The sequence below is a fragment of the Dongia rigui genome (genome assembly GCF_034044635.1).
Classification (GTDB): Bacteria; Pseudomonadota; Alphaproteobacteria; order Dongiales; family Dongiaceae; genus Dongia; species Dongia rigui.
The window spans coordinates 169,894-227,564 of record NZ_JAXCLX010000004.1; the positions used below are offsets into that span (position 1 = coordinate 169,894).

44 protein-coding genes and 2 tRNA genes (2 of these 46 only partly in view) are annotated in these 57,671 nt (G+C 60.7%); 31 read left to right on the forward strand and 15 right to left on the reverse strand.

All coding sequences use genetic code 11. The features are described 5' to 3' along the window. Together SMD31_RS19660 and SMD31_RS19665 are read right to left on the reverse strand one after the other, a co-directional pair. Window positions 1-1,965: the 5' portion of an FUSC family protein gene (locus SMD31_RS19660; protein WP_320502642.1), read on the reverse strand. Its footprint begins 75 nt before the window's first position; 1,965 of the gene's 2,040 nt are visible here — the first part of the coding sequence; the start codon lies at window positions 1,963-1,965; its stop codon lies beyond the left edge, outside the window. 85 nt (window positions 1,966-2,050) lie between these two features. After that, the gene (locus SMD31_RS19665) at window positions 2,051-5,065 is read right to left on the reverse strand and encodes an EAL domain-containing protein (RefSeq protein WP_320502643.1); all 3,015 of its coding nucleotides are present in this window, start codon (window positions 5,063-5,065) and stop codon (window positions 2,051-2,053) included. A 452-nt stretch (window positions 5,066-5,517) separates the two neighbouring features. Between SMD31_RS19665 and SMD31_RS19670 the strand changes: the two genes are divergently transcribed. After that, on the forward strand, window positions 5,518-5,835 hold the full coding sequence (locus tag SMD31_RS19670; protein ID WP_320502644.1) for a hypothetical protein: 318 nt from the start codon (window positions 5,518-5,520) through the stop codon (window positions 5,833-5,835). A 21-nt stretch (window positions 5,836-5,856) separates the two neighbouring features. Here the strand turns inward: SMD31_RS19670 and SMD31_RS19675 are convergent, their stop codons facing one another. Next, the gene (locus SMD31_RS19675; RefSeq protein ID WP_320502645.1) at window positions 5,857-6,183 is read right to left on the reverse strand and encodes a hypothetical protein; all 327 of its coding nucleotides are present in this window, start codon (window positions 6,181-6,183) and stop codon (window positions 5,857-5,859) included. Window positions 6,184-6,430: 247 nt separating this feature from the next. Here SMD31_RS19675 and SMD31_RS19680 point away from each other — a divergent pair, with 247 nt between their 5' ends. From SMD31_RS19680 to SMD31_RS19700, 5 genes are all read left to right on the forward strand, one after another. Continuing rightward, entirely contained in the window at window positions 6,431-7,081 is a 651-nt protein-coding gene (locus SMD31_RS19680; protein WP_320502646.1) for a ribbon-helix-helix domain-containing protein, read from the forward strand. 281 nt (window positions 7,082-7,362) lie between these two features. Then, on the forward strand, window positions 7,363-17,064 hold the full coding sequence (locus tag SMD31_RS19685) for a DUF5801 repeats-in-toxin domain-containing protein (RefSeq protein ID WP_320502647.1): 9,702 nt from the start codon (window positions 7,363-7,365) through the stop codon (window positions 17,062-17,064). A gap of 434 nt (window positions 17,065-17,498) precedes the next feature. Beyond that, entirely contained in the window at window positions 17,499-19,982 is a 2,484-nt protein-coding gene (locus SMD31_RS19690) for a type I secretion system permease/ATPase (RefSeq protein ID WP_320502648.1), read from the forward strand. Window positions 19,983-19,987: 5 nt separating this feature from the next. Continuing rightward, on the forward strand, window positions 19,988-21,316 hold the full coding sequence (locus SMD31_RS19695) for an HlyD family type I secretion periplasmic adaptor subunit (RefSeq protein ID WP_320502649.1): 1,329 nt from the start codon (window positions 19,988-19,990) through the stop codon (window positions 21,314-21,316). A gap of 149 nt (window positions 21,317-21,465) precedes the next feature. Next, on the forward strand, window positions 21,466-22,854 hold the full coding sequence (locus tag SMD31_RS19700; protein ID WP_320502650.1) for a TolC family outer membrane protein: 1,389 nt from the start codon (window positions 21,466-21,468) through the stop codon (window positions 22,852-22,854). Between the two features lie 134 nt (window positions 22,855-22,988). Here the strand turns inward: SMD31_RS19700 and SMD31_RS19705 are convergent. Beyond that, window positions 22,989-23,062: transfer RNA gene (locus SMD31_RS19705), tRNA-Cys, on the reverse strand. 323 nt (window positions 23,063-23,385) lie between these two features. Between SMD31_RS19705 and SMD31_RS19710 the strand changes: the two genes are divergently transcribed. From SMD31_RS19710 to SMD31_RS19760, 11 genes are all read left to right on the forward strand, one after another. Continuing rightward, on the forward strand, window positions 23,386-24,081 hold the full coding sequence (locus SMD31_RS19710) for a protein-L-isoaspartate O-methyltransferase family protein (protein WP_320502651.1): 696 nt from the start codon (window positions 23,386-23,388) through the stop codon (window positions 24,079-24,081). Beyond that, entirely contained in the window at window positions 24,078-24,425 is a 348-nt protein-coding gene (locus SMD31_RS19715) for a rhodanese-like domain-containing protein (protein WP_320502652.1), read from the forward strand. The genes SMD31_RS19710 and SMD31_RS19715 overlap by 4 nt, the downstream gene beginning before the upstream one ends. A 45-nt stretch (window positions 24,426-24,470) precedes the next feature. After that, window positions 24,471-25,841 carry a TolC family outer membrane protein gene (locus tag SMD31_RS19720; RefSeq protein ID WP_320502653.1) on the forward strand — a complete coding sequence of 457 codons (1,371 nt, stop codon included), beginning with the start codon at window positions 24,471-24,473 and terminating at the stop codon, window positions 25,839-25,841. A 202-nt stretch (window positions 25,842-26,043) separates the two neighbouring features. Continuing rightward, window positions 26,044-26,808 (forward strand): DUF2497 domain-containing protein, encoded by a 765-nt coding sequence (locus SMD31_RS19725; protein WP_320502654.1) that lies wholly within the window; start codon window positions 26,044-26,046, stop codon window positions 26,806-26,808. A gap of 124 nt (window positions 26,809-26,932) precedes the next feature. Beyond that, window positions 26,933-29,584: a valine--tRNA ligase gene (locus SMD31_RS19730; protein WP_320502655.1), complete on the forward strand. Its 2,652-nt coding sequence runs from the start codon at window positions 26,933-26,935 to the stop codon at window positions 29,582-29,584. A gap of 51 nt (window positions 29,585-29,635) precedes the next feature. Further along, complete coding sequence (locus SMD31_RS19735; protein WP_320502656.1) at window positions 29,636-30,283, forward strand: hypothetical protein; 648 nt, start codon at window positions 29,636-29,638, stop codon at window positions 30,281-30,283. Next, window positions 30,262-30,762, forward strand: a complete 501-nt coding sequence (locus SMD31_RS19740; protein ID WP_320502657.1) for a PAS domain-containing protein — start codon at window positions 30,262-30,264, stop codon at window positions 30,760-30,762. The genes SMD31_RS19735 and SMD31_RS19740 overlap by 22 nt, the downstream gene beginning before the upstream one ends. A gap of 109 nt (window positions 30,763-30,871) precedes the next feature. After that, the gene (locus tag SMD31_RS19745) at window positions 30,872-31,516 is read left to right on the forward strand and encodes a glutathione S-transferase family protein (protein ID WP_320502658.1); all 645 of its coding nucleotides are present in this window, start codon (window positions 30,872-30,874) and stop codon (window positions 31,514-31,516) included. Between the two features lie 22 nt (window positions 31,517-31,538). After that, window positions 31,539-32,144 carry a LemA family protein gene (locus SMD31_RS19750; RefSeq protein ID WP_320502659.1) on the forward strand — a complete coding sequence of 202 codons (606 nt, stop codon included), beginning with the start codon at window positions 31,539-31,541 and terminating at the stop codon, window positions 32,142-32,144. Window positions 32,145-32,234: 90 nt separating this feature from the next. Next, the gene (locus SMD31_RS19755; RefSeq protein ID WP_320502660.1) at window positions 32,235-33,020 is read left to right on the forward strand and encodes a TPM domain-containing protein; all 786 of its coding nucleotides are present in this window, start codon (window positions 32,235-32,237) and stop codon (window positions 33,018-33,020) included. Further along, entirely contained in the window at window positions 32,974-33,642 is a 669-nt protein-coding gene (locus tag SMD31_RS19760; RefSeq protein ID WP_320502661.1) for a TPM domain-containing protein, read from the forward strand. Before SMD31_RS19755 ends, SMD31_RS19760 begins: the two co-directional genes overlap by 47 nt. On the opposite strand, the gene SMD31_RS19765 is transcribed toward SMD31_RS19760, so the two are convergent. Then, window positions 33,637-34,728 (reverse strand): GGDEF domain-containing protein, encoded by a 1,092-nt coding sequence (locus SMD31_RS19765; protein WP_320502662.1) that lies wholly within the window; start codon window positions 34,726-34,728, stop codon window positions 33,637-33,639. The genes SMD31_RS19760 and SMD31_RS19765 overlap by 6 nt on opposite strands. A 93-nt stretch (window positions 34,729-34,821) precedes the next feature. Between SMD31_RS19765 and SMD31_RS19770 the strand changes: the two genes are divergently transcribed. Then, entirely contained in the window at window positions 34,822-36,315 is a 1,494-nt protein-coding gene (locus SMD31_RS19770; protein WP_320502663.1) for a M81 family metallopeptidase, read from the forward strand. On the opposite strand, the gene SMD31_RS19775 is transcribed toward SMD31_RS19770, so the two are convergent. Both SMD31_RS19775 and SMD31_RS19780 read right to left on the reverse strand, forming a co-directional pair. Continuing rightward, the gene (locus SMD31_RS19775) at window positions 36,312-37,118 is read right to left on the reverse strand and encodes a class I SAM-dependent methyltransferase (protein WP_320502664.1); all 807 of its coding nucleotides are present in this window, start codon (window positions 37,116-37,118) and stop codon (window positions 36,312-36,314) included. The genes SMD31_RS19770 and SMD31_RS19775 overlap by 4 nt on opposite strands. Beyond that, window positions 37,115-37,987 (reverse strand): alpha/beta hydrolase, encoded by an 873-nt coding sequence (locus SMD31_RS19780; protein WP_320502665.1) that lies wholly within the window; start codon window positions 37,985-37,987, stop codon window positions 37,115-37,117. Before SMD31_RS19780 ends, SMD31_RS19775 begins: the two co-directional genes overlap by 4 nt. 239 nt (window positions 37,988-38,226) lie before the next feature. On the opposite strand from SMD31_RS19780, the gene rplM reads away from it, so the two are divergent. The 4 genes from rplM (at window position 38,227) to SMD31_RS19800 (ending at window position 40,765) form a co-directional block, all read left to right on the forward strand. Further along, window positions 38,227-38,691 carry a 50S ribosomal protein L13 gene (gene rplM, locus SMD31_RS19785; RefSeq protein WP_320502666.1) on the forward strand — a complete coding sequence of 155 codons (465 nt, stop codon included), beginning with the start codon at window positions 38,227-38,229 and terminating at the stop codon, window positions 38,689-38,691. A 2-nt stretch (window positions 38,692-38,693) separates the two neighbouring features. Next, the gene (gene rpsI / locus SMD31_RS19790; RefSeq protein ID WP_320502667.1) at window positions 38,694-39,203 is read left to right on the forward strand and encodes a 30S ribosomal protein S9; all 510 of its coding nucleotides are present in this window, start codon (window positions 38,694-38,696) and stop codon (window positions 39,201-39,203) included. A gap of 105 nt (window positions 39,204-39,308) precedes the next feature. After that, window positions 39,309-40,229, forward strand: coding sequence for an N-acetyl-gamma-glutamyl-phosphate reductase (gene argC, locus SMD31_RS19795; RefSeq protein ID WP_320502668.1), 921 nt, complete (start codon window positions 39,309-39,311; stop codon window positions 40,227-40,229). Window positions 40,230-40,231: 2 nt separating this feature from the next. Further along, window positions 40,232-40,765 (forward strand): gamma carbonic anhydrase family protein, encoded by a 534-nt coding sequence (locus tag SMD31_RS19800; protein ID WP_320502669.1) that lies wholly within the window; start codon window positions 40,232-40,234, stop codon window positions 40,763-40,765. 129 nt (window positions 40,766-40,894) lie between these two features. Here the strand turns inward: SMD31_RS19800 and SMD31_RS19805 are convergent, their stop codons facing one another. From SMD31_RS19805 to SMD31_RS19815, 3 genes are all read right to left on the reverse strand, one after another. After that, window positions 40,895-42,577 carry a methyl-accepting chemotaxis protein gene (locus SMD31_RS19805; protein WP_320502670.1) on the reverse strand — a complete coding sequence of 561 codons (1,683 nt, stop codon included), beginning with the start codon at window positions 42,575-42,577 and terminating at the stop codon, window positions 40,895-40,897. 150 nt (window positions 42,578-42,727) lie between these two features. Continuing rightward, window positions 42,728-44,137: a type I glutamate--ammonia ligase gene (gene glnA / locus SMD31_RS19810; protein WP_320502671.1), complete on the reverse strand. Its 1,410-nt coding sequence runs from the start codon at window positions 44,135-44,137 to the stop codon at window positions 42,728-42,730. A 48-nt stretch (window positions 44,138-44,185) separates the two neighbouring features. Continuing rightward, window positions 44,186-44,524 (reverse strand): P-II family nitrogen regulator, encoded by a 339-nt coding sequence (locus tag SMD31_RS19815; protein ID WP_133613898.1) that lies wholly within the window; start codon window positions 44,522-44,524, stop codon window positions 44,186-44,188. A gap of 219 nt (window positions 44,525-44,743) precedes the next feature. On the opposite strand from SMD31_RS19815, the gene SMD31_RS19820 reads away from it, so the two are divergent. Further along, window positions 44,744-46,045, forward strand: a complete 1,302-nt coding sequence (locus SMD31_RS19820) for a flavin monoamine oxidase family protein (protein ID WP_320502672.1) — start codon at window positions 44,744-44,746, stop codon at window positions 46,043-46,045. On the opposite strand, the gene SMD31_RS19825 is transcribed toward SMD31_RS19820, so the two are convergent. Continuing rightward, window positions 46,028-47,350, reverse strand: a complete 1,323-nt coding sequence (locus SMD31_RS19825; RefSeq protein WP_320502673.1) for an NAD(P)/FAD-dependent oxidoreductase — start codon at window positions 47,348-47,350, stop codon at window positions 46,028-46,030. The genes SMD31_RS19820 and SMD31_RS19825 overlap by 18 nt on opposite strands. Window positions 47,351-47,533: 183 nt before the next feature. Between SMD31_RS19825 and SMD31_RS19830 the strand changes: the two genes are divergently transcribed. Next, window positions 47,534-47,947, forward strand: coding sequence for a DUF805 domain-containing protein (locus SMD31_RS19830; protein ID WP_320502674.1), 414 nt, complete (start codon window positions 47,534-47,536; stop codon window positions 47,945-47,947). 90 nt (window positions 47,948-48,037) lie between these two features. On the opposite strand, the gene SMD31_RS19835 is transcribed toward SMD31_RS19830, so the two are convergent. After that, a complete protein-coding gene (locus SMD31_RS19835) occupies window positions 48,038-49,222 on the reverse strand; it encodes a pyridoxal phosphate-dependent aminotransferase (RefSeq protein ID WP_320502675.1) in 1,185 nt (394 codons plus the stop codon). 239 nt (window positions 49,223-49,461) lie between these two features. On the opposite strand from SMD31_RS19835, the gene SMD31_RS19840 reads away from it, so the two are divergent. The 3 genes from SMD31_RS19840 to SMD31_RS19850 all read left to right on the forward strand — a co-directional run bounded on the left by SMD31_RS19840 (window position 49,462) and on the right by SMD31_RS19850 (window position 52,902). Beyond that, window positions 49,462-49,538 (forward strand) — tRNA-His (locus SMD31_RS19840). A 134-nt stretch (window positions 49,539-49,672) separates the two neighbouring features. Beyond that, complete coding sequence (locus SMD31_RS19845) at window positions 49,673-50,923, forward strand: tetratricopeptide repeat protein (protein WP_320502676.1); 1,251 nt, start codon at window positions 49,673-49,675, stop codon at window positions 50,921-50,923. Next, entirely contained in the window at window positions 50,920-52,902 is a 1,983-nt protein-coding gene (locus tag SMD31_RS19850; protein ID WP_320502677.1) for a tetratricopeptide repeat protein, read from the forward strand. Before SMD31_RS19845 ends, SMD31_RS19850 begins: the two co-directional genes overlap by 4 nt. Before the next feature lie 347 nt (window positions 52,903-53,249). On the opposite strand, the gene SMD31_RS19855 is transcribed toward SMD31_RS19850, so the two are convergent. Genes SMD31_RS19855 through mce form a run of 3 tightly spaced genes read right to left on the reverse strand, consistent with a single transcriptional unit; the run spans window position 53,250 to window position 54,491 of the window. Then, window positions 53,250-53,807: a DNA-3-methyladenine glycosylase I gene (locus SMD31_RS19855; RefSeq protein WP_320502678.1), complete on the reverse strand. Its 558-nt coding sequence runs from the start codon at window positions 53,805-53,807 to the stop codon at window positions 53,250-53,252. An 11-nt stretch (window positions 53,808-53,818) separates the two neighbouring features. After that, a complete protein-coding gene (locus tag SMD31_RS19860) occupies window positions 53,819-54,064 on the reverse strand; it encodes a DUF1467 family protein (protein WP_320502679.1) in 246 nt (81 codons plus the stop codon). A 22-nt stretch (window positions 54,065-54,086) separates the two neighbouring features. After that, window positions 54,087-54,491, reverse strand: coding sequence for a methylmalonyl-CoA epimerase (gene mce, locus SMD31_RS19865; protein ID WP_320502680.1), 405 nt, complete (start codon window positions 54,489-54,491; stop codon window positions 54,087-54,089). Between the two features lie 284 nt (window positions 54,492-54,775). Between mce and SMD31_RS19870 the strand changes: the two genes are divergently transcribed. The 4 genes from SMD31_RS19870 to SMD31_RS19885 form a co-directional block, all read left to right on the forward strand. Beyond that, window positions 54,776-55,693 carry a FecR family protein gene (locus SMD31_RS19870; RefSeq protein ID WP_320502681.1) on the forward strand — a complete coding sequence of 306 codons (918 nt, stop codon included), beginning with the start codon at window positions 54,776-54,778 and terminating at the stop codon, window positions 55,691-55,693. Window positions 55,694-55,927: 234 nt separating this feature from the next. Further along, complete coding sequence (locus SMD31_RS19875; RefSeq protein ID WP_320502880.1) at window positions 55,928-56,566, forward strand: VPLPA-CTERM sorting domain-containing protein; 639 nt, start codon at window positions 55,928-55,930, stop codon at window positions 56,564-56,566. A 118-nt stretch (window positions 56,567-56,684) separates the two neighbouring features. Next, window positions 56,685-56,867: a hypothetical protein gene (locus SMD31_RS19880; protein ID WP_320502682.1), complete on the forward strand. Its 183-nt coding sequence runs from the start codon at window positions 56,685-56,687 to the stop codon at window positions 56,865-56,867. 76 nt (window positions 56,868-56,943) lie between these two features. Further along, window positions 56,944-57,671 carry the 5' portion of a FecR family protein gene (locus SMD31_RS19885; RefSeq protein WP_320502683.1) on the forward strand. 46 nt of this gene lie beyond the right edge of the window, so only the first 728 of its 774 coding nucleotides appear in the window; the start codon lies at window positions 56,944-56,946; its stop codon lies beyond the right edge, outside the window.

Below are 57,671 nucleotides of genomic sequence, written 5' to 3' on the forward strand. Positions count from 1 at the left end.
GGCCATGAACAGCAAACGGGCGCCGCCCAATGCCAAAATCGCCTGCATCGCCATGGGTGAACCTTCCGTCCGACCCAGCACGTCAATGGCATCGGCCATTGCCGACGTTGTCGCATGCAGGTCTTCAGGCCGCGGGCGGCGCCGTCGCAGCAACTTGGCCGCTTGCGCACGGGCAAAGCGGGCAGCCTCATTTGCCTCGTCGGACAGGAATGGTTCCGCCTCGATCAAGAGGTAGAAGTTCAATCCGACCCTGAGCGAAGCCAATGCACCCCGCAATGACTGGTCGGTGGCAGAGACACCTGCCTGTCGTCGCGCCTGAAGGGTATTGAGGCGATCGAACAAGCGGCTCTCAAAAGTCTCCCGATCGAGTGCCCCGGCAGCGATCAGCGCCAAATCTCGCTTGGTCGCCGTCAATAGACGGCGGATGCCGAGATCGGCGCCGAAGGAGCGGAACAAGCGCAGAATGCTGGAGGCCACGGTGATGCCCAACACCAGAGCGATCGCCTCGTTGATGAAGCTCGCGAACGCGAGTTTCTCGCTGTTCTGCAAGCCGACCGTGGCCGTGAAGCCTAGAATGGCCGGCAAGACACCGGCCGCGCGACTAGGCATGCCGAGCAGAATCCCGGTCGGCAAGTAGAAGATGGCCAAGGCGCCGACCAGGAGAAGCGGCGCACCGTCGATCGCTGGGAGTACGACAAGGACGTAGACTGCAGCAGCGGTGACGCCGATGACCGTGCCGGTCAAGAATTTGAGGGCGAGGGCGGAAGGATTATCGGCAGCAGCGAAAAGGGCGCATATGACGGCTGCTTGAATGACCGCACCCGAGCCACTGGGCCAGGCAGTCAATATCCAGAAGGTATTGCAGAGGACGATCGATAGCGCCGCCGCGCCCCCACCCAAGGCCGCCATCAGATGGTCGGCATGAAGGGCAAGCGGGCGGGCACTGACGGGCGCGCGCTTGCCTTTGCGCACACGTCGCATCAGATCCCGCATTTCGTCATGAATTCGGATAAGGTCGCCGAGGCGAGTCACCAGCGTATTGAACAGCAGAAGGTCTGGGTCCCGAGCGACACTGGTGTCTGGGGTAGTCAGGCGTTCGATTTCTCCAAGCAGAGCGTCGCGGGTCGGATCGTCTTCCCTCTGAGGCTCGATATAGGCGGCAGTCCGCATGAGCAGCGGCTGCATCTGTTGCAGCAGATCCGGTCGATTGACCCCGAGCATGGTCATCCGATCCTCGATCGACACCAGCACCGCCATCAGACCTTGCATGCGCCGCTGCAGTGTCACGATCCAAGCCTGTGCATTGCGCAGGGCAGGGCTGTCGAACATGGCGTGTTCACGCAGGGCATTGATGGCAAGAGAGTCGCTCAACAGGCGGTCACGATCGCGCGCCCGCTGGCCCTCGTTTCGCGCGCGCAGGACATCGGCGCACCAACTGGCGGCATCCTGCATCCAGACCTGCAGGCGCTGTTGCAGAGCGCTACCGGATTGCCGGGGAAAGATCAGCTGATTGGTGATGACGGCGCAGGCGATGCCAAGCGTGATCTCCTCGCAACGCGCGATGGCCGTTTCAAAGATGGCGCCGGGCGCCTCGACACTGGGGAAGCAGATGATCGCCGCCGTGTAGCCGGCCAACATGAACGCATAGCTGGCCGCCGTTCTGTTGACGAGGGAACAGTAGACGCAGATCCCCAGCCAACTCGCCAGTATCAGGATCAGGATCTCCGGTTCGGACGAAAAAGATCCCAGGCTGAGCACCGCGAAAGCACCGCCGGCCATCGTCCCGGCCACGCGATAGAGCGCCTTTGATTGAACCATGCCGGAAAACGGCTGCGCGACAATATAGGCCGTCAACAAGGCCCAGGTCGGGCGCTCCAAATCCAGCGCGAACGAAATGAACAACGCCGCCATGCCGCCGACGAAGGTTTTCAGGGTGAAAATGATTTCCGCAAGCTTAACCGGCATGATGTTCTCTGAGCTGTCGAGTTGGCCAGTTTAGAGCGTGTTTTCGTCCGCTTCAGTTATGCGACGACGCGGTGGACCGATGTTGTCAACGCTGGAATTTGGCGCGATTGCGGGCGAGAAAGACCGAGGCTTCACCGGCCGGCAGCGGTTTGGCGAACATGTACCCTTGGCCAAACTGGATTCCCAGTCGCCGCAATTCGGTCGCCTGTTCCTCGGTTTCGACACCCTCGGCCACCACATCGCGTTCCAGGATGTGCGCCAGGCTGGAAATGACGCGGACGATCTCGAGGCCTTCGCGGCTGTCGTTGATACGCATCACAAAGGAGCGATCGACCTTCAGCGTATGGAACGGGAATCTGTGCAGATGGCTGAGGCTCGAATATCCGGTACCGAAATCATCGATTGAGACCTTGCAACCCAGCGCGATGATCCGGCGCAGGACCTCATTCGTGCGCTCCGGATTGTCCATGATCAGGCTTTCGGTAATCTCCAGTTTGAGGGCGTGCGGCGGGATGCCGGCAACTTTAATCGCACGCTCGATGTCATCGACCAGGCCGACCGCGGCGAACTGCTTGCCGGAAACATTGACGGCGATCTGTGGCGGATCACCTTCCGCCGGCATCCAGGCGGCAATCTGGCGTGCCGCATCCATGATTGATTTGCGGCCGATATCGATGATCATGTCGGTATCTTCGGCCAGTGGAATGAAGTCGACAGGTGAGATGAGGCCACGTTCCGGGTGGCGCCACCGGATGAGGGCCTCGAAGCCGTGAAGATGCCCGTCGTCCAACGCGATGATCGGCTGATAGAACAATTCGAACTGATCGCCGGCGGTTATGGCCCGTTTCATATCTGCTTCCAAGCCGAAGCGCTTCATGGCCGACTGATGCATGCTGGGCTCGAAGCGCACCACCTGGCCGCGACCCTGGGCCTTTGCGCGATAGAGCGCCAGATTGGCATCGCGCATGAGCTCGTCGCCAGCAGCACCAGCTGATTGGGAGGCAAGGACATAACCGATCGATGCTTCGATCTCGATGGGACGGCCGCCGATCTCCATGTGCTGGCCAAGCACAGTTTTCAGCATGACAATCAGTTCTTCGACACCCTCTTCGACATTGCCGGCGATAAAGCGGGTGATGGCATATTCGTCCTCACCCAGATGAGCCAGCGTGTCTTCTGGTCGTATCCGTTCCTCGAGATTGCGCGCGAGGGTAATCAGAATATCGTCGCCGACCTTCTGGCCCAGCGTCTCATTGTAATGCCCGAAGCGGTCGATATCCAAAATGGCGACGACCACGTCGGATGTGGAATCCTTCGCCCAGAGCTGCAAGGCCTGTTCGGTGCGCTCGACCAACAGCGTGCGGTTCGGCAGCTTGGTGAGATGCGAGTGGAAGGCATTGAACAGCAGATCCTGTTCCGCCTTCTTGCGCGCCGTAATATCGGTCATCGACCCGGCAAATCGCGTCGGACGACCAGTTGCGTCCCGCACGGCCATGCCGCGGATGGCCATCCACCGATCGTTGCCCTCGGCATGCCGCATGCGCATTTCTTGTTCGAAATGAGTCGAGCTGCCTTTCAGATGTGCATCGATGGCAGCACGCATGATGTCGATATCGTCGCGGTGCACGCGGTCGAACCAATCGCCAGGCTGCCCAGAGAGGCGGCTGGCGCGCAGGCCCAGCATCTGCTGCCAGCGGGCTGATGTGAACAGCTTGTTGTTGATGAGGTCCCAATCCCACAGCCCGTCATTGGCGCCACGCGCTGCAAGGGCGTATCGCTCCTCGCTTTCGCGCAGGCTTTGTTCGGCGCGACGGCGTTCTCGTTCGTCGCTCACATTGCGAATGGTACGCTGCACGCCGGCATTGAGAACGACGGAAAGGACCGGATAAAGCCAGTTGATCCAAATACCGCCGGGAAAAAGCGCGAGATAGGTTGCGACCGACCAGCCCAATACCAGCCCGGCATTGCCGGCGACGCCGAACCCGGTCGGCAAGCGCCGGGCCATGTAGGCGCTCATTCCGCCCAGCAGGAACACGGCCACGAGGCTGACGGCGGCACTCCAATCCGGGCGAAACAGGTTCCCGCCGTGGATCAGGCGTTCTGCCATGACCGCATTGCGAACGACGCCTGGGAGTTCGTTATCGAAGGGCGAACGGACGAAATCCGAACCGCCCTGATAGTTGGTTCCGAAGAGTACCAGCTTGTTCTTGAACGTCGCAGGGTCAACGGTACCGGACAGGAGGGCCGAAAAGGAAACCGTCTTGAATGCACTCTCGCCGCCGAAATAATTGACGACGACGGAATTGCCGGGGTCCATTTCAATCAGTCGATCTGGCCCGAGCGAGACAGCAGCGCCAAGGTCGATGCGGACTTGTTGCCAGTCGACGCCAAGGAAGTGAGCCACAGCAGCGACGGTCAGTGAGGGAAAGCAATCGTCGTCGAAATAGGTGGCGAGGTATTCTGATCGCGGTGAACCGTCGATGTCATTGTCGACGTTAACGTTACCCCCGAGGACAGCTGCCGCTGCAAGCGAAGGCAGGGGTGATTGCATCTTGTCGCTGAACTGAATCGTGTTGGTGGCGTCGCAGGCTGGTTTGGTCCGAACATAGTGCCACGGTACGATCCAGTTTGGCGTCTCGTTGCTGCCGCTGTCGGGGGAATAGGAGAACGGGAGGAGGACATTTCCGGCCCGTTTCATCGCCTGCGCCAGGGCTTGGTCGGCGCTATCGGAGGCGAGCAGGGATGTGGCTTGATTTGCGCCGGGGCTGTCCGCGGGTAAAGACTTGGCAAGGTCGCTGAGCCGGGTTCGAACGTCTTGGGGCAGGTCGCGTTCTGGTTCGATGAACAGGTAGTCCATCGCGATCGTCTTGGCGCCATCGGCTGCGACTAGGTCTATGGCCTGGGCAATGAGGCGCCTGCTGATCGGCCAGCGGCCGAGAGCCTTGTTGGACGCCTCATCATATCCAACAACCACGACGTCGCCGCTCGGTGTCTCCGTCCCACGTAGCAGGAAGCGCGAATTGAGCGCCATCCGCTCGATGCGCTCGAGGGAGTCGGGGGCCCAGACATGCAAAATCGCGACGAATGTTGAAACCAGCATCGCCACAAGCAAGGCTTGGTTCTGCCAGGGCGCAAAGTGCCGGCGGCTGCGGGCCTCCGGCGACGGCGCGGGTTGCCCTGGTGAAGCACCAGGTTCGGTCGGGGCGGCCGGGCGGGCGTTTGACTGAGATTGCTTGTTCAAGCCGGCCGATTCCCTCCAATTGATTGAGAACAATGGTCTTGTTTGGGGGCGAAATTCAACTCGCAGCATCGGGCATTTGTTTAAAAATCGCCGGAAGCTCACATTTTAGAGGTATGGTTAATCAATAGTTTACTGCAATGTATGGTCATTATTATTATTTATTATCAATATATTAGTGGATATTTATAAAGTCATTTATTAACAAAACGCATGCCTGCCGATTTGCCATGCGGGGATTGCGGTATGGAATCGATTCGATTAGCTTTTATGCAGTATTTTAAATTTTGCAGCGCAAAGGGATGAGCGCAGCCATGAATGAGATTGACGCAAACCAAGACCATATCGTCGGAGCTGATGCTGCGACCCAGGATGCTGGGGCGCAGTTCACGCTGAACCTGGCCGACCTGCTGCCAGATGCAAACGGCGAGATCGTGATCCTCAATGAGGGTGACGATCCTTGCCTGAACATCGTGACCGACCTGCGTCTGCTCGAAAGCGGTATCGCTGAGTCACACGTGACGGATGGCGGGATCGAGGTAAAGGGGCTGCAGTACTGGGTCTTTGAAGACGGTACGAAGCTCTATTATTCTCCCGGCCTCAGCATTTCGGTCGAACACCACATCGGCTGAAACCGGCGGCGACGCGGGTGCCTAGGGCAGTTCGTGCCCTTCTTCGTCGGCACCATCCAGCAATTCGGTGATTGGGCTGAGCGACGAGCGCAGGCGCTTCCGGCGCATGAGCTTGTCTTGGGCTGCCGGCGGGAAATCGGTCAGCATCACGACATTCTTGGTCAGCAGGATATCCGTCAGATCCTCATAAACGCGGATCATGTCCAGATCCGACTGCACCATTGACGGCTTCTCGGCCGTCGCCACCTGACCGCCGGCATGTTGTTGCAGGAAACCCTGAACGGCAGGGTGGGTCGGCGGAAGATATTCTTCCGCGCCAGCAGCCATCTCCCGGAAGATGGCCGCCACCTGACCATTTCCGTCCCGCATCACAAAAGGCATAACCAAACCCCCAAGGCAGAAAGTTTTGCTATTCTAGCCAGTTGGAAGGCTTGGCTGAAAGCATAAATGAGGCACTAGTCAACCACCCCGGAAATGTGTCACACTGCAGTGTGTGCCTATGGCGGGGAAGCTGGCCGCGCTGAAGTTTTCAATTTTACCGCGTGCCACAGCTTGGTCACAGCCCGAATCGTCAGTAAGTAAGGGGTTACGACGAATGGAGTTGCAACGTGAATCAGCGGCAGCTTTGGCAAAAGCGCTGCCCGATCCGAAACTCGTCCATCGCGTGGTGCAATACCGGGGCAGGCGATACTCGCTGAAGCTTGACCAAGCGTCTTGGGCGGCGCTGGAACAGGCCGCCGCGCGGCGCCGGGTGCGCCTCAACCAGCTGGTCGACGAGCTTTCAACGGCGACGAATCATGAAGGCAACTTCTCGGCGACAGTCCGCGCGCAATGCCTTGCCGAACTCAAACAGCAGATTTCCGATCTCGAGGACCGCGTCCGTCAGCAATCCATGTCGGGGCAGGGCGTTTCCGCCTCGCTGATCGCCGACGCCTGCCCTGTTCCCGCCTTCGTGGCCAATGGTCAGAGCGTCATGCTGAAGGCCAATGCGGCTGCGCAAAAGTGGCTGGGCCTCGGCGAATCCGCTCTTGTTGGTAAGCCCCTCGACCAATATTTCCAGGTTAAATCTTCGTTACCTCTGGGACAAATTGTCGAGCAATTTGCGCAGGGTAGAAACCAAGTTTACCCGGCGCGGATCGTCTGTCTCCGCCCGGGTAGGTTGATTATGGCCAAGGCCAACATCTGTCCGATTCTGCGTCGGGCAGAGGGTGACCTGGCCTATGTACTGATGATTGAAATCGCTTGATTTTTTGGTGATTGTGCCCGGCCCTGGCGGGGCGCAACCACCGCTTGCAGATTGCAAGTCGTGACAATTCCGTGCGTTTACAAATCGATTTTATTCCAAATTTTCCCAAAAAACATTTTCGCTCACACGATCGTATATAGATCGGCCAAGAGCGAGCGTTGAGCCTGGCCTTGGACGCTCCTATTGTCACTCCATCAGTCAGGGGATGCGGAACTATTCCGCGATAAAGGAATAATCTTCCGCCATCCCTCCTCATGGTTAACGACCGATTGGAGCGAGCTATGGCCACCGACACCACCACCAATCACACCGACGTCAACACCGCCTCGGCGATCCACGAAGGTGATGTGGAGCACGTGCAACTCACCCAATCCGGTACGCCGGTGCAGGTGCAGGTGCCGCAGGGCGAGAATGTCGTCCGCATTCAGGTGACCCCGGGTGAGACGGTGGAATTGCCGTTCCCGACCGATGGCCTGGTGGCGCGCCTCGGCGACAACGGCAACCTGGCGGTGAAGGTTGGCGACATCACGGTCATCCTCGTCGGCTATGCCGATGCGACCGGCCAGGGCGAAATTTCGGTCATCGGCAATGATGGCAAGGCGGTTGACGTCGCCGCGGTGCTCGCTTCGACCGATCCCAATCTCGACATCCAGACGGCCGCTGGCCCGGGTGCCGGCGACCAGGGTACCGGCGCCGACAACAACGGCGGCCTCTTTGCCCCGTTCGACCCCAATGCCGGCATCGACGGCCTCAATGCGGTGGGTGGCCTCGATCCGACCGCGCTCAACTACAACCTCATCCAGCGCCAGAACGTCGAGATCATCGAAGCCGATGAGGAAGACACCTCGCCCCTGGTCATCAACATCACCAAGCCGAATGCGGTCAATGAAGATGATCTGGGTGGCGCTGAAGGCAACGACTCGTCGTTCGCTGCCAAGGCTCTCGAGCCCTATCCCTCGCATGTCGTGAACGACCTCTATGACCAGCTCGGCAGCACGCCGTCCTGGTATGGTTACCCCCAGGGCGTCGGCAATGATCCGTTCGACACCGGCGATCACGAAGACGGTTCGAAGATTCCGGGCCTGTCAGATGATGTCGATGGCGTCGACCAGGACCGCGAGCCGACCACCGTTACCGCGGTCGTGTCGGTCAATTTCTTTGCCGATGCGCCGGGTCATCTCAGCTTCGTCAATGGCGGCAGCACGCCGATCATCGACCAGCTTCAGGCGATGAACCTGACGTCGCACAGCAATGAGCTCCATTACATTGTCCTGCCAGGCAAGCCGGATACCGATCCGGATCCGACCGTCGACAACAGCTATGGCGAGACGCTGGTCGCCTATTACCTGAATGGTGACGGTGAAGAAGCGTCGGCGGTCATCGTCTTCACGATCGCGATGCGTGAATTCAACAGCAGTGACAATTTTGACGTCGACTTCACGATCTATGGCGTGATCGATAACGTCCCCGGTACGCCGGACGCGGCCGGCGACATCTCGGACATTCTCGATATCGGTGTGCCGTTCTTCGTGGTGGATTCCGATGGTTCGGTGACCCCCGTCCCCGCCGATGCGCTTGTGTTCCAGGATGTCGACGATACGCCCTCGTTGGGCTCGACCGGTTGCTATCAGTGGGTTCATACAGGTGAAGGCGAAGGCGGTACCTGGGCTTGGGTCCCGACCGAAATTCACCCGAGCGACACGGACATCGTGCATGACGAAACCGATGGCGTGCAGTCGGGTGGCCAGCAGTGGAACGACCCGGATTCCGACCAGGAAGCGCAGCCGGAAGATGACGTGGATCAGAACTACGATCCCAATCCTTGGGACGGTTATGGCACGCTGAAGGCTGAATCGCTGGCCGGCGCTGGATTGCCTGCAGACACCTCCATCCTTGGCATCGCGCATTCGAAGCTCACCGTCTCCTTCGGTGCCGACGGCAAGGCCTTGGGCAACCCGGAAGCCGGGCATACCGTCTTTACCGGCGACGGCAACACCAACGCGCAGGCGTTCCAGCTCTATATCGGTTCGGCCGACGCACCGCTGAACGGTGGTCTGACCAACTGGACCATCACCGAAAACGGCATCGTCTATGGCGTCTTGGCTGAACAGACCGATGCCAACACGATTATTGGCTATGCGTATGTCGGCCAAGGAGAGGATGCGCAACGCGTCGAAGTGTTCGTGCTGCACGTCAATCCGGAGAGCGGCGACCTCGCTTTGGTGCAGATTCATCAGATCAACCAGCCGGATCCGACCAATTCGGATGACTCGACCCCGTCGCTGCAGATCTTCACGAAAGGTTCCGAGACCGGCGTCGACGTCAACTTCCGCGGCACCGATTACGACGGCGACCATGTGGACGCGCCGCTGCAGGTCATCGTGCAGGATGACGGCCCCACGATCTGCAAGATCGAATACTGCAGCGAAGGCACCTTCCGCCACGACAAGGGCTATGTCGACGAAGACTATCTGACCACGCCGAGCAACAGCGTTCCGGGCAATCAGGATCATGATACCAGCCCGGACAACCAGAATGCGCCGTTCGGCACCGGCAACAATGGCGACGGCAAGGGCGGCACGCATGTGACCGGCCAGATCATCGCCGAATTCGGGGCCGACGGCCCGGGCGGCTTCAGCTTCAACGTGCCCGGCCTGACCAATGGCGGTCCGGCTGTAGCCACCGATTGGAAGACCGCGAATGGCGATGCCGTCACGCTGGTCTGGGTCGGCGAGACGCTGAAGGGCGTTGCCGGCAATCCGGCGGCCGATGTCTTCACCGTTGTCCTCAATAAGGATACCGGTGCGTTCAGCTTCGATCTGCAGCAGGCGTTGTTCCACAAGGACAATGACGGCACGGCGACGAACGACGGCGATACAGCTGATGACGGCACGAACCGTTATGAGGACGACATCCTCATCCAGATCGGCGTCAAGGTCACGGATGCCGATGGCGACATCAAGCCGGCGACCCTGCAGTTCCTGGTCGACGACGATGCGCCCAAGCTGATCTGCCCGCCGCACACCACGTCGATCGAGAATGGCGAATGCCCGGTCTGCCAGACCGACGTTTCGCGCGCCGTTGCTGAGCAGGACGAAGGCTGCCTCTCGGAAGAGACCTGCATGGTCACCCTGGCACCGGGCCAGCAGGCGCCGGGCTGGCTCCATGTCGAAATCTCCGTCAAGGACGAGAACGGCAACACCCAGCCTGATGACTCGCTCTTCTCACAGAACGGCGTCGGCTATGGCGTCGTCAGCGGCGAAGACGGCGGCAGCGGTGGCCGTTTCGACGAAATCAACTATGACCACACGGCCAATGGCGGCCTGGGTGCCTCGGAAACGCTGATCGTCAAGATCGGCACCGATGCCTGCCCGCAGCTGGCCCTCTCGGCCACGGTCGAGCTCTCGCGCTTCTATTCCAATGAAGGCAATGTCGGCAACGAACAGGGCCATTGGGAAGCGTGGAAGGATGGCGTGAAGGTTGCCGAGGGCGACTTCACGGCCAACAATCTCAACGGCCAGTTCGGCCTCGCCATCCCGACCGTCTCGGGCGGCTTCGACGAACTGCGCTTCACCGCACTGCCGGGCACCTCGGGTCCGGGCGGCGGCTTCAGCGATGACAGCGACTATTATGTCCAGAACATCAGCCTGGAAATTAAGCCGACCCATCTGATCAGCGGCGAGTTCAAATACACGTTCGGCGCCGATGACGGTTCGGTGGCGCCGGGGGGCGTCGACATCGCCTTCACCGGCGGTGAGATGACCCAGGGCGGCAAGCCGGTCGTGCTCAACGAAGTCTATGATGCCGGCACCGGCAAGACCACGATCTCGGGTTATGTCGATACAGACGGCAACGGCTTTGACGATGGCGATCTGCCGGTGTTCAGCCTGGTGCTGGACCCGAATGCCAGCGTCTCGAATGGCGTTCACACGGCGACCTACACCTTCACGCAGTATGGTCCGCTCGACAATGACGGCGGCATGACCAACCTGCCGTTCGAAGTGAAGATCCAGGACAAGGATCACGACGCGATCAAAACCTGCATCGACATCTGCGTCGATGACAGCGCGCCGGAGACCTCGAACGCCTGCGCGACCGTGTTCGAAAAGGGCCTGGACCAGAGCGGTTCGGCCAAGGACGGCACGGATGCCAATGCGAACAGCGAGTTCGCCCATGGCTTCCTGAACTTCTCCTATAACGGTGACGGCCCGGGTGAGATCACGGCCTTCGCGCTGACCAGCGGTCCCCTTGCTGGCGTTGCGGCGACCCTCGTCAATGGCCTGTGGATCATCGACGTTCCGGAATTCAAGATCACCGTCGACCATATTACCGGTGAATACAACTTCACGCTGAAGCAGAACTTCATCCATGACGACACCGAGGATGACGGCTTCGACAACCGCGACGGCGTCGAATCCACGGTCAATATCGGCGACATCCTGCAAGAGCTGGGCTTCAGCTACACGGTGAAGGACGGCGATGGCACGACGGCCAATGGCGGCCTGACCGTGAAGGTGGTCGATGACGGGCCCATTATGTGCCTCAGCACCGACTATCACGGCACCGTCGATATCGACGAGTCCGCTGGCAACCAGCGCGACGACCAGAACAACTTCACCGCGCCCCAGGCACTGGTGAACGTGTCGAACGCCGGCCCGATCATCGAATACGCCAAGGACGGCGATTCGGTCGTCAACGTCGATGTCGATTACGGCGCCGATGGCAAGGGTCAGAACCTTATCTTCAGCGTCAGTGCCTCTGGGCCGAACGCTGACTCGGGCCTTGATTACAAGGACGCCAATGGCTTCGTTCAGAACATCGTTCTGACGACCGAAGGCGATGTCGTCGTCGGCCGCGTGGCCGCTGGTGTCGATGCCGGCAAGGCGGTCTTTGCGATCACGATCGACCAGAATGGCGAGCTCGAGGTTGCCCAGTACAAGCCGATCTATCACGGCAACACCGGCAGCAACGACGAAGGCCAGGGCCTCAACGACAGCGCGTTGGTCGTCACCGTGGCGGCGATGGACGGCGACGAAGACTTCGCGACCAAGTCGGCCAATATCGGCAGCAAGGTCGTCTTCTATGATGACGGTCCCTCGATCGACAATTCGAGCAGCGTCACGCTCGATGAAGATGCGCTTGCCGGCGGCAACCCGAACGGCACCGGCGACGTTTCGCCCAGCCTCAAGGTGGCCAATGGCGACCTCAGCATCGACTTCGGCACCGATGGTCCGGGCAAGATCGAATTGTCGCTCAACGGACAGGCCCCGCGCCTGACCGGCGACGGTCCGGTCCTGCAGTTCACCCAGGTTGGTGACACGCTGATCGGCCATACCGGCAACCTTGCCGACCCGGCCCTCACCGTGAAGGTCAACAACGACGGCACCTACACCGTCACCTTGCTGAAGCCGCTCGATCATCCGAACGGCAACAACGAGAACGACATCGATCTGCAGTTCAAGGTGAAGGTCACCGATAACGACGGCGACAGCGTCACTGGCAACATCAACGTCAAGATCGATGACGACACCCCGACTCTGTCCTTCAGCAGCTACACCAACCAGAATCCCGAAGGCAGCCAGGGTACGAAGACCCACGGCAACGACTATGGCTATGTCGACGAAGACTGGCTGCCGAAAGGCAACAAGGACCAGGGTTCGGAAACCGACGACTCCGTCGGTGGCGTGAAGTCGATCGCCAATCTCAACGTCTCGCCGGGTGCCGATGGCGGCAGCCTCAGCATCGACGTGCTGAACATCAACATTCATGGCGACAATGGCAGTGGCCTGCGTCGTTCGGATGGCGCGCCGATCGCCATGGTCTCCTCCGATGGCGGCAAGACGGTCTTCGGCTATGCCGACGGCATCCCGGACGACGCCCATAAGGTGTTCACGATCAAGATCGTGGGCAACACGGTCGAGTTCGAGCTGTTCCAGCCCTTGATGCAGGACAGCACCAGCCAGAACACCAACAGCGGCGACGGCAATATCGAAGGCGAAGTGAAGTTCGACATTCCGGTCGTGCTCACCGACAACGATAACGACAAGACCTCGGTCACCGTCCACTTCCTGGTCGACGATGACCAGGTACAGGCGACCGACGATGGCAAGCTGACCATCTCGGCCCTCAACACGCTGACCGATGGCGGCAACGTCCTGACCAACGACCTCGTTGGCGCGGATCAGCCGGGCAAAGTGGTCGGCATCAAGTTGGGTGGCGAAAGCGGCAATTACGACAATGTCGGCGCCGGCAAAGACATCTACCTGAACGATCAGGGCCAGGTTCAGGGCGGTGCCGCCAACGCGATGGGCAAGCTGCACATCAATGCCGACGGCACCTGGAACTTCACCCAGTTCAAGAGCTCGGCCCTGCCGGATCTGACCTTCTCCTACAAGGTTGAAGACGCGGATAAGGACAGCGACACGGCCTCGTTCAAGGTCGACCTGAAGAACGCCCCGCCGCCCTCGTTCGAAGACGAGAATGCGCTCGTCGATGAAGACGGCATTACGGGCAAGGGCGCCAACCCGAACACCACCACGGCCCAGGGCAATGGTGATGACGTTGGCGGCCATGTGAATGGCGGTCAGCCGAACCCGGCCAGCGAAGCGATCTTCCGCAATACGCTGGGTAACGGTTTCAACTGGAACGGCGCTCCCGGCACGATCACGTTCACCTTCACCAATGCGCAGCTGGCGTCGTTGAAGTTCCTCGACGGCAGCACGCCAACGACTGCCAACGTCGAAGGCAACGGCACCAGCCATGTGGTCATTTGGGACGGTGTGCCCAATGCCCAGGGCAGCACGAAGATCATCGATATCGTCGTCACGAATGCGGCGACGGCGGAGTATCAGGTGACGCTGCTGGGGCCGGTGAAGCATTCGGGTCATGACGACCCGTCAACCCCGGCGACAGAGACGTCGTTCGAAGACAACGTCAGCCTGCCGGTGACGGTCACGGCGACGGGTGAAGGCGGTGCGGCGTCGCATACCCTCACCATCGGCATCGACGATGATGCGCCAACCGTGAGCACGGGAATTACCTCCATCTCGGGGGCTGTTGATGAAACGTTCCTTGCCATCGATTCGGTTCCGTTGGATATAACCTCCGTGTTCACGACCAAATTGGGTGCAGATGGCGGAACGATCGCCTACAGCCTCACGGACACCAGCGGGAAGCCAGTTGTCGACGGCACGCCATCGGGCCTGACCGATACGCTCACCAATTCCGCCGTTCTTCTTTACAACGACGGTAGCAACATTGTCGGCAAGACCGCGGGCGGCGATGTCGTCTTCGTGCTCGGCCTCAATGGCTCGATTGTCACGTTCGATCAACAGCGCGCCGTCGTCCATACCGACCCGTCGACGCAGAACGAATTCCAGACCTTTACGGGCCTGGTTGCGTTGACGGCGACTGTCACCGACGGCGATGGCGATAAAGCCAGCGCCACAGCGGGCGCCTTCATTATTCACTTTATGGATGATGCACCGACGGTTTCAGCCAATGCCGATGTCATGGTTGACGAGGACAACTTCACCAACGGCAACAATGCCTTTGCTGCCGGCACGGGTGACGATGCCCAGGCGAACCTGACCGGGGTCTTGGCCCACAATTACGGTGCCGATGGTGCGGGCACGACCTTGTTCAGTGACGTTTTGGTGCCCGCTGGCTTCTCGGCATCCGTCACTGATGGCGGCACGAAGGTCACGATTTCGCAGGGTGGCGTTGCCGTGCTGCAGATCGTCCTCACCGACACCACCAGCGGCGCCTATACCGTGACGCAGCTGGCCAAGATCGACCACCCGGATGGCGACAACGAGAACAACGTCGATTTCACGCTCAAGTACGGGGTGAAGGACGGTGACAATGACTCCGTCCAGGGCTCGATCAAGATCAGCGTCGATGACGACGTGCCCGTGGTGGTCAACGACACCGACACTGTCACCACCTTCGGTGTGGCGGAGACCGGCAATGTCCTAACGAACGACCATGTCGGCGCCGATACGCCGGGTACCGTGGTGAGCTACACCGTCAACGGCCAGAACTACGCCGCCGACGGCGCCTCGCACACGATCCCGACCGGCACCTTCAGCATGGATGCGAACGGCAACTACAGCTACACCCAGACCTCGGGTGCGGCCGGCAGCTTCAACGTCTCCTACACCATGCAGGACCACGACAAGGACCAGGCGAGCGGTACCTTGACGATGACCACGAAGGATCAGCCGATCCAGAACTACATCGTCGTTGGAGAGAACACGAACGATGGCAAGACGGGCAGCCAGCCCGACCATCGTATCGACAACACCCCGGGCAACCACAATGGCGACATTGTCGGTGGCAGCGGCAACGATGTTCTCATCGGCGACGTCGGCGGCAAGACCACCGTCGTGACGCCGGGCAAGAACTATTCGATCGCACTCATCTGCGACGTGTCGAACAGCATGTCCGATAACGGCAAGATGACGCTGTTGAAGAACGCGGTAACCAACTTCGCGAACAGCCTCAACGGCTTCAACGGGTTGATTAACGTCACGCTGATCGCCTTCGGCAACAATGCCACGACCGAGATCACCCTTAACAATCTCGGCCAGGGCAACAACTTGCAGCAGCTGCTCAATGCGATCGACAATCTTGAGGCCGGTCAGAACGGCCTTTACACCAACTACGAAGATGCGTTCATCAAGACGAATGCGTTCTTCACCAGCCAAGCCGTGTCGTATGGCAGCTATGAGAAGCTGGCTTACTTCATGACCGATGGAGTACCGACCGCCTATAACAACGCCAACAACGGTGACGGTGATGCCAACACCGACCTGGCTGAAATCCAGCCGGCGCTGAATGCCGTGAACAACATCATGGCGGCCAACAGCGGGATCCAGTTGCACGGCATTGGTATTGGCAACGGTGCGGACCTCAACATTCTGCGCTACTTCGATAACACCAGTCTGCAGAACGGGACTGTCCAGACCAACGTGCAAGGCGGCTCGGTGACCGACAATTACGGTCAGCCGATCACCATCACCAGCGCCGATCAGCTGACCGCTGCCTTGGTTGGTGGTTCGACCTCGACCACGGTTGCTCCGGTCGGCAACGATCTGATCAATGGCGATGCCGGCAATGACGCCATCCTCGGCGACAGCATCTTCGCCGGCAGCGCCGATGCGGGTTGGGCTCAGTATCTGCTCGACCATCCGGGTCTGACGACGGATGCGGCAAAATACGCCGACATCTACGCCAACCTCACGACTGGCAATCACTCCTATGCGGGTGAAGGCACCGTGGGTGGCGATGACACGATCAATGGCGGTGCCGGCAATGACTACATCTATGGTCAGGGTGGCAACGACACGATCCACGGCGATGCCGACAATGACTTCATCGAAGGCGGTACGGGCAACGACACGCTCTTCGGTGATGCCGGCAACGACACGCTGAACGGTGGTGACGGCAACGATACGCTGGATGGCGGCATCGGCACCGATATCGTCAACGGTGGGGCCGGTAATGATGTCATCGTCTGGCACACCGGGCACGACGTGGATGGTGGTTCGAACACCAGCAACGACCTGTCCGGCAGCAACCTGGGTGACGTGCTTGACATCTCCGGGCTCGGCGCTGGCTCGGTGGATCTCACCTCTGCCATAAATGCCAACCAGATTGATGGCATTGAAACCGTCCGGATGACGGGCGGCGGCAACCAAACGCTGGTGCTGAGCGCTCAGGATGTGATCGACTTCGGTACTGGCAGCTTCAATCCCACCCCAAATAGCGGCGGGGACAACTGGGATGCCAAGGATGCGATCAAGATTGAAGGAAACAACGGTGACGTCGTGCAACTCGATGGCGGTGGCTGGTCTGAGATCACCAACCAGATCAATAACGAGCCCAGCGGCTATCGCGTCTTCGTCCATGACGGAAGCGGTCAGGGCGGCATCCAAGAAGACGCTTACGTGTTGATCGCGAACAATCTGACCGTCGCGTAACCTGCGGGTCAGACCTTGTTAAGGGGCGGGGCCTTCGGGTCCCGCCCTTTTTCTTTGTCCTGGCTTCTTGAGCGATTTGGGTGGCTTGTTAGGGGGTCCTGAAACCTCCGGTTAACCAAATCCGCCTAAGCTCTTGTCCGAGCATGTTTGTGGGAAGGGGAGAGCGGAGGCCTGGCCGGGCCGTGGGGTTGCCGGAAATGCACGCTTTGGTGCGCCGCAGCATGCCCCGTCACATCCCGGTGCAGCCTCCGTTCTTTTTTGTCCGATACGTGCCGAGGGTCACATAGCACGGCCTTACGCGCGCCCAGAAATATGGTAAAAGGCGCGCCGAACGGCCTGAAAGAATTGGACTTCAGCTGATGTCATCGAGCCCAACCGCCGGCCAGCCCGGCGCGCCCGCCCCTGGTACTTCTTCCTCAACTTCGGTTTCTGGTGTGAAGCCGGCAAATCCTGCGCCGACACCGAACCCCGCGCCGGGCCAGCCGCCCGCGGCCAAGCCAAGTTCAACCGTTGCGGGAGCCCCGGCTGCTGCGACCGGTGCCCAGGCCGCAGCTGCGGCAGGCGGCAAGCCGGCCGTTCAGCCCAGTGCTGTGCCACCGAGTGCCGCCTCGACCGGCGCCAATCCCGCAGGCGCGGTTCCGCCCGCGGCCGCGCCTTCCGGTGCCGTACCCCCAGGTGCCATACCGCCCGGCGCGCTGCCTGCTGGCTTCAAGATGGGTGCCAATCCCATTGCGACGGCAACACCCGCCGGGGCGCCGGCCGAGTATTCCGGTCCCAGCATGCGCGAGGACCCGCTGCTCTCCTGCCTCGTCATCCTGACCCGCATTTTCTCCAATCCGCGCTCGCCGGCCGCCATTTCGCACGGCCTGCCGATCTCGGATGAGGGCCTCACGCCCGACCTTTTCCTGCGGGCGGCCGACCGCGTCGGCCTCGCCGCCAACAAGGTCAGGAAGAAGCTCGACAAGGTCGACGGCATGACATTGCCGGCGGTGCTGCTGCTCAAAGACCGCAAGGCCTGCGTCATGCTCTCGGTGCCGAAGAACGGCAGTGTCGAGGTGGCGACGCCGGACACGATGGACGGTTCGCATTCCATCCCGCTTGCCAATCTGCTGGAGCTCTATACCGGCCAGATGCTGGTGGTGCGCCCGAAGATCCGCCTCGACAACCGCTCGGCGGACATGACCGAAGCCAAGGGCCGCAACTGGTTCTGGGCCAATGTCATGCGCTATACGCCGGTCTATCTCGAGGTCGTCGTCGCGGCGTTGCTGATCAATTTCTTCACCATCGGCACATCGCTTTTCTCGATGCAGGTTTACGACCGCGTCGTGCCCAACAAGGCGGAAGAAACGCTGCTGATGCTGGCGGCCGGTGTGCTGCTGGTCTTCTTCTTCGACTTCGTGCTGCGAACCTTGCGCGCCTATTTCCTCGACATGGCCGGCAAGTCGCTGGACCGGAAGGTATCATCCGCGCTGTTCCAGCAGATGCTGTCGATCCGCATGGCATCCGGCCCGCAATCGGCCGGCGCCTTCGCCAGCAACATCCAATCCTATGAATCCTTGCGCGATTTCTTCACCTCGGCAACGCTGTCGGCCATCATCGACCTGCCGTTTGTCTTCATCTTCCTGATCATCGTCTGGGTCATCGCCGGTGAAGTCGCCATCGTGCCTGCGGTGCTGATCCCGCTGGTGATCGCGGTCAGTGTGCTGGTGCAGATCCCGATGAAGCGCGCCGTCGAGCGTTCCTATCGCGAAAGCGCCCAGAAGCATGCGACCCTGGTCGAAGCCATCAACGGCCTCGACATGATCAAGGCAAGCTCCGCCGAAGGCCAGTTGCAGCGCGACTGGGACGGTTATGTCGCGGCCTCGTCGGAATCGGCCAAGACCTCGCGCTTCTGGTCGACCATCGCCGTCAACTTCGTGATGATGTCGTCGAACCTCGCTTTTGCCGGTGTCATCATCGTCGGCTGCTACAAGATCTTCACCCACGACCCGGCCTCCAACACGCCGGCACTGACGACCGGTGCAATGGTCGCTGCATCGATGCTGACCAGCCGGGCCATGTCACCGCTGGGGCAGATCGCCGGCCTGATCGTGCGCTTCCACCAATCCTGGACGTCGCTCAAAGGCCTCAACCGCATGATGGCGCTGCCCGTCGAGCGGCCGCATGGCAAGACCTTCCTGCGGCGCCCGATCATCGAAGGCGCCATCGAATTCCGCAACGTGCAGTTCAAGTACCCGAACGCGCAGGTTCCGGCCCTCGACGGCATCTCCTTCCGCATCCAGCCAGGCGAACGCGTCGGCATCGTCGGCCGCATCGGGTCCGGAAAGACCACCATCGAGCGCCTGGTGCTGGGGCTGTTCGAGCCGACCGAGGGTGCCGTGCTGGTTGACGGCGTCGATATCCGGCAGCTCGACCCAACGGATCTGCGCCAAAGCGTCGGCTGCGTGCTGCAGGACCCGCATCTCTTCTTCGGCTCGGTCAAGGACAACATCACCCTTGGCGCGCCTTATGTGGACGAAGACTCCGTCATTCGTGCCGCAACGCTTGCGGGTGTCGACCAGTTCGTGCGCCAGCACCCCTCCGGCTACGACATGCCGGTCGGTGAAAACGGCCGCTATCTCTCCGGCGGCCAGCGCCAGTCGGTGGCCGTGGCGCGCGCGATGCTGCTCAACCCGCCGATCCTGCTGCTCGATGAACCAACCAGTTCGATGGACAATTCGACCGAGAACGCCTTCAAGGCACGCCTTGGCGAGATCGCCCATGGGAAGACCATGTTGCTGGTGACCCACCGCAATTCCATGCTGACCCTGGTCGATCGCCTGATCGTCCTCGATCGCGGCAAGGTCGTGGCGGATGGCCCGAAGGCCGGCGTGCTCGATGCACTTATGAAGGGGCGCATCCGCGCCAATGAAGGCTGACGCAAATGTCGATTACCAATAAGGACCTATGGATTGATCCGGCTACTTCCGAAAAGGAAGGCACGCGTCTCTTCAGCCACCTGCTTCTGCTGGCGATCTTCATCGTCGGCGCGGTGTTTCTCGTCTGGTCGAACTATGCGGTCCTCGACGTCATCACGCGCGGCGAGGCCAAGGTGGTGCCGTCCAGCCAGACCCAGGTGATCCAGAGTCTCGACGGCGGCATTCTCGAGGACATGAAAGTCCGCGACGGCCAGACGGTGGAGAAGGGGCAGCCGATCCTCATCATCCGCAACGACACGGCGGTGGCGAGCCTGGCTGAATTGACACAGCGCTTTTACATTGCGACCGCGGCGATCGCTCGGCTGCAGGCCGAAATCGACGGCGTGAAGTCGGCGGACGATATCAAGTTCCCGAAGGATCTGGTCGAGAAGTACCCGGACAAGGTGGCAGCCGAAAAGGGGCAGTTCACCGTGCGCGCGGCCCAGCTCCGGTCGCAGCAGGCGACGCTCAACGACGAAGTGGCACAGCGCCAGCAGGAAGTGCGCGCCATCGACACCAAGATCAAATCCGCCCGCAGCCTGATCGGCACGGCGCAGAAGCGCCTCGACAACCTCATCAAGCTGCGGGCCGCCGGCGGCGCCGGCGAGAACGAGGTGCTGGAGGGCCAGCAGCAGGTCCAGCAGTTCCAGGCCGACATCGAAAACGCCCAGGCCGAGCGCCCCGCGGCCATGGCAGCCCTGCAGGCGGCCCAGTCAAAGGGGATGGAAGCGGTCCAGACCTACCGCGCGCAGGCCGCACAGGAGATCGCCAAGCACCAGACGGACCTGTCGACAGTCACGGAATCGATGAAAGACGCCGGTGCGAAGGTCCGCCGGACGGAAGTCCTGTCTCCCGTGAAGGGAACTGTGAAGGACATCAAGATTCGCACCATTGGCGGCGTCATCCAGCCGGCCCAGGACATCATGGAAATCGTCCCGATTGAGGACAATCTTCTCATTGAAGCCAATATCCGGCCCCAAGACCGCGGGTTCATCGCGCCCGGGCAGCCGGCAAAGGTTAAGATCACGGCCTATGACTTTTCGATCTATGGCGGGCTCGACGGCACGGTGGAGGACATCAGCGCCGACGCCATCGAGAATGAAAAGAAAGAGTTGTATTTTCGGGTGCGTCTACGTACTACCAAGAACTCTCTCGTCGGCAAGGAAGGCCAGGATCTGCCTATTATTCCGGGTATGACCGCCTCAGTGGACATCCTCACCGGCAAGAAAACTGTCCTAGAGTATTTGTTGAAACCAATCCTAAAGGCGCGCGAGCAAGCCATGACGGAAAGGTAAGAAAAAGTTGCTGCATCAAGTGCCTAAATCAGGTAAAAACGGTCGAGTGGAATTGCCTTAAAATATGATTAACGAGTAAACTTGTTGTCATCCCGGCGCCGAATCGACGGTGTCAATGAAGACCGGGACCAGCTTTGGGGGTAGCGAGCATGATTGAAGTTACGCGGACGCGCATCACGAAGGCGCTGCTGCTTGGCGCCGTTGTTGGTACGGCCTTCGGCATTGGTGTCAATGGCGCGCAAGCGATGTCGCTCAAAGACGCGATCCAGCTTGTCGTGACGACAAACCCGACCGTTGGCGAGCAGGTCAAGAACCGCCGCTCGATCGACCATGAACTCCGCCAGGCGCGCGGTGCGTATCTCCCGCAGATCGATGCCGAATTCAACATGGGCCCGGAATTCTCTGAGAACGGCGGCGTGGACCATCCGGACGCGACGCTGAACCAGGGGCCGCATGATCATGGCCGCGTGCTCTTCACGCAGAACGCTCAGGTCAGCTTGCAGCAGCCGATTTTCGACGGTGGCCGCATCGACAGCGAAGTTGAGCGCCAGAAGGGCCGCATCCGCTCGCAGGCTGAGCGTATCCAGGACGAAGCCCAGGTGCAGTCGCTGGACGCCGTTCAAGTTTACCTCGACGTGCTGCGTCACACTGAACGCGTGACCAACGCGGAAGAAAACGTCCGCGCTCACGAAGAAATTCTCGGCCTCGTGCAGAAGCGTGCCGAACTCGGCGGCGGCAACATCGCCGACGTCCGCCAGGCGGAAGCCCGTCTCGCGACCGCTCGTTCCAGCCTCATCCAGATCCAGGGTGACCTGCGCAACTCGCAAGCCACTTTCCAGCGCGTCGTTGGCCAGCCGGCCGGTGATTTGGAGCCGGTGACCACTGCCGCCGACATGCCGATCCCGGCCGATGTCGAGCAGTCTGTCGCGCGCGGTCTGCAGGTGAATCCGAAGGTGCTGCTCGAGAAGCACGACATCCAGGTCGCCCAGTCCGAACTTGACGTCGAAGATGCCGCTTTCTGGCCGCAGGTCGAATTGCAGCTGACCGGCAATACCTCGCAGCACGCCAATGGCCGCGAAGACAACACCTACAACGCCGCTGCGCTCCTCAACATCCAGTACAACCTCTACAAGGGTGGTGCTGACGTTGCGCGCTCCAAGGAATTCAAGGAGCACATCAACGAGCAGCTCGAGCAGCTTCGCCAGCGTGAGCGCGAAGTCGAGGAAGACGTCCGCGTCTCCTGGGCTGATCGCCAGACGCAGCAGGAAAGCATCGCCAACCTGGAAAAGCAGGTCGATGCCAACCAGCAGACCAAGGACGTCTACCAGCAGCAGTTCGATATCGGCCAGCGCGGCCTGCTCGATCTGCTCGACGCCGCCAACGACCTGTTCCTGTCGAAGGACGATCTGATTTCGGCCCGGTCGTTCGAGACCTTTGCCGGTTATCGTATCGTCGCTGCCCAGGGTGAACTGGTGCAGTATGTCGGCGCCCAGATGCCGGTCGAAGCGACCCCGGACGAAGTCAACTACGCCGAGTAACGGCTGGCTTCAGTTAGGCTAAAAAAAAGGCCCCGCAGCGAAAGTTGCGGGGCCTTTTGCTTGTCGGCCCCACGGCTTCAACGGGGCCGCGGATCGGACACCGATCGCAAAATCACTGGCTGGAAAGGGCGTTTTGGAGGCCCGGGCCGGAATCGAACCGACGTACGAGGATTTGCAGTCCTCTGCATGGCCACTCTGCCACCGGGCCTGCGGGTGCGGACAGTTTCGACGCACCAAAAGGCGAGCGCACGTATAGAGCCTGTCATGGGGCAGGGTCAAGGGTGTGAACGACGCCGGAAGCGGTAAAATTGAATCCCTCATGTCTCTGTTTTTTCGGCATGAATCGGGGTCAATGGGGCTATTATCCCTGGATCGGAAGCGGCCGGTTTGGGGTACGGCTGCTTGTCGCAATGCGGCAATGCGGCTATAAACCGACCCTATGATCGGCCCCATGACTCGTGGGCCGGGTGACGCCTGCAGACGGTCGAATCCAGCGACCCTGGCTGCGGCGATTGAGGATGACCAAGGGGTATGACGATGGCGACGGCAGCAACGACGACCAGCGCAGCGAAAGATTATGCGGCGGCACGGCGTTTCATGGTGGACGGTCAGATCCGCACCAACAAGGTGACGGATGAGCGTCTGATCGAGGCGCTTGTCGACATCCCGCGCGAGCGCTTTGTGCCGTCGGCGCTGGAGGCCCGGGCCTATCTCGATGACGACCTGCCCGTTGGCAATGGCCGCTATCTCATGGAACCCATGGTTCTCGCGCGTCTGATCCAAAGCCTGCACGTCCAACCTGGCGACCGCGTGTTGGTGGTTGGGGCCGCCGGCGGCTACAGCGCGGCGTTGCTGGCGCGTCTGGGTGCAACCGTGACAGCGCTTGAAAGCGATAGCGCCCTGGGCGCTGCGGCCCGTGCGGCGCTCAGCCATGGCCGCGCCGATGCAACCCTCGTCGCCGGCCCGCTCCAGGAAGGCTACGCCCAGGGCGGCCCCTATGCCGCCATTCTGATCGAAGGCGCCGTTGCTGAAGTGCCGGCCCGTCTGCTCGAACAATTGAAGCAGGAAGGCAAGCTGGCCACGGTCCTGCGCGACAACAATGTCACCAGCGGGCGCGCTGTGCTCGTGACCCGCGGCGCTGCCGGGACGGTGGGTACGCGCATCCTGTTCGATGCCAATACGCCCCTTCTGCCTGGCTTCGAGCCGGCCCCGGCCTTCACTTTTTGATCTCCGATCCGATGGGGCAGGGGAACGGCATCGAGATTGAAGCTGCAGGTTTGCGCGACATGATTGCAGCGGATGCCGACATCCAACTGATTGACGTTCGCGAACCCTGGGAAGTGGACATCTGCCGCATATCCGACAGCCGCTCGATCCCGCTTGGCGACTTGCAGCAGCGCGCAAGCGAACTGAGCACGGACAAGACAATGGTGATGATCTGCCACCACGGCACGCGGAGCTACCGTGCTACCATGTGGTTGCGCCAGAATGGCTTCGACAAGGCGCTGAATCTTGCTGGCGGCATTGACGCATGGGCTCGCGAAATCGAGCCCGGCATGCCGCGCTATTGATATTCGTGATTTGAAAGAGTGAACGGGAAGGGACGGTTGAGGATCATGCAGCGGCGCAATCCTGGAAATACGGCGACAGCGATATTTGCGGTCATGCTGTGTGGCGTTTTCGCGACGCCGGCTTTGGCGGTGGACCTGAATGAGGCCCTGGCGCAAGCCTATGCCAGCAACCCGACACTGGAATCGGCACGGGCCCAGTTGCGCGCGACGGATGAAAGGGTGCCGGAAGCGCTGAGTGGCTGGCGTCCCACGGTCGTGGGGCAGGCCCAAGGCGGCAAGACCTGGATCGAACAGAACACGCCATTGCTGCTCGATCAAAATCTCAACTCCCGCGAATTCAACGTGACGGTTTCGCAGCCCGTCTTCAACGGCTTCGAGACGGTATCTTCGACGTCGGCCGCGGAAAACCGGGTTCTTTCTGGGCGGGCAAGTCTCGAAAATTCTGAACAGCAGGTTTTGCTGCAGGCGGTTCAGGCATACATGCAGGTCGTCCGCGACCGGGCGGTCTTGGAGCTCAACAAGAACAACGAAAGCGTCATCGGCCAGCAATTGCAGGCGACACGCGACCGTTTCGATGCTGGCGAAGTCACCCGAACCGACGTTGCACAGGCAGAATCACGCCTGCAGGGCGCCATCGCAGACCGCATCGCGGCCGCAGGCAATCTGACGGCCTCCATCGCCATCTATCGTCAGGTCATTGGCGAAGAGCCGACCGACCTGAAGATGCCGGAAGGCCAGCTCGACATTCCGGCCAACAAGGACGAGGCTGTGGCCCAGTCGATCAACTCACCGGCCGTCGTTGCCGCCAAGTATCAGGCGGATGCTGCCAAGGACGACATCGACGTCGCCTTTTCCGAGTTGCTGCCGACGGTATCGATCGAAGGCTCATGGACGCGCAGCGAAGAGCAAAGCTCACCCGAGCAGTCGCAGGATGTAGGGCAGGTCCTCGGTGTTTTGCGGGTGCCACTCTATCAAGCCGGCGCTCCCGATGCGCGTGTCCGGCAATCAAAGCAGCTCTATCAGCAAAGCCGCCGCAAGATCGACGAAGCGGTCCGCGCGGGTGAGCAGGGTGCGGTCGACGCGTGGCGCACGTATGAAACCGCTGTGGCCCAGATCGACTCGTTCAAAGAACAGGTCCGTGCGACCGAAGTGGCGCTGGACGGCGTGAAGCAGGAGCAGCAGGTTGGTGCTCGCACTGTGCTCGACGTCCTTGACGCTGAACTTGAAGCGCTCAACGCCAAAGTCAGCCTGGTGCAGGCCCAGACCAACTTGGTCGTGGCGCGTTACCAGGTGCTGGCCTCAGTTGGCCGTTTGACGGCCAAGAATTTGGCCTTGGATGTCAGCGTCTATGACCCGCAAAAGCATTACGACGACGTTCGAAACAAGTTCATCGGCACGGGTCCGTCGGTCGAATAATGGAACGGCCGGGGCGTTTTGCCCCGGCCACCATCGCCATATCTAGTGGAACTGGATACGCGGTTTCCCATTTCTTGAGAAATACCAATAAAGACGTTAGGATAGCCGGCATAGCTGGGGCGACTCGGTTCGGCATGGCGATTGCTTCTATGCAGTCCTAAATGCGGTGCCGGGCGAGAGTGACCCGGTCAGGGATTGGTGAATGTCGGACGCCAAGGGCAATCAAGAACCGTCGATGGAGGAAATTCTCGCCTCCATCCGGCGAATCATCTCCGAAGACGGCGAGCCGAAGGAAGAACCTGCGGCGCCGGCGGTCAATGGCCATGCGGCTGAAGACGCCGATGCGGATGATGATGACGCGTTGGTACTGACCGACATGGTGGTCGGCGACAGCAATGTGGTCGAACTGCAGGAAGAGCCCGAGCCGGTTCCGGCGCCACCGCCACCCGCACCGCCACCCGCACCGCCCCTGGCAGCAGCTCCGGCGCCTGCGCCGCCGGCTCCGCCAGAACCCGATCCAGAGCCAGAACCCGAGCCGCTGCCCGAGCCTGAAGCCTTGCCCGAACCGGAGGCAGCGCTTCCGGAAGACGCTTCGGCTGATATTGAGCTTGATGTTGCGCCGCCGCCTGCGGCGGAGATGTCAGATGCCGCGATGGATGACGGCGAGCCCGTTGAGCCGATTGCCGTGGCCCCTGCCGGTGCTGCTGATGCGCCATTGGAGGGGGATCTGGTGTCGCCTGTTGTCGCCGCAGCAAGTGCTGCCACCATGGCACAACTGGTCGCAAAGAAGCCGCAACTCAGCACGTCGCGCCACGCCTCGATCGATGGTTTGCTGGTCGAAACGCTGGTTCGGCAGGCGATTGAGCCGATGCTGAAGGATTGGCTCGACGAGCATCTCCAGGAGATTGTCGAGCGACTGGTGCGGCGTGAAGTCGAGCGACTGTCGCGCAAGGCCGAGTTGAGCTGAATTCGCTCACTTCCGGCCCATTTTCAGATCCAAACGCGGTTTTTCGGCCGTTTGACTGGGGCGTGTGGATCGTTATAACTCCCGCCAACGCCCCAATACTGCCATTTTAGAGGTTGTCCCAGCGATGCTGGAAAAGACGTTCCAACCCGCCGAGGTTGAGAAGAAGCATTACGATGCCTGGGAAAAGTCCGGGGCCTTTGCTGCCCATGCGACGTCCAACAAGGCGCCCTATACGATCATGATGCCGCCACCTAACGTGACCGGCAGCTTGCACATGGGCCACGCCCTTACCTTTACGCTGCAGGACATCCTGATCCGCTACCAGCGGATGAAGGGGCGGGACGCCTTGTGGCAGCCCGGAACCGACCACGCCGGCATCGCGACGCAGATGGTGGTCGAACGCCAACTCGGTGAAAAAGGCATTAAGCGCACCGATCTTGGGCGCGAGAAGTTCCTGGAAAAGGTCTGGGAATGGAAAGGTGAGTCCGGCGGCACGATCACGCGCCAGCTGCGCCGTCTCGGGGCGTCGCCGGACTGGCCACGCGAACGCTTCACGATGGACGAGGGGCTGAACGACGCCGTCCGCAAAGTGTTCGTCGACCTCTATCGACAGGGTCTCATCTATCGCGACAAGCGGCTGGTGAACTGGGATCCCAAACTCCATACCGCGATTTCCGATCTTGAAGTCGTGCAGAAAGAGACCAAGGGCAAGCTGTGGCATCTGCGCTATCCGGTGGATGGGCAACCCGGCCGCTTCCTGGTCGTGGCTACGACGCGTCCGGAAACCATGCTGGGCGATACCGCCGTGGCGGTGAACGCCGAGGACGATCGCTACAAGGACCTGATCGGCAAGTATCTGAATCTGCCGCTCAGCGACCGGCTGATACCCGTGGTCGCCGACGAGCATGCGGATCCAGAAACCGGATCGGGCGCGGTGAAGATCACGCCAGCGCACGACTTCAACGACTTTGAAGTGGGCCGGCGTCACAATCTGGAAATGATCAACATCTTCGACCGCGACGCGAAGCTCAATGAGAACGTGCCGGCAAAGTATCAGGGACTTGATCGGTTCAAGGCCCGCGAAGTGGTGCTCGAAGACCTGACAGCCCTCGACCTTGTCGAGAAGATCGATGACCACACCTTGATGCTGCCCTATGGCGACCGCTCCAATGTTGTCATCGAGCCCTGGTTGACCGACCAGTGGTACTGCGACGCGCACGCGCTGGCGCAGCCGGCGATCAAGGCGGTCGAGACGGGGAAGACCGTCTTTGTGCCGAAGCAATGGGAGAACACCTATTTTGAATGGATGCGCAACATCCAGCCGTGGTGCATTTCGCGCCAGCTGTGGTGGGGCCACCAAATCCCTGCGTGGTTCGGCCCGGACGGCGAAGTGTTCGTTGCGCTCGACGAGCCCGAAGCCAAAGGCGCTGCATTCAAGCATTACGGCAAGGACGTCGAGCTGACACGTGATCCGGATGTTCTTGACACGTGGTTTTCATCGGCGCTGTGGCCGTTTTCCACTCTGGGTTGGCCGGCGCAAACACCGGAGCTGAAGCGATATTACCCGGGTGACGTGCTGGTCACGGGCTTCGACATCATCTTCTTCTGGGTCGCTCGCATGATGATGATGGGCATCCATTTCATGGGCGATGTACCGTTCAAGACGGTCTATATCCATGCCCTCGTGCGCGACGAGCACGGGCAGAAGATGTCGAAGTCGAAAGGCAATGTCATCGACCCGCTGGACATCATCGATAAATACGGCTGCGATGCGTTGCGCTTCACCTTGACGGCTCTCGCCGCCCAGGGCCGTGACATCAAGATGTCGGAACAGCGGGTCGAAGGTTACCGCAACTTCGCAACCAAATTGTGGAATGCGACGCGCTTCTGCCTCATGAACGAGTGCAAGGCAGACCCGTCTTTTGATCCGGCCAAGGTTTCGGCCGCGGTCAATCGCTGGATGATCGGGCGGCTTGCAGCCTGTGCCCAGGCGATCGACCAGGCGATGGCGCAATACCGCTACAACGATGCAGCCGGTGCGCTCTATCGCTGCATCTGGAATGAATTCTGCGATTGGTATGTCGAATTCACCAAGCCGATCATCCAGGGTGATGATGAGCGGCTGAAGGCCGAGACGCGTGCCTGCACCGCCTGGGTGCTGGGGCAGTTACTGCATCTGCTGCACCCGTTCATGCCGTTCATCACCGAGGAGTTGTGGCCGCAGCTGGGCGAAGCCAATACCAGCCTGCTGATCGGCGAGCCGTGGCCGGATTTCTCCAAATTGTCTCTCGACGCGCAAGCCGGTGCCGATCTTGATTGGGTGATCCGCCTCGTCTCCGAGATTCGGACCCTGCGTGCCGAGATGAACGTGCCGCCGGCGGCCCAGGTGCAGATCCTGTTGCGCGATGCAGCAAGCCAGACCCAGGGGCGCATCGCCGCCTATGGCGATCTGATCCGCCGCCTCGCCCGCATTGACCGCGTCGAATACCTGGCAGGCGAGGGGCCAAAGGGGGCCGCGCAAATCGTTCTCGATGAGGCGACGATCCTGCTGCCATTGGCTGGCGTGATCGACGTGGAAAAGGAGCGCGCCCGCCTGAAGAAGGACCTCGACAAGGCCGCTGGCGAAGCCGACAAGATCGCCCGCAAGCTGGGTAACGAGCAGTTTGTCGCCAAGGCCGATCCGGAAGTTGTCGAGGAGCAGCGCCTGCGCCTCGCCGAAATCGAGCAAACCCGGGACAAGCTGGCCCAGGCAATGGCACGGTTGGCCACAATCTGACCGGCCTGGAAGAGGACTTGCCGGAGCGCGCCTAGCCGCCATAATGGTGGGATGCATCGCGTCCGGCTGCCTCTCCTGGGCCTTGCGGGCCTCCTTGTTCTGCTGCTCGGTCTGCCGGCGGCAACCCCTGCTGCACCGATCGCACATCAAGGCCTCATCTTTTCCGACGAACTCGGCGGTTTCGACCTCGTCGCCGTCAGTGGTTCGGGCACGCTGGATGATCCGATTACCGTCGTCGAGCGCGTAACCGGCAACCGTGCGATCACGCTGACGATCCGAAATTTTGGGCGCGATTTTGGCAATCGCATCGGCTCTCAGCACGTCGCTGCCTTTGCGATGAAGAAGGTCGTCATCAACGACACCGGGCATGTCTGGCGCAACTACCAGATGGAGCTCCGCGAAGTGACGACACGCCATTCCCCCTATGGCGACGGCCTCAGCTTTGGCCAGAACTCATATATCGGACTGCACTACACGAAGAGCAGTTTCCCGAAGATCCAGCGCTTTGACGAGCCGGAGGATACGTTGGGCTTCAGCGGCATCGAGGTGGCACCCGGTGAAGAGGCCGAGTTCAGTTTCATTGTCAGCGATATGTCGCCCGTGTCGGTGTTCTATCTCTTGCAACTCCCGCTGCAACCGCTGTCACAAAATGGCCCGGTAACGGAAAGACCGCGGGAATGGGCGTCGACAGTGCCATGACGGGCATTCCAGACAGCTGCATTGACACGTTGCAGGACCAGCGCCTGATCCGCCTGCTGGCCTATTGGCAACAGAAATGCCTGGGGCGCCTTATGCCCAGTCCCGCTGACATCGAGCCGCTCGAGTTCAAATTCATCCTTGGTTATGTCACCTTGGTCGATATCGAGACGGCACCGCGGCGCTATTTCTTTCGCCTCGACGGCTCCATTTTGGCGTCGTTGTCGGGAATGGACTATACGGGGAAATACCTCGACCAACTCGGCTTGCCGGAATATTGCGATTTCGTGGCCGCAACCTATGACAGGGTGATTGACGGTCGACGACCCTATGCCTATCGAAAGCGCGGCGCGTTCGATAAGGCTTCGTTCTCCGAGGAGACGATCATTCTACCGCTTGGCAAGGGCGAGCAGGTGCAGCGCCTGATGGTCGCCGTCATTCCCGGCGGCCGCCCCGGTAACGATGGCAAAATGCTGATCTGAGGCGACTTGCCGCTGCGCGACGGCAGTTTGATAAAAGCAGTAGTCCGGACCCGCAGGGACCACTATCCTTGCGGCCAAACGGTAACCTGCGAATGGGGGATCACCCGCCATGTCACTGACGTTCTATTTCGGATCCGGCTCGCCCTATGCCTGGAAGGTGTGGCTGGCGTTGGAACACAAGGGCATCCCCTTTGAGGCGAAGCGCCTGAGCTTCGATAACGACGATACAAAGACGCCGGCTTTCCTGGCGATCAACCCGCGTGGCCGCGTGCCGGCCATTCTGGATGACGGTTTCGCCCTTTGGGAGTCTTCGGCCATCATCGAGTATATCGAGGAGCGCTATCCGGACCGACCGCTTCTGCCCAAGGACATCAAGGCGCGGGCGACGGTTCGTCGTATGGTGAATGAGGCCGACAATTATCTCGCTGCGGCCAGCAATGAACTGGTGGAGCAGGCGGTATACCTGACGCCGGCCGAACGTGATCCCGACAAGTCGGCCGCAGCCAAGAAGCAGATGTTGGAGGAGTTGGATCGCCTGGCAAAGTGCCTCACCGGCAGTTACCTCGCCGGGGAGCTGGGGCTGGCTGACTATGCCGCCTATCCCTATGTGAGAATGGCGCAACGTGCCGAAGAACGAGCAGCGGGCTTCGGCGTAGCGCGGGCGGCGATGCCGGAAAAGGTCCAGGCATGGCTCGGGCGCATCGAGGCCCTGCCATATTACGCGCGGACAATCCCCCCGCATTGGAAAGCCTGAACTGGCGATTGGAGAAGATGTGATGCGCTTTGTCGGCCTAGGTTTCCTCGGCCTCCTTGCGGTTCTGTTGATCTGGGGGTTCGCTGGCATCAACAAAATTCCGACTCATGAAGAGAGTGCCCATGCCGCTTGGGCGCAGGTCCTCAACCAGTATCAGCGCCGCGCAGAACTGGTGCCAAACCTTGTCGCGACGGTCAAAGGCGCGGCGGATTTCGAGAAATCGACCCTTGAGGCCGTGGTCCAGGCGCGGGCCAAAGTCGGCTCCATGCAATTGCCAGCGGATTTGCTGACGAACCCAGAGGCGATGCGGGCGTTTGAGGCCAATCAAGGTGCCCTGACGTCGGCCCTGTCCCGGCTGATGGTCGTGGCTGAGCAGTATCCAAACCTTAAAGCAACGGAGGGTTTCCAGACCCTGCAGGCGCAGCTTGAAGGCACCGAAAACAGGATTGCCGTCGCGCGCAAGGACTACATCGAGGCGGTGCGCATCTACAACACGGAGCTGAAGACATTTCCAGGTGTCGTATGGAAAAGCCTGCTCTATGCCGATCGCGAACCAATGCAGCAATTGCAGGTCGATCCGGCCAAGCAAGAAGTGCCGACGGTCGATTTCGGTACCAGCGGCAATTAGGTAACCGGCAGTACTTCGTTAATCGTTTGTCGCCGTGGGGGGCCTCCGCGGGCCAGATCGTTCGAATGATGGCGGGGGAGCGATGCGGAAATGGTCGCGATAATCAAAGCGCTTTGTCGGATGACGGTTTTGGCCGTGCTTCTGCTCGCCGGTCAGCCATTTATTGCGCGTGCCGAAACGCCGGCGTTGCCTGCGTTAACAGGACGTGTCGTGGATCTTGCTGGAATCCTGTCACAGTCAGTCGAGACAGCGCTTTCCGCCAAAATCGAGGCGCATGAGAATGCCACCGGCGGTCAGATCGTCGTCGTCACCTTGCCTGATCTTATGGGACGCCCGATTGAGGATTGGGGCCTTATGCTCGGCCGTGGTTGGGGCATCGGGCAGAAGGGCAAAGATAACGGCATCGTCTTTCTGATTGCACCCAAGGACCGGGAACTGCGCATCGAAGTGGGCTACGGACTTGAAGGGAGCCTGCCCGACGCAACCGCCAACGCGATCATCCAGTCCAATGTGATACCGCATTTCAAGCGGGGCGACATGGAGGGTGGGGTTGCGGCGGGACTGGATGGCATTCTGGCGGCGCTTGATGGGACGTATAAGCCGCCATCGCAGCCGAATTATGCGCATGACGGCTCCCACGGCTTCGTGGTCCCTGATCCAGTGATTCCGTTTCTCTTCTTTGGTGGGGCAATCATGGTGGGGCTCCTGATGAGCCTACGGCGGCGCTGGGACAAAGAGCGCAACCGCTATGTCTGGTATGTCGACAGAAGCACCGGGCCATCCTCCTCGCGTTCGAGTTCTTTCGGCAGTTCCGGTGGCGGCTTCTCCGGTGGCGGCGGTTCCTTCGGCGGCGGCGGGGCCAGTGGCAAATGGTAGGAGGCTGGGCGTGATCGATAAAGACGCGCAGAACCGCATCGAAACGGCAATCGCGGCGGCCGAGTTGCGCTCTCGTGCCGAGCTTGTCGCCGTCATTGCAGGCCGGGCCAGCGACTATCGCGCCACCGGCATCGCCCTTTCGACGATCGGCGCATTCTTGGCCGGGATCGTGGTCTGGGCATGGGTGCCCTGGTCCGACACGTCCCGTGTCCTTCTCACCGAGTTTGCAACCTTCATCGTCTTGCTGGCGGTGCTGGAATTGACGCCTCTGGGCGACCGGCTGACGCCGGGTCATGTTTTGCATACTGCTGCGCAACGCCTCGCGCGCGCGATCTTCCTGGAGCAAGGACTGGCGCGGACATTGGAGCGCAATGCCGTCATGTTCTTTGTCAGCGTGGCCGAACGGCATGTCGAGATTATCGCCGACGAAGCGATCGACGCCAAAGTCGATCAGGCGCAATGGCAAGGCATCATTGATGCCTTTACCGACAAAGTGCGAACTGGTGCGCTTGAGGCGGGTTATATCGAGGCGATCGCTGCGCTATCGAAAGTGCTGGCAACCCATTTCCCGGCAAATGGGGAAAGGGTCAATGCCGTCAGCAACCGCCTGATCCGGTTATGACGCTTCAGCAACGACGCGATTGCGGCCTTCTTTCTTGGCGCGATAAAGCGCCTGGTCGGCACGCGTGATGAAACCTTCGAGTGACTCGCCGGCGCGGTAGCGTGCGACACCGATCGAGACGGTGACAGCACCGTAGACCTGGCCGGTGGATCTGTTTTTCAGCGAATGCGCGCCAAGCCCGGTGCGGAATTTGTCGGCGCGGTCAACCGCATCGAACATTTTAGTCTGCGGCATCAGCACGGCGAATTCTTCGCCGCCGTAACGGGCAGCACTATCATTGCCGCCGATGGCTTGTTTCAGTTTGGTGCCAACAAGTTTTAATACTTGATCGCCGACACGATGGCCAAAGCTGTCGTTGAATTTCTTGAAGTGGTCGATGTCCATGATGAGAAGACACAGATCACTTTTCTGCTCGGTTGCTTGTTGCGCTCGGAACTGCACGGCAAGATCAAAGCTCTTGCGGTTGCCGATACCAGTCAAGGCGTCGGTCAAGGCGTCACGCCTTGCGGCATCGAGGCGCGATTGCAAGGCCGTTACTTTGGCCGAGCTCTGCTTGAGCTGAGCTTCCAGTGCCTGATTGCGCTGGCCGATGAGCTTGGTGGCGGTAATCAACTCGCCAACCAGATCCTTCATGGAAGCGGAATCGATGCGACCGGTGCCCAGCGAACTGTTCGCCTTGGTGAGAGTTTTGCCGAACTCATTGGCGTCCAGGCCGGCCTGCGTGACCTGGCGAATGACATCGGTCAATGTGTTCTGAAGATCGTCGCCCGTTTGATGCAAGCGTTCTTCGGCATCGGGTTCGCGGAAATACTTGTCGAACAGATTCTGGATATTGCTGGCGGAAACAGTCTTGCCGCTCAGCAGCAAGGCATCAAGGTCGCGTCGCAATTCCGGCACCGAACCCGAAATGTAGTTGTACCAGACGCAAAAATTGCCCGGCGTCGGCGATATTTCGCGCATCGCCATTTCGGCAATGGCGGTCGCCGCATGTTGGGTCGCCGTATCGACATCCTCAATCATGAAAATCGGTGCTTGTCCCATCGCGAGTCGTTGCCCCCAAATCCTCACGGGTCGCGAGGATTTCACAAAGGCCTATCGGCGCCAAGTATTGATTATCTTCCCAAAATCCTTTTGGGTGACTTCAGCTCATTTGATGGAGGCCCCACCGGGGCATTTGACATGGCACGGATTGCGATCGGCGGGTTTCAGCACGAGACCAACACATTCGCCCCGGTACGGGCGAGCTATCAGGATTTCGAGCAAGCCGATGGTTGGCCGGGCCTCACGCGTGGCGCGGCGATTTTTGAGACTTTCCAGGGCATAAATCTGCCACTGCCAGGCTTCATCGAGCAAGCCAGGGCGCTCGGCCATGAGTTGATCCCACTTCTGTGGTGCTCAGCCTCTCCGTCGGCCCATGTCGAGAAGGACGCGTTCGAGCGGATCGCCGCCGACTTGCTTGCACTCATCAGCAGCCAATCCAAGCTCGATGCGCTCTATCTTGATCTCCATGGCGCCATGGTGACGGAGCATCACGAGGATGGCGAAGGCGAACTGCTGGAACGGATTCGCGCCATGGTCGGTCCACGGCTGCCGATCGTCGTCAGTCTGGACCTCCATGCCAATTTGACCGAGCGCATGCTGCGCCACGCGTCGGCACTCGTTGTTTGCCGAACCTACCCGCATGTCGATCTGGCCGAGACCGGCGGGCGTGCGGCTGAAATCATGGAGCGGCTGTTGCGCCATGGGCCGCTTGCCAAGGCAATGCGTCGTGCCGATTTCCTGGTGCCGCTGCCTTGGCAATGTACGCTGATTAATCCGGCCGCGTCACTCTACCGCGTCGTTGGTGAGGCCGAGGGGCAGGGGCGGGCAGCAAGTGCATCCTTTGCCTTCGGTTTCCCACCGGCCGATATCGCCGAATGCGGCCCGGCCGTGGTGGTCTACGCCGAGGATGCGGCCTTTGCCGAAAGCGAAGCGGATCGCTTGATCGGCCTCGTCAACGCCGCCGAGCGGGAGTTCGCTGGGAAGATCTGGCAGAAGGACGAGGCCGTGCGCTACGCGATGGCCAAGGGAGCCACGGCGACGCGGCCGATCATTCTGGCAGACACCCAAGACAATCCGGGTGCTGGTGGCAATTCGGATTCTGTCGATCTGCTTGAATCGCTCGTCAGCCTGAAGGCGGAGGGGGCTGTCTTTGCCAACCTCTACGACCCCGAGACGGCCCGCATCGCCCATGAAACAGGCTTGCACGGCAGCTTTGAACGGGGGATCGGCGCGTGGTGCGGATCGCCGGGCCTTGAGAAATTTCGTGGCCGCTTCAAGGTGCTGGCCCTGGGCGACGGCAGTTTCAAGGCGACTGGCCCATTCTATCGTGGCAATCACATGCAATTGGGGCCGATGGCGCTCCTGGGTATTGGCGGCACAAAGATTGTGGTCACCAGCCGCAAGCAGCAGGCAGCGGATCAGGCCATGTTGCGGCACCTCGGCGTCGATCCGAGTGCGGCAAAAATCCTGGCCCTCAAAAGCTCGGTCCATTTTCGCGCCGACTTCCAGCCGATAGCCGAGGAAATCCTGGTTGTCGCGGCTGCCGGCGACAATCCCGTCGACAATCGTGCGCTGCCTTATCGCCGCCTGCGCAAGGGGCTGCGTCTGATGCCTCTGGGCGAGGCGTTCTAGGCCTTTTCGGCAACAAGGAGAACGTAGTCGCCTTGCGCCTCCGAGAATCCGGCCCGGATCTCGGCAAATCGACCACTCTCCAGATCGGCGTCGAGCCTTGCGAGTCCTTCGCCGATCTCCTGACCCAGGTCGAGCGCCGTGAACGCGAAAATGTTCCCGCGGACTTTGGCGTCGAAATAGAGTTCCGGCTTGTGCTTGCCACAATAAAGGACGAAGTCGACGGGCTGGGCGGGAACGTTGAACGGCACCACTTGCGACAGGCGCAGTCCGGCAGTCGCCAGCGAGTTCTCGATGCGTGCGCGGCCGGGCATACGCTCCACCGCGCGGCGCATCAGTTCCGGGAAATAGGCGTTAAGCCAGAACTGCCGGGCCTGCTCCGGCAGGGCCGTAAACGCCACGAAGCGGCCGCCAGGCTTGAGGACGCGGGCGATTTCCGAGAAGACGGCGTCGAAATCGCGCAGATGATGCAGCGTCATGGTGCAGAACGCGCCGGCAAAGCTACCGTCGGCGAAGGGAAGTGCCTCGGCATCGCCGCCGACCCATGACAGGCGTGGTTCCTTCACATGCGCCCGGCGCAGCATAAGCGTCGATTGATCCAGCCCGATCGTGACCACGCGCCGATCGGCAACAGCGATGGTGTAGTTGCCGGTTCCGCACCCGATATCCAGCACCGGTTCGGGAAAGGTCACATTCAGCAGCTTGGCGATTTCGGCCGCGAGTGTTGGGTCGGCGCGACGCGTGCGATCGTAGCCGCTGCCGATGCGGTCATAGATGGCGTTGCTTGATCGGGTGTAGTCGGTCATGTGTGCAGCAACTCGGTCACGGCGGCCGTTAGCGGCGCCTGCGCGTCACTCAAATCCCGTGTGATGGAGAAGTGATGTCTTTCAGGGATGATCATCAGCGCGCTCTCTGCGCCGGCGCCAATCAATTTCTCATGATAGCTGCGTGACTGGGCCACCCAGAGTGCAGGCTCGTTCGCACCCGCCGACACCAACGTGCGTGCCTTGCTCAAAATGGGAAGTTTGAGCGGCGAAAGGCCGATAGCCTCGTCAGCCGTCAGACGAACCTCCTGCTGGACGGGAAGGCGCAAAACGGGGGCAATATCATATATGCCGGTGATTAGGGCGGCGGCGCGGATGCTTTCTGGCGAAAATCCATCGCGCGGCCAGTCATGTTGCAAGGCCATGGCACAGATATGGGCGCCGGCCGAATTGCCGGCAAGCGTTATGCGATCTGGATGCCCCTGCATTTCCGCAGCATGGCTCCGCACCCAACGCAGGGCGTCGCGGGTCTGCGCCAGCAAAGCTGTCAGTGAGACGGTTGGACACAGATCATACCCCACCAGGGCCACGGCTGCTCCGCTGGCAAGGAAGGGTGGCACAATATTGGTGTAATGCTCCTTGGACAGGGCACGCCAATATCCCCCGTGGATCCAGACCAGAATAGGCGCCTCGGGCGAGGTGGCGGGGAAGAGGTCGATCAGTTGCCGGGGGCCGGGGCCGTATCTGCAATCGAGGCGGGCACGCCCCTCTGCCGCCAGGGCCGTGCGGATCCGGGCAGATGTGCCGAGGTCCTGATTGAGCCAGGATTCGTGGTCCGGAACCGCGATTCTAGGCATGAAATGTTGGTTCAGCGCCTCATCCGAGAGCGCCGCTAGGTCCACTTCAGGCACCGATCCCTACCGTAAGTTATTGATTTCCAGCATAATTGACAGCCCGGCTAAAAATGTCCAGAACTCCATATGGATGTCTGCGGGTATTTAAATACCGTACATTAACTCATTGAATTCGTTGATGAGAATATCAATGCCCGCCGATATTCCCGTTGACAGACAGCGGAGCAGCCTTTATCACCCGCTGCGAGAGCGAAGGGGCGGTCCCTTCGACGGCAATTACGCTTGAGTGAAGTGTCATGAAGACCTTTTCCGCCAAGCCGGCCGAGGTGGTGAAAAAGTGGGTCCTGATCGATGCCGAAGGCGTCGTGTTGGGCCGCTTGGCGTCGATCGTCGCCAACCATCTCCGCGGTAAGCACAAAGTTACGTTCACGCCGCATGTCGATTGCGGCGACAACATCATCATCATCAACGCGGAGAAGGTCCGTGTCACCGGCAACAAGCTGGAAGACAAGATCTTCTATTACCACACCGGTCACCCGGGCGGTATCAAGGAGCGTGCCTGGGGCAAGATCCTCGGTGGCAAGCACCCCGAACGCCTGATCATCAAGGCTGTCGAGCGCATGGTCCCCCGTGGTCCGCTCGGCCGCGCCCAGATGAAGAATCTCCGCGTTTACGCCGGCACGGCGCATCCGCATGAAGGCCAGTCGCCCGTGACGCTCGACGTCGCCGCGATGAACCCGAAGAACAAGAGGATTGCGTAATCATGGCGCAAGAACCGCAGAAGATCACCGATCTGAAGGACCTCCGCAGCGCCACCCGTGGCGTTGCCGCTGCTGGCTCTGCCGCTCCGGCCGCTGCGCCGAAGTATGAGCGCAAGGTCGATGCCCAGGGTCGCGCCTATGCGACCGGCAAGCGTAAGGACGCCATCGCCCGTGTCTGGATTAAGCCGGGCACCGGCAAGATCTCGGTCAACGGTCGCGACGTGACGGTCTATTTTGCCCGTCCGGTGCTCCGCATGATGATCAACCAGCCGTTCGGCATCGTGAACCGCGCTGGCCAGTTCGATGTCACCGTCACCGTCGTCGGTGGTGGTCTTTCGGGCCAGGCCGGTGCCGTTCGTCACGGCATCAGCAAGGCGCTCACCTATTTTGAGCCGGACCTCCGTGGTCCCTTGAAGGCCGAGGGCTTCCTCACCCGTGACAGCCGTACCGTCGAGCGTAAGAAGTACGGCCGGGCCAAGGCTCGCCGCAGCTTCCAGTTCTCGAAGCGTTAAGCGCGTCTACCAGCCCAATCACTTCGCTGGGCTTGGCAAAAGGGGTGCGCATTGCGCACCCCTTTTTCTTTGGGCACAATCCGGCCCCATTCTCGGAAGGGCGACATGGCGACATCAGCCAGGATTTTCATCGACGGCGAAGCTGGCACGACCGGCCTTGGCATACGCGATCGCTTGCAGAACGTTGCGGGCATCGAGCTGAAGAGCCTGACGGGCGACAAGCGAAAGGACCCGGAGGCGCGCCGTGCGGTGATGGGCGATGTTGATCTGGTTGTGCTGTGCCTGCCGGATGACGCGGCCAGGGAATCTGTGGCGCTCGCCGACAGCCTGGGCGCGAGGGCTCCAAAAATCCTCGATGCCAGTACCGCGTTCCGGGTGGCACCCGACTGGGTCTATGGTTTTCCGGAAATGGCGCGGGGCCATGCCGAGAGAATTGCCGCGGCGCGGAAGGTGAGCAATCCCGGCTGCTATCCGACCGGTGGCATCGCGCTGCTGCGGCCGCTCGTCGATGCGGGGGTAATGCCCGCCGATTACCCAGTCACGATCAACGCGGTGAGCGGGTATTCCGGCGGCGGCAAGTCCATGATCGAGGCCCACGACAAGGACGGCGGTCCGGCCTTCGAACTCTATGCGCTGGGCCTTGCGCACAAGCATGTCCCAGAGTTGATGACGTTCGGGAAGCTGACGCGCCGCCCGATCTTCGTGCCATCGGTCGGGCATTTCCGCCAGGGCATGCTGGTCTCGGTTCCGCTGCATCTCGATACGCTGCCGGGCAAGCCGAAGGCCGCGGATCTGCAGGCAGCTCTTGCCGCCCATTTCGCCGGTGCCGCACTTGTGTCGGTCCTGGATGCCGAGAGCAGTGGCAAGCTGGAGCCGGAGGCACTCAACAACACCGACAAGCTTGAACTGCGGGTCTTTGCCAATGACGCAGTCGGCCAAGCCGTACTGGTGGCACGCCTCGACAATCTGGGGAAGGGCGCGTCAGGTGCTGCCGTCCAGAACATCCGTCTGATGCTGGGGCTTTAGCCATGAGCGCAATCGTGATGCCCTTCAAGGGGGTACTGCCGGTGATTGCGCCCGGTGCTTTCGTGGCACCCACAGCGGTCGTAATCGGCGCGGTCGAGATCGGTGCAGAGGCATCGATCTGGTTTGGCTGTGTGCTGCGCGGTGACTCCAACACCATCAAGATCGGCCCCCGCACCAACATTCAGGACGGTACCGTCATCCATGTCAATCATGAGCGGGAAGGGGCAGCCGGCACCAGAACCACCATCGGCGCCGATGTGACGGTTGGTCACATGGCTCTATTACATGCCTGCACGGTGGAAGACGGTGCCTTTATTGGTATGAAGGCCTGCCTGATGGATGGCGTTCATGTTGAGAGTGGGGGGATGGTCGCTGCTGGCGCACTGGTGACCCCCGGTAAGCGCATTCGCAAAGGGGAGTTGTGGGCCGGCTCCCCAGCCAAGTTGATGCGCGCGCTCACCGATAAGGAAATGGCATATTTTGCTTATTCGGCGAGGCATTACTGCGAGGTCGCGGCCAGCTATCGGAACGCCTAAAGAGGTTTCCGGGATGGTCGACGGGAAATGCTCGACCTTCTCGCGCCGGCGCAAGGGTCGCCTGAAATAGCAGCGTTGGCGACAGCAAATATCTGGGTCGCCCCATACCGCTTGCGGGTCATCCCGGCACTACAATTTACGAATGGTGGACAGGAACTGCTCCACCTCTTCGCGCAATGCCCTGGCCTCGGCGGAGAGGGAGTTGCTTGAATCCAGCAGTTGGGTGGCCGCGCTGCCGGTCTGATTGGCGGCATTCGTGACAGTCTGGATGCTGGCTGACATATCGCGCGTACCGGTGGCCGCACGCTCAATGCTCTCGGCGATTTCCTTGGTCGCCGCATTCTGTTCTTCCACCGCCGCGGCGACGCTACCGGTAATCTGGTTGATCTCCTCAATCGTGCTGGCGATGTGCTCGATGGCCTGCACCGCTTGGCCGGTTTCATTTTGGATACCGTTGATCTGCTGCGAGATGTCTTCAGTGGCCTTACCGGTTTGATTGGCAAGGTTCTTAACTTCAGAAGCCACCACGGCAAATCCTTTTCCTGCCTCGCCGGCGCGCGCCGCTTCGATCGTGGCGTTGAGGGCCAGCAGATTGGTCTGACTGGCGATGTCGGTAATCATCTGCACGACCGCACCGATTTTCTGGGCGGCGTCGGCCAGCTTCTTGATCTGGGCGTTGGTCGAAACCGCTTCACTCGCGGCCTGGCCTGCGATTTGGCGAGAGCGGGACATCTGTGAGCCGATTTCGCCGATCGAAGCGGTCAGTTCCTCGGTCGCTGCGGCGACCGAGTTGACGCTTGCCGAAGCCCCCTCGGCCGTCGCGCTGACGCGCCCTGCTTCGGTTGCGGTCTCCTCGGCCACATGAGTCATGGACTGTGCCGTGCCCTCCATCTGCGCCACCGCACCGACTACGGTTTGCAGGCGCTTCGTCACCATCCGGTCGAAATCTTGGCACAGCGTTTCAATCTGCCGCGTGCGTTCCTCGCGCCGCTGTTGCTCCTGGGCTTGCCGCTCCGCCATCCCTTCGGCGCGAATGGCGTTGTCCTTGAAGACTTGGACAGCCTGCGCCATCTGGCCGACCTCGTCCCCGCGATCGAGGCCCGGAACGTCCGTTTCTCGTTCTCCGGCGGCAAGGCGTCCCATGGCAACGATCATCCCGCGGATTGGTCCGGTAATGCTGCCGGCAATGATCCAATTGACGGTAATGAGGATGATAGTCGCAAGAACCGATGCGGCAGCGATCAAGGTAATCAACTTGCTGTTGGTGCCCTGGGCATCCGTGCCAGCGCTGTTTCCGAACTGCTCGATCAATTCTCCCAGCGCTTCCATACGACCTTCAAGATCCGTGAAGGCGGTCATGAACTGCGGGAATTTCTCTCGTCCTGCGACCGTGTCGGCAAGGGCGACCAGAACGATTTCCTTGGCCGCGGCGATATAGGCGTGAAGCGGTGGCACAACGTCGTCGACCGCTTTGCGTATCTCGGGCGCAAGCGGCAGGGCCTGCAACTTGGCGATGGATTCCTCAAATGACGCGACGTGGTCGGCAAGGTCAGTCTTGATCGCTTCCTGATCCTCCGGTGCGCCATAAGGCCCCGTCACCAACGCGAACAGCACGTCGCCGCGCAACGCGTCGTGCATCATGTCGGCCTGCTTCTGGTTGAGCACCGCGCTGGTCGATGTGATCGAGACGTCGAGGCCGGCATTGCTAAGCAGCATCCCGAAAAGGCCAAGTCCCGCAGTGATTGCGAGCCCTATGACGGCAGCGACACTGGCGATAAGGAGCCGGCTGCGAAGTGACATCTTGTTCTTCATCAATGCCCCCTAACTAAGTTGAAGAGCATTTTGGATTAATACCGTGAATTGTTCCTTAAGTTGATCTTGGGAATAATCTCCGTGATGCTGAGAAAAAAAAGGCGGCTGGGTTGCCCCAGCCGCTCAGTTGGTACTGCCGCAAGGATTCTATTAGGACGAGTAGTACATCTGGAATTCGATCGGATGCGGGGTGTGTTCGAGGGCGTAGACCTCTTCCCACTTCAGTTCCAGATAGGAGTCGATGAAGTCCTTCGTGAAGACATCGCCCTTGAGCAGGAACGAGTTGTCGGCCGAGAGGGCTTCCAGGGCTTCACGCAGGCTGCCGCAGACCGTCGGAACCTGCTTCAACTCTTCCGGCGGAAGGTCATAGAGGTTCTTGTCCATCGGATCGCCCGGATGGATCTTGTTCGCGATGCCGTCGAGGCCTGCCATCACCATGGCGGAGAAGGCGAGATAGACGTTCGCGGTCGGATCCGGGAAGCGGACTTCGACGCGCTTGCCCTTCGGGCTTGCCGTATAAGGGATACGGCATGAAGCCGAACGGTTGCGCGACGAGTAGGCGAGGAGCACCGGCGCTTCGAAGCCCGGGATCAGGCGCTTATAGCTGTTGGTCGAGGGGTTGGTGAAGGCGTTGAGGGCCTTCGCATGCTTAATGATGCCGCCGATGTAATAGAGGCAGGTCTCGGAGAGATCCGCATAGCCGTTGCCGGCGAAGAGCGGCTGGCCGTTCTTCCAGATCGACTGGTGCACATGCATGCCCGAGCCGTTATCGCCCTTTACGGGTTTCGGCATGAAGGTCGCGGTCTTGCCATAGGCATGAGCGACGTTCTTCACGACATACTTGTACTTCTGCATGGCATCGGCGCACTGCACGAGCGTGCCAAACTTCACGCCCAGCTCATGCTGGGCCGGCGCCACTTCGTGGTGATGCTTTTCGACTTCGACGCCCATGGCAGCGAGGGTGGTCAGCATTTCGGCGCGGAGGTCGCCGGCCGAATCCAGCGGGGCCACCGGGAAGTAGCCACCCTTCACCTTCATGCGGTGACCGTGGTTACCTTCCTCGAACTTCTTGTCGCTGACATAGGACGCCTCTTCCGAGGTGAACTCGACCGAGGTCTTCTGCATCGAGACGGTGTAACGCACGTCATCGAAAACGAAGAATTCCGCTTCCGGACCGACATAGATGGTGTCGCCCACGCCCGAGCTCTTCACGAAGGCTTCGGCACGCTTGGCGATCGAACGCGGATCACGGCCGTAGTTCTGGCCCGTGAGCGGCTCCAGCACGTCGCAATAGATGATGAGCGAGGTCTGCGCGGCGAACGGGTCGAGCACGGCCGTGCTGAGGTCCGGGGCCAGCGTCATGTCGCTTTCGTTGATGGCCTTCCAGCCGGCGATCGACGAACCGTCGAACATGACGCCTTCGGTCAGCAGATCCTCGTTCACGGTCGAAACGTGATGGGCGAGGTGGTGCCACTGACCCAGCGGATCGGTAAAGCGGAAGTCGACGTACTTGACGTCCTGTTCTTTGATCAGATTGAGGATCGTCTTGATGTCAGACATGGGATGTTTCCTTGCGATGTCGTTTTTTGAAGGTGTTTCTGGTCAGGCTTAGATGGCGTCGAGGCCGCGTTCGCCAGTGCGGATGCGGACCACTTCTTCGATGTTGGTGACAAAGATCTTGCCATCGCCGATGCGGCCGGTGGCGGCAGCCTGGCGGATGGCTTCGATGGCGCGTTCAACCAGGGCATCATCGAGGACGACTTCGATCTTCATCTTGGGCAGAAAATCGACGACGTATTCGGCACCGCGATAGAGTTCGGTGTGGCCCTTCTGGCGCCCGAAGCCCTTGGCCTCGGTGACGGTGATGCCTTGGATGCCAACCTCGTGGAGGGCGTCTTTCACTTCATCGAGCTTGAACGGCTTGATGATGGCTTCGATTTTCTTCATGGGATTCCCCAGTGTTGTTGCCAGTGCTACTTGCGCCACGTCGAGGCTGCTGGCGCGATAGAGCAAAGCCCGTGCCAGCCTGTAACGTATTGTAAATACTAGGCTCGCGCGGTGAGCTTCCGATCGACTGCCTGCTTTGTGGGCTGCGCTGCACAAATATTGTGCAGGGGTAAAATTAGGCCCTTGAGCGGCACCGCGAGGGCAGGCAGGATCCGCGCCATGCAAAGCGAGATACTCATCATTGGCGCTGGCCTTGCCGGCGCCACCGCCGCCGAAAAACTGGCCGTCGCCGGTCATTCCGTGCTCATGGTCGAAGCGAAGGAACATGTGGGCGGGCGCGGCTATACCCGTGGCTTCGGCCATCTGGCACCGACCCTTGAGTTCGGCGGTTCGTGGATCACGCCGTGGCATTCGCGCATGCAAGAAGCGTGTCGGCGGCACGCCATAGAGCTGGTCCCGACCGTCCCGATGGGACAGCGCCTTTGGCACGACGGCACGGCCCTGCGCCAGGATAATCCCGTCGCCGCAAGCGAGCGCGACCATTACGAAACTGTCATGGCTGCTATCGCCGCGGACGCCAGAAGGTTGAAGGCTGGTTTTGACACCAATGCCGCCGGCGCACCGCTGCTATCGATCACGCTCGATGAATACATGGCGCGCCACAGGGTGATGCCGGCGACCGAGGCGCAGATCATGGCCTGGTGGGCCATTTCCGGTTCCGGCGATCCGGCCACCGTCTCGGCCGGCGAATTCCTGGCCTCTTGCGGCTATATCGACGGCACGCCCGAAGGCATGATGAAGGCGTTGACACACACGCCGTCGCCCGGCGTTTCCACGCTGGTCGAGCGTATGATCTCGAGCGCGGGCGCCAAGCTGCAACTGGGCTTTCCCGTGGCGCAGATCGAACAGAGTGCGGACCTTGTGCGCGTGACGGCGCGTGACGGTCGGTCGCTGACATCCCGTGCCGCCATTGTGGCCCTGCCGTTCAATGTCCTGCGCGACATCGATTTCGGCGACGCCCTGTCGCCAGTACAACAGCGCGCCGCCACGCGTGGCCATGACGGCCGCGCCGTGAAGCTGTGGCTCCGCCTCAAAGGTCTGCAGCCAGGTTATCTGGCGACGGGCGGCCGGCACGCTCTGGAGTGGCTGTTCGTTCCCTATCAGGGGCAGGATGGGACGGTCCTGGCGGTGGGCTTTGGCCTCGACGATGGCCGTTGGCGCCCCGATTGTCGCCGCGACGTTGAAGCGGCGCTCGCGCGCCTGGCGCCGGCCGCGGAGCTGGTCGGTTGGGATTGGCACGACTGGTGTGCCGACCCATTTGCCCGTGGGACTTGGCTGTCGGCACCGGCGCGGGGCGCCGATATCACGCCGGATACCTGGCGATTGACGGGCCACCTTGCCTTCGCCACATCAGACATCGCGCGCGATGCCGCCGGATGGTTCGAAGGCGCCATGGCAAGCGGGGAAGCCGCCGCTGCCGACATCGTCAAAACTCTCGAGCGCTCAGTAGCGCGTGCTTGAGCGGCCGATCTTGCCCTCGGCAAAGCGGGCGAAGCGGAAGGCATTGAGATCAAGGCTCGGCTTGCCATCGACGATGATTTCGCTCGTCAGCTTACCGACGATCGGCCCCATCCCGAAGCCATGGCCAGTGAGGCCGGTGGCAAGTACCAGGCCCGGTACCTCGGCAACAGGCCCCAGCACGGGTATGCCATCCGGCATGAGATCGACATTCCCGGCCCAGCTCTCAATCGCCTGAACGCCCACCGCTGTGGGGAAGAGGCGCCCCAGTTGTGCCACGGCATTGCGAACGCGCTTCATGTTCGGCGGAATGATCGGGTCGCGATCGTGAATCCACTTCTGCCGCGCTTCCGGCCGCCAGGGTAAGCGATGCAGAAGATCCCGAATTGTGACTTCGTTGACGCAAAGCGCCGTTGCGTCGCGGTTATCCCACAGCGATGGCAGGAACGATCCCAGGGCGCGAAAGCGATCAAGGGTGATGTCGACATCGACCTTCAGCTCTTCGGCCAGATTGAGACTGCCGTCGCTGCGCTGCCGGAAGCCGATATGATGGCCATAGAAGGCGATGCGGCTCAAAGCCGGCAGTGGATTGGTGCGCGAACAGGTGAATCGCGCCAATTGCTGCGGCAAGAACAGGCCCAGGCTCTTCATCACGCGAAAAGATGAGGCACCCGCGGCCAATACCACGTTTCTGGTCCGGATGGTGCCGGCTTCGGAGACAACCGCACTGACCGCACCGGCCTGACGGTCGATCGCCACGGCCCCGCAGCCTTCGAAAAAGAGAGCGCCGAGGTCAGTCGCTTTGCGTGCCAGGGCCGGCGAGGTCTTGCGTGGTTCTGCCTGGCCTTCCTTGGGTCCCCAGAGACCACCTGGCCCAGGATCGACCAGCCCAGGGATGAGTGCCGACACTTCTCGTGAAGAGATGACCTTGGCGTCGATACCAAAGATGCGGTCGCGCGCAGCGCCGATCTCGAAGCGGGCAAGTTCCGCTTCATCGCGTGCCAGGAACAGGTTGCCTTCCTGGCGCCATTCGATGTCCTGGCCCAGCTCCGCCTCCAGCCCCTGCCAAAGTTTGAGGCCGGCAATCATGAGCGGTGTTTCCGCTGGGTCCCGGTCCATGGCGCGCACAAAGCCCCAGGCGCGGCCGGATTGCTGCCCGGCAATGCGCGACTTCTCCAGAACGACAACTTTCAAACCGCGTTTGGCGAGGTAATAGGCCGCAGCACAGCCCTGTATGCCGGCACCGATAATGACGGCGTCGGCTTCCGTGGGCAGAGGCTGCAGGCTGAATGTCGATAGGATTGGCATGCAACACTCTTAGCCAATGGTGGCGGCGCTGTGAAGCGATCCATGCAAGATGGCGATCTGCCAAGGCTGATCGGATCGTCATTGTGTCGGGCTGTTGAACCTTTCCTGCGCTCGCCGCGACACAGCCTGCATATCGGGTGGCGGGCCGTCTTGGGTCGCCCAAATCAGATAAAGGACTTTCCGATGGATCTGCGCAGCATTTACCTCGTCGACCAGGGCCGCATCGCCCGCCTGCCATATTTCGGCTTCAGCCTGGCACTGACTGTCCCCTACATGATCGTTGCCTATCTTCTGGCAAGCCTTCTGGGTGTCTTTGGCGGCGTCCTGGTGCTGGCACTCTATGCCATCATCGCCTATCCCTATTATTGCCTGATGGCCAAGCGCCTGCAGGATTTCGGCCAGCCTGGGAAATACGCGGTCGTGGTCATCGGCGTTGGCGTTGCCGCCGCCTTGCTGCAATTCGTCGAAGCGCTGCAAGGCGTGTCCATGGCAATCAGTGCTGTGCAGACCATTGTCGGCCTGGTCATCCTCTTCGTGCCGGGTAATCCGGCCGACAACGCCTATGGCGCCCCGCCCAGCAAGCTCGCCACGGCTTGATCTGCCGAAATAATCGGGGGCAAAAAGAGCAGGGCGGGGGAAGCCATCGCTTCTCCCGCCCTTCTTTACTTCAGACGTATCGTCCGCGTCTTAGGCGGCCTTGCGCTTTTCCAGGAAGCTGCCGATGCGCTTGATGGCCTCGCCGATGTTCTCGATCGAGTTGGCATAGGAGATGCGCAGATAGCCTTCGCCGTAGGAGCCGAAGCTGGTGCCGGCGATGCTGGCGACGCCAGCTTCGTCCAGCAGTGCGACTTCCAGCGCCTTCGACTTGAAGCCCGTGCCCTTGATGTTCGGGAAGGCGTAGAAAGCGCCATAAGGCGTGATGCAGGAAACGCCCGGCAGCTTGTTGAGCTCGGAAACCGTGAAGCGGCGGCGTTCGTCAAAAGCCACCATCATCTTGGCAACTTCGTCTTTGGGGCCGGTCAGGGCGGCAAGACCCGCCCACTGCGCCGAAGCATTGACGCAGGAATGGACGTTGATGCACAGGCGGGTTGCGTGCTCGATGAGGCTCTTGGGCCAGACCGAATAGCCCATGCGCCAGCCGGTCATGGCATAGGTCTTCGACCAGCCATCCAGCATGATCAGGCGGTCGGCGATCTGCGGATACTTCAGGAACGAGGTATGCACCTTGCCGTCATAGAGCATCTCGGAATAGATCTCGTCCGACATGATGGCGACGTTCGGGTGCTTCTCCAGACCCTTCACCAGTTTGTCGATCTCGTCCTTCTCGACGATGCCGCCGGTCGGATTGGCCGGCGAATTGACGATAATGAGGCGGGTCTTGGGCGTGATGCGCGACAGCACGTCCTCGGCCTTGAAGCCGAAACCGTTCTCCTCAAGGAGCGGCAGTGGCACCGGCGTGGCGCCTGAGAACTTGATGGTCGATTCGTAGATCGGGAAGCCCGGATTCGGATAGATGATCTCGGCGCCCGGTTCGCCGAACATCATGATGGCGAAATACATGGTGACCTTGCCGCCCGGCACGATCAGCACATTGTTGGGGTCGACGGTGGTGATGCCGTGGCGGCGGTTGAGGTCGTCGGCGACGGCCTGGCGCACTTCGGGGATGCCATTGGCTGGCGTGTAGCCGTGATGGCCGTCCTTGAGGGCCTTCATGCCGGCTTCGACGATATGGGCCGGGGTCTGGAAATCCGGCTGGCCGATGGAGAGGGCGACGATGCTGCGGCCCTGGGCGCGGAGGGCATTGGCGCGGGCCAGCACCTCGAAGGCGGATTCGGTTCCAAGGCGGCTCATGCCGCCGGCAAGCTGAAGCATTGGTCTTTCCCCGGGATAAATGGTCTTACCGGCCCTGGTTTGCCCGGCCGGAACGGATCGGCAGTTTAGGTCCGGCGCCACGCCTTGAGAGGCTCTACGCGACGGATTGTTATACCTGGGCGACAGCAGGGTTTTCTGGGATGCGCCCCCCGGATGGCCCGCAAATCCTTGACGGCGGGGGTAGGGTCGTTTACATCGCTGGCCGCGTGCCGGGCCAACGTCCGGCCACGCCCCCGGTGGCGGGTGTAGCTCAATTGGTTAGAGCGCCGGATTGTGATTCCGGAGGTTGCGGATTCAAGTTCCGTCACTCGCCCCATTTTCCCACGCGAATCTACCAACAAAATCAAAGCCGTTTGGCCAGTGATCCCCGCATTTGGCTTAAATGCCAAAAGTTGCGCCAATCGACCTATCGGTTATGGTTAAGCAACCTATGGCTGAATCTGGAATCACATGTCGCGGCCGCTGTCGTTCCTTGCGTATTCCTCCGCGTTGATCGCGATCTTCATTGGCCTGCCATCGGCGGCATCGGCCAAGGCGCAAACGGACTATTTGGCGTTGTGCCGGGCCGACAGCGTCACGGATCGCCTCCGCGTTGAAGCCTGCGGTTTTGCGGGACACAACGAGGCCTTGCCGGCCGATGCGCGTGCCGACGCCTTGTCCCGCCGTGCCCAGGTAATTGCGGGAGTGATTGCGGGGCAGGCAAAGGGGGATGGCGACTTTGCGCTGCGCGACCTCGCGCGGGCGGATTTCGAGGAAGCGCTGCGCCTCGCCCCCGAAAATACCGACATCAAGCGGCGCTATCTCGCCTTCAACAATCACTGGACCGGCAAAGCAGACGCGCAACTGGCAACCGCGAACGCCCTGCTGACCGAAAATGGCGAAGATCCTGAAGCGCTGTTGCAGCGCGGCCTGGCCTATATGCGCAAGGGCGACAACGCGAAGGCACTCGCGGATGTGATGAAGTCGGCCGAACTCGACCCCAGCAATGTCGAAGCCTTCATCGCGATGGGCCAACTCCTCACCAACATGATGCGCAACGAGGAGTCTTACCAAGCCTACACCAAGGCGTTGGAACTGGCGCCCGCCCGCGACGAGATCCGGCTGCAGCGGATGGGGCCGGCGTTGGTCGCCCAGCATTTCGATGCGGTCAGGGAAGATGGCGATCTGACGTTGGGCGGCAAGTTCGCCAAGACGCCTCTGTGGGATGTGCGCGGCGCTGCCAATTACATGCTTCAAGACTACAAGACCGCGGCTGGGGACTTTGCCGAGCAACTCAAGCTCGACCGGCTGGGCGTGCGTGCCTTGGTTTGGCGGTTCCTGGCGCAGTACCGCGCTGGTATGGCCGGCAAGGACGAAGCCGCGGACAAAGCCAGGGAGTTGGGCGATCATTGGCCGTCTTCAGTTTTCGCATTCTTTGCTGGTTCTGCTGCCGAGACCGACATCTTCGCCCAGATCGACCGGTCACCGGCGGAACTGCGCGCAACCCGCCTTGCCCAGGCGCATTTCTTTATCGCCGAATGGGGCCTCGTGACCCAGGCACCGCCAGCTTCCGTCACGCAACATCTTCTTGCCCTGCGTGATGCGGGGATTGCCTTTGGCATGGTCCAGACGACGCTCATGGGCGAACCGGCCGTTATGAACGATAACAACATTCTTGAGATGTCGGTCGGTACCGCGAGATTGCGCGAGGTCGCGCCATGAGCCGAATTCTCATCGTCGTTGCATTCATCCTGGCGATCGCACTCGGTGGCGTCGCGGGCTATCTCTCAGTGGACAAGGCCCCGCCGCAAGTTCCAGCGCCAGCCGTCGTCGCACAGCCAGAAATGCCGACAATGGCGGCACAAGCATCCGATGACGGGGATTACGGCCCGGATTGGCCGATCTGCCGCGACATGTCGAACGACCCGACGCTCCGCTTCCGGGCGTGCGACAACGTGCTTGCCAAGGGCGGGCTGACGCAACGGCATCAGTCTTGGGCGCTCAATAATCGCGGCACCGCAAACCTGGGTATGAACAATGTCGAAGCGGCGATTAAGGACTTCAGCACGGCCTCGAAGATCGATCCGGGCAGCGCATCGCCATATATCAACCTTGCCAACATTGCCCGCAAATACGGCCGTCTTGCCGAGGCACTCGAACTGACAGACAAGGCGATCGCGCTCAGCCCGAGCGACGATGTCTATTGCGTACGCGCCGCCACATTGCGCGATCTCGGTCGGGTGGAGGAAGGTCTTGCCGCCACCGATGCAGCTGAAAAGCTGGGGCCCCTGTCAGATTGCACCAAGTTCATTCGCGCTCATTTGCTGGAGTTGCACGGTCAGAACGAAATGGCGCTTTTGGCGCAGGCCGATATCGGCGAGAACGACAAAGCAGCCAGCGCCGCCGCCTGCCAGCGCGCACGTTTGAAAGCCCAGGAAGGGAAGCTGCGCGAAGCCTTCGATCTCTATGCCCAGGGCATGCGCCTCGATGCGGATAATAGATGCGCGGTTGCCAACGCAGCTCTCTATGCCCCTTACGCGATGCCCTTCGACGAGGCCTTGGTGTTCATCAAGGAGGCGATGCACACACATCCCAGTCTTCTTGAACTGAATTGCAACCTTGGCCAGGTCTATGAAATGCAGGACGAGAATCGCCTGGCGCTTGCTGCCTATAACGCTGCGATCGAAGGTGTGCCGACAGCCAAATGCGGCTTTGCCCAGCGCGCCAGATATTGGGCCCAGCAAGGGGATCTGACGGCGGCCCTGAAGGACTACGACATCGCCAGTCGTTTGCCGCCAGAGAGAAGCGACATCTGGAAGGGCCGGGCCAAGGTCATGGCAAAACTCGGCCGCAGCCAGGACGCTCTGGCCAGCTACGACCGGGCGCTTGCGCAGGCTCCGGAAGATGCCGAAGCGCTGCAGGAACGGGGTGACTTGAGAATGGCCCTGCAATTCTATCCGCAGGCCAGCGAGGATTTTGCAGCGTTGGTGTCGTTGAAGCCGGGGGCGGGGTACGGGCATTATCGATTGGCACTTGCGCGCTTTGCCACAAAGTCTTCCAAGGGGGCCGTCCAGGCCTGTGCCCAGTTGCCGGCCGGAGATGCGTGGGAAGATGCCTGCAGGCTGCTCAGCGCCGAAGCACAGCTGATGGGTGGCGACCCGGCTGGCGCCATCGCGGCGCTCGAGCAAATGGCTTTGCAATCCCCCATACGCCGGCACGCCGATCTTTTGGCGGTGGGTATCCTGCTGATGAACGGCGAGGTTGAAAGGGCAGCGGCCGCCATTGATAGATACCGCGCCACTTATCCGGATCAGCTATATGGCGCCGTCTGGGCTGCACTCGTCGCACGGGCCGCCAATAAGCCTATTCCAGCAGATGTCACCTCCCTTTCCGACCGCAACGACATTTGGCCGATGCCTGTGCTGCGCCGACTTGTGCAGGGCGGGCAGCCGGCCGACCTGCTGGCGGCTGCCGAGACGCCGGACCCACGCTTGTCGCGACAACGGCTAGGCGAGGCAGAATTTTATCTGGGTGTCGGCGCGATGCTTGATGGCGATGCAAATGCCGCCGCCAGGTATTTCAAGAAGGCCGTGGAGACCGGCTATGCCGAGCAGGCGAAGGAGGCTTATCCGGCCGCTTACAGTTTCTCGAACGGGCAGGAATTTGCCATGGCGGCCTGGGCTGCATCCGATGAACATTGAGCGAGAGGATAAGGCATGCTGCATCGCAGCATTTCGCAATCACTCAAATTTCCATGGAATCTTCGCGCCGCACCCCCGGTGAAGTCTTTCGCTTGCTTTCGAAAGATGCGCGATTTGTTTGGTCCTGCCAAAACGTTGGCCGAATAAAACCTACCGTGACTTCCGTTTGAAATTTGGCTAGGGTTCTCTCCGTCGACTGGGGAGTCGACGGGTTAAAATAAAGACTAACAGAGACCGCACGGTCCAAGTTCTGGGACGACCACAAGGTTCAAAATTCGGTGGGGGAGGGACCTTTTTCGGGTCCATAAAGAGGCAGGTCCGGATCGGATCTGCCTCTTTCCATTTGATCAATATGCCATCCCGGCCTTGACCGCCTTCAGCCAGGGCGGACCGAGCTTGGCGATCTTGGCGTAGACTGGGCAGTCCTCGGCGTGGGTCCCAGGCAGATACCCGATCGACATCAGGAACTCGCCGACGATTTCGCCGCCCGTAAAGACGAACTCCCGCTTGAAAAGCTTCACCCACTCAGCTTTCGTCTTGGGATGGTGCGCGGCAAGCCAGGCCGCGAACGAGCCGTGGCTCTTCTGCAGGACCTGGATCCGCTTGGCGTTTTCGATTGCCGCATTCACCTTCAGCTTGTTGCGAATGATGCCGGCATCGCCGAGCAGCCGCTCGCGCTGCTTGTCGCCATAACGCGCCACCTTGGCGATATCGAAACCGCTATAGGCCGCGCGGAAGGATTCCTGCTTCTTCAGGATGGTAAGCCATGAAAGGCCGGCCTGGTTGATCTCCAGGACCAGACGCTCGAACAACTCGTTATCGTCGGCAATCGGGAAGCCGTAATGATGTTCGTGATAGGGCCCGTGGAACTCATGGCCCGGCGCGATCCGGCAATAGCTGCTCATGCAAAACCCTTTTAGAAGCCGACCTTGTCGATCAATTCCAGCAGGGTAAAGCCATAGACGTGAAAGAACATAAAGGCAACACCCCAGATTGCTGCGGCAATCAGCGTGGTCGCGATGGCCTTTTTGAACAGCATGGGGTTGGCGGGGGCGCCAGGGTCATGACCGGCTTCGTTCTGCTCAGTACGACGGACACCCCAGGGCAGGACCGCGAACAAGGTCAGCCACCAGATCACGACGTACATAAAAATTTGCGTCATTACACCTGACATATTTACGCACTCACGCCTGTTCCAGTTCGATAAGTGTGCCCAGAAAATCCTTGGGGTGCAGGAACAGGACCGGCTTGTCGTGGGCACCGATCTTGGGCTCGCCATCCCCGAGCACACGGGCCCCCGTTGCCTTCAACTGGTCGCGCGCGGCCAGAATATCATCAACCTCATAGCAGATGTGATGGATGCCGCCTGCGGGATTGCGCCCCAGAAACGCGCCGATGGGGGAATCGGCCCCCAGCGGATGAAGGAGTTCGATCTTGGTATTCCCGAGATCGATGAAGATGACCGTAACGCCGTGCTTTGGCTGCGGCACCGGGGCTGACACCTTGGCGCCCAAAGTATCGCGATAAAGGGCCGCCGCCTGGTCGAGGTCCGGAACAGCAATGGCAACGTGGTTGAGGCGACCGATCATGGCGGGTCCTTTTGGGTGGTCTCGGTGAGTCGCGCCGATGTTGCGGCGCAGCGCCAAATTGGTCAAGGCAAGGGCGGGACAGCGACGAATTCGCCACAGCCACCCTAAAAGAATATGAAACGGCCTCTCGATGGCCACTTAACTACAATTAGGTGTGGTGCCGGGGCTTCCCTCCCCTGGATTTTCATCCGGCGGTTAGCTAAAATTCGTTATCAATTCGTTAAAAATTGAAATGCCCGCGTGGCCGCGGCCCGCGTGCCCCGTCTTGATGGAAGGTAGCGAAAATGACCCGTATTCCGGGAACCATGTCGAACGCCCGCACTTCAGTGCTCAACAGAGTCCTGACGACCGGGACCTTGCTTGTGGCCTTTACCAGCTTTGCAACCCTATTGAGCTCGAGCGCCTCGGCCGACGTGATCGGCAAGGTGATCCTGCAAGACTACCGCGGCGCGACGGCGACCCCGGATGGGACGGAAGCCACCAAGGAAATCCGCTACCAGGATCAGGTTTCAGCCCTCGACACCGTGGCGACGGGCGAGGGTGGCGCCACCCAGATGCAGTTTCTGGATGAGACGCGCTTCGACGTCGGCCCCAACGCGATGGTGAAACTCGACGACTTCGTCTTCGATCCCAGCAGCGCCGAAGGTGCCGGCAAAATCTCGATGGCAGTCGGCGCCTTCCGTTACGTCGGCGGCAAGATGAAGAGCGACGAGAACGTCAAGCTGGTGACGCCAACGGCCACCATGACAATTCGCGGCACCGAGCTGGTCATCTTCGTCGGCCTCGACGGGACGACTGAAGTCAACGTCGTCAGCGGTGCTGTCGATGTCGACCCCTGCAACAAGGGCGAGGCGGTTCCAGCTGCCCAGGGCCAGCGGGTCATCGTGCCCGTCAGCTGCGCGGCCAGCGTCACCGCCGTTCGCGCCATTCCGGATGACCTCGCGGCACTCGATGTGCCAGATGACCTCGGCGAGTTCTCGACGGCTGCCGGTGGCGATGAAGATGGTGGCGGCCCGGGTGCCGGTGGTCCTAGCAACGACCGCGACAGAGACAGGGACCGGACTCCGCCGCGCGCCGACCCGCCGCAGGCGGATCCGGAGCCGTCGCCCGAGCCGACTGACGGAGATGGTGAGGGCGAAGGTGAAGGTGAAGGTGAAGGTGAGGGCACGGGCGGTGAGGAAGACCCCGGCACGCCTAAATGAGCTTCCATGTCAGTAACAACCATTGAAATAACACCGGCGCGAGCATCTCGGGCCGGTGTTTTTTTAAGCAGAAATAGGCATTAGTGGCTCCTTCGCCACAGTCCGATAGGTGTAATAGTCGCCGTAGGCTCAGTGCGCTTGAACACATGCCTTTCGACGCATATCGTCGCTTCACCCTTGGCACTCTCCGGTAGCTGAGCGCGACGCACGAAACATTAATGAGAGGTGTCGGTGATGATTCGGCAATACTTACGGACCTTACTCGTCGCGATCATGGTGCTTGGATCATTCGTACTCCTCTCGCCGGCAGTTAACGCCGCAACATTGGATTTTGAAAGCCTTGGAGCGCCCGGGGCGCCTGCGAAGATTGCAGATGGATATGGCGATCTGCAGTGGAACAATTTTTATGTTGTCGACGGCCACCGATACGACGCCGACTTTCCAAACAATGGATACATCACCGGGGCATCGTCTGGAATCTACGTCGGCCTGAATGGGTTTGGTGAAGCAGCCTCATTGAGCAGTTCCTCCACCTTCGATTTCATCAGCGCGTCGCTCACCGCAGCATTCAATGAGGGTCTGCAACTTGACATCGCTGGTTTTCGCAATGGTGCGCAACTCTATGCGCAGACCGTCACATTAACGACGCAGATGTACGCGACACTGCTATTCAATTGGACTGGCATCGACGAGTTAACTTTTGTGTCCTATGGAGGTAAGCCAGTTTATGGGGTTTCCGGCAGGCAGTTCGCGCTCGACGATCTCAACGTCGTTCAGACGCCGCTGCCGGCGGCGCTGCCCTTCCTGGCAACCGGCCTGATCGGGCTTGGTTTTGCGGCCCGCCGGCGCCGGGCGGCCGCAAAAGCGGCCTGATGGCCGACTGTTAACGGCCCAACACGAAATCACCGCCGGCTGTGGCCTGGGTCACAGCCGGAATCGTTTCAGCGGCCTACATAGAGTCCATTCAAGCATCCTCGAATGGACCTGCACCATGGCGCGCGCCGTTCCCACTTTCGTCTCTTCCCGCCGTTTCCTGGCCTTGGTTTTCGTGGCACTCGCATCAGGGATGCTGGTGCTGGAGAACTGGCCGGCCGATGCGCATGTATCCCGAACGGGAGACGACGTGGCTGTGGTCGATGCGGATCTTCCCGACCTTCCAGTGATGTACGAATAGGCGTGCAGGGTTGAACCAGCCGGCTCGCCATCGCGACGAACTGGCGGGACGCACCGAGGACGGACGGATACAGAAAATGAAGCAGAAGAAACTCTCAAGGATTTCCCTGGGCGTGGTCGCGCTGGCCGTGATCGCGCCGGCATTTGCGACAGAGTCGCGCATCGGCGAGGTTGTGCAGCGCCAATACAACGGTGCCGTGGCCGAACCCAACGGCCGGACGGCGAGCCATGCCATTCATTTCTCCGACAGCGTCTTCGCCCTCGATACAGTGCGCACGGATGCCGCCGGTTCGACCGCGCTCCAGTTTCTGGATGACACGACGGTGCAACTGGGCAGTAACGCCGAAGTACGGCTGGACAGCTTCGCCTATGACCCGTCGACGACCGTGGGAGCGGCGGAAATTTCGTTCACGAAAGGCGCCTTTCGCTACATCGGCGGCAAGATGACCACCGAGGAAGATGTCCGCCTCCACACGCCGACTGCCACAATGGTGATCCGTGGGACCGAACTCGTTATCTATGTCTGGGACGACGGACGGACCGAGGTGAATGTCGTCTCCGGCGCAGTCGAAGTTTCGGGCTGCGGTGGCAAAGGTTCATCACTGGCGATGACCGGCATGCAGGTGACCGTGCTGCCCAATTGCAGCACCAAAGTGGCGGCTGCGCGGCAACTCCCCGATGGATATGACGCCTTGACCCTACCCAAGCGCAACGCCCCCACCTACGGCGGGGACGGCACGGATGAGGGCGACAATGACCACGGCCGGGATCCGAATTCCGAAGGGCGCAGCGATCCGCCGGCACA

What these genes read in the sequence shown, in the direction of transcription:
- SMD31_RS19770 (WP_320502663.1), top strand. Translation starts at nt 34,822, where the DNA reads ATGGCACGGATTGCGATCGGCGGGTTTCAGCACGAGACCAACACATTC.
- SMD31_RS19755 (WP_320502660.1), top strand. Translation starts at nt 32,235, where the DNA reads ATGGTCGCGATAATCAAAGCGCTTTGTCGGATGACGGTTTTGGCCGTG.
- SMD31_RS19700 (WP_320502650.1), top strand. Translation starts at nt 21,466, where the DNA reads ATGATTGAAGTTACGCGGACGCGCATCACGAAGGCGCTGCTGCTTGGC.
- SMD31_RS19870 (WP_320502681.1), top strand. Translation starts at nt 54,776, where the DNA reads ATGACCCGTATTCCGGGAACCATGTCGAACGCCCGCACTTCAGTGCTC.
- mce (WP_320502680.1), bottom strand. Translation starts at nt 54,491, where the DNA reads ATGATCGGTCGCCTCAACCACGTTGCCATTGCTGTTCCGGACCTCGAC.
- SMD31_RS19875 (WP_320502880.1), top strand. Translation starts at nt 55,928, where the DNA reads ATGATTCGGCAATACTTACGGACCTTACTCGTCGCGATCATGGTGCTT.
- SMD31_RS19710 (WP_320502651.1), top strand. Translation starts at nt 23,386, where the DNA reads ATGACGATGGCGACGGCAGCAACGACGACCAGCGCAGCGAAAGATTAT.
- SMD31_RS19720 (WP_320502653.1), top strand. Translation starts at nt 24,471, where the DNA reads ATGCAGCGGCGCAATCCTGGAAATACGGCGACAGCGATATTTGCGGTC.
- SMD31_RS19880 (WP_320502682.1), top strand. Translation starts at nt 56,685, where the DNA reads ATGGCGCGCGCCGTTCCCACTTTCGTCTCTTCCCGCCGTTTCCTGGCC.
- SMD31_RS19670 (WP_320502644.1), top strand. Translation starts at nt 5,518, where the DNA reads ATGAATGAGATTGACGCAAACCAAGACCATATCGTCGGAGCTGATGCT.
- SMD31_RS19800 (WP_320502669.1), top strand. Translation starts at nt 40,232, where the DNA reads ATGAGCGCAATCGTGATGCCCTTCAAGGGGGTACTGCCGGTGATTGCG.
- SMD31_RS19815 (WP_133613898.1), bottom strand. Translation starts at nt 44,524, where the DNA reads ATGAAGAAAATCGAAGCCATCATCAAGCCGTTCAAGCTCGATGAAGTG.
- SMD31_RS19680 (WP_320502646.1), top strand. Translation starts at nt 6,431, where the DNA reads ATGGAGTTGCAACGTGAATCAGCGGCAGCTTTGGCAAAAGCGCTGCCC.
- SMD31_RS19730 (WP_320502655.1), top strand. Translation starts at nt 26,933, where the DNA reads ATGCTGGAAAAGACGTTCCAACCCGCCGAGGTTGAGAAGAAGCATTAC.
- SMD31_RS19740 (WP_320502657.1), top strand. Translation starts at nt 30,262, where the DNA reads ATGGGCGTCGACAGTGCCATGACGGGCATTCCAGACAGCTGCATTGAC.
- SMD31_RS19725 (WP_320502654.1), top strand. Translation starts at nt 26,044, where the DNA reads ATGTCGGACGCCAAGGGCAATCAAGAACCGTCGATGGAGGAAATTCTC.
- glnA (WP_320502671.1), bottom strand. Translation starts at nt 44,137, where the DNA reads ATGTCTGACATCAAGACGATCCTCAATCTGATCAAAGAACAGGACGTC.
- SMD31_RS19845 (WP_320502676.1), top strand. Translation starts at nt 49,673, where the DNA reads ATGTCGCGGCCGCTGTCGTTCCTTGCGTATTCCTCCGCGTTGATCGCG.
- SMD31_RS19745 (WP_320502658.1), top strand. Translation starts at nt 30,872, where the DNA reads ATGTCACTGACGTTCTATTTCGGATCCGGCTCGCCCTATGCCTGGAAG.
- SMD31_RS19750 (WP_320502659.1), top strand. Translation starts at nt 31,539, where the DNA reads ATGCGCTTTGTCGGCCTAGGTTTCCTCGGCCTCCTTGCGGTTCTGTTG.
- SMD31_RS19825 (WP_320502673.1), bottom strand. Translation starts at nt 47,350, where the DNA reads ATGCCAATCCTATCGACATTCAGCCTGCAGCCTCTGCCCACGGAAGCC.
- SMD31_RS19820 (WP_320502672.1), top strand. Translation starts at nt 44,744, where the DNA reads ATGCAAAGCGAGATACTCATCATTGGCGCTGGCCTTGCCGGCGCCACC.
- SMD31_RS19850 (WP_320502677.1), top strand. Translation starts at nt 50,920, where the DNA reads ATGAGCCGAATTCTCATCGTCGTTGCATTCATCCTGGCGATCGCACTC.
- SMD31_RS19665 (WP_320502643.1), bottom strand. Translation starts at nt 5,065, where the DNA reads ATGCTGGTTTCAACATTCGTCGCGATTTTGCATGTCTGGGCCCCCGAC.
- argC (WP_320502668.1), top strand. Translation starts at nt 39,309, where the DNA reads ATGGCGACATCAGCCAGGATTTTCATCGACGGCGAAGCTGGCACGACC.
- SMD31_RS19735 (WP_320502656.1), top strand. Translation starts at nt 29,636, where the DNA reads ATGCATCGCGTCCGGCTGCCTCTCCTGGGCCTTGCGGGCCTCCTTGTT.
- SMD31_RS19695 (WP_320502649.1), top strand. Translation starts at nt 19,988, where the DNA reads ATGTCGATTACCAATAAGGACCTATGGATTGATCCGGCTACTTCCGAA.
- SMD31_RS19685 (WP_320502647.1), top strand. Translation starts at nt 7,363, where the DNA reads ATGGCCACCGACACCACCACCAATCACACCGACGTCAACACCGCCTCG.
- rpsI (WP_320502667.1), top strand. Translation starts at nt 38,694, where the DNA reads ATGGCGCAAGAACCGCAGAAGATCACCGATCTGAAGGACCTCCGCAGC.
- rplM (WP_320502666.1), top strand. Translation starts at nt 38,227, where the DNA reads ATGAAGACCTTTTCCGCCAAGCCGGCCGAGGTGGTGAAAAAGTGGGTC.
- SMD31_RS19855 (WP_320502678.1), bottom strand. Translation starts at nt 53,807, where the DNA reads ATGAGCAGCTATTGCCGGATCGCGCCGGGCCATGAGTTCCACGGGCCC.
- SMD31_RS19830 (WP_320502674.1), top strand. Translation starts at nt 47,534, where the DNA reads ATGGATCTGCGCAGCATTTACCTCGTCGACCAGGGCCGCATCGCCCGC.
- SMD31_RS19775 (WP_320502664.1), bottom strand. Translation starts at nt 37,118, where the DNA reads ATGACCGACTACACCCGATCAAGCAACGCCATCTATGACCGCATCGGC.
- SMD31_RS19835 (WP_320502675.1), bottom strand. Translation starts at nt 49,222, where the DNA reads ATGCTTCAGCTTGCCGGCGGCATGAGCCGCCTTGGAACCGAATCCGCC.
- SMD31_RS19805 (WP_320502670.1), bottom strand. Translation starts at nt 42,577, where the DNA reads ATGAAGAACAAGATGTCACTTCGCAGCCGGCTCCTTATCGCCAGTGTC.
- SMD31_RS19860 (WP_320502679.1), bottom strand. Translation starts at nt 54,064, where the DNA reads ATGACGCAAATTTTTATGTACGTCGTGATCTGGTGGCTGACCTTGTTC.